The following is a 56,697-nucleotide window of genomic DNA, read 5'->3' as shown; positions in this document are numbered from 1 at the left end:
CGGCCGCGTACCGGCACAGCGCGCGCGAGTCGGCGTGCGGGCGGGGCTCGCTCTCGCCCTCGCCGACGACCTGGACGCAGTTGTGGTTGAGGGTGCCGCCGCCGGGCGCCCGCTGCACCCACAGCTCCCGCGCGCCGGTCGCCTTCTTCACCAGTTGCTCGACACGGGCGAGTTCGGCGGGTTCGAGGCCGGGCATCGCGCGCAGTCCGGGCCAGGTCTCGGAGGTGTACGGGTAACCCTCGGCCCACTCGTCCTTGGCCAGACACCGTGTCCGCACCGCGTCGGGGTCGGGCAGGGCGTCGTCGATGACCCAGTAGTCGCGTCCCCGGGTCGGCTTGCGGTAGGGCAGCACGGGGAGGGCCGCCGGGCGCCCGGCGGGTGGCTGTGGGGGCATGGGGCGAATCTAGGGGCGGGTTCCTTCCCGCTTCTCCCGGCGCACGGTCAACATCTGTCGAGGAGGGTCAACGTTTGACCAATCCCGGTCGAACGGAAATCGTTACCCCGACCATCGAGACGAACGGCGCCCGCATCCGTACTGCTGTGCGTCCCAACCGCCTGTCGGCGGAACCACGACCGGGCAGGAGGCACGGTGCGCATTTCGCGGAACGCGACGGGAACCATCTTCGTGGGCGGTGCGATGACGCTGACACTCGCGGCGCTCGCCTATCCCAGCATGCTCGGCCTGAACACCGTCACCGCGTCGCAGACACGGATCGTCGCCAACACGCAGTGGGGCCCGCTCACCGAGCAGGACCGCGACTTCGTGGTCCGGGTGCGCGCGGCCGGCCTGTGGGAGTACCCGCTCGGGCAGATCGGGCTCCAGAAGGGCACCACGGCGGGCGTCAAGGAGGCCAGCAAGCACCTGATCGACGGGCACGCCGCGCTCGACGCCTCCTGCCGCAAGATCGCGCCCATGCTGAACATCACGCTGCCCAACGTGGCGAGCCCCCAGCAGGAGGGCTTCGTGACCCAGTTGAAGGGCGAGAGCGGCAAGCAGTTCGACACCGACTTCGCCAACATCCTGCGGATGACGCACGGTTCGATCTTCAACACCATCGCGAAGATCCGGTCCACCACCAAGAACTCGCTGGTGCGGGCGCTGGCCAACCAGGCCAACGACACGGTGCTCGACCACATCACGGTGATGGAGAAGACGGGTCTGGTCGACTTCGACTCGACCATCTTCCAGCAGACCACCCCGCCCAAGCTGCCCACGGACGACCTGACGCCGCCCGCGCCGCCGCCGGGCCAGCCGGAGGTGGTCCTGACGCCGCCGCCGAACCCCACCTCCTCCACGCTGAACGTCGACGGCATCAACGGTCCCAACGACACCCGCAAGGACGGCACTTCGGGCATCCCCGGCGCGACGCCGGCGCCCTCGCCCACGCCCACGGTCGGTTAGGACGCCTCCTAGGCGATCCATACGGTCGTGTCCGGCGGAAGGATGCCGGGCACGGCCAACGGCCCGCTCGCGAGCAGGGGTTCGCCGGGCGGCAGCGGTACGGGCGCGCCGCCCAGGTTCGTCAGACAGCGCCAGCCCGGGGTGCGCCTGAACTCCAGCACGTCTGGGGGACTTTCAGGCGCCCAGATCAGTTCCTCGCCCTCCAGCAGCTTCCGGCGCAGCCTCAGTGCGGCGCGGTACAGCTCCAGGGTCGAGCCCTCGGCACCGGTCTGCGCCTCGACGGCGTACGCCGCGAAGGACGGGGGCTGCGGGAGCCAGCCCGCGCCGGGTCCGAAGCCGTACGAGGGTCCGGTCGTCGTCCAGGGCAATGGCACCCGGCAGCCGTCACGGCCCTTGCGGGTGTGGCCCGACTGCTGCCACACCGGGTCCTGGAGCACCTCGGCGGGCAGGTCGGCGACCTCCGGCAGGCCCAGCTCCTCGCCCTGGTAGAGGTACGCCGAGCCGGGCAGCGCCAGCATCAGCAGGGTCGCGGCGCGGGCCCGGCGCAGGGCCGGACCGGGGTCGAGCGGGGGCTCGGTGCCGCCGGAGAGCAGCCAGGCGTCGAGGTCGGTGCCCGGCGGGAGCGACAGGCGCGAGGCGTGGCGGACCACGTCGTGGTTGGAGAGCACCCAGGTGGCCGAGGCGCCCGCCGAACGGGCGGTGGCGAGCGAGCGGGTGATGACCGCACGCAGTTCCTCCGCGTCCCAACCGGTCTCCAGATACTCGAAGTCGAACGCCTGGCCCAGCTCGTCCGGGCGGGCGTACAGCGCGCGGCGCTCGTCCGGCACCCAGGCTTCCGCGACGGCGGTGCGGGGCGGGTCGTAGGAGTCGAGGAGGCGCCGCCAGTCGCGGTAGATCGCGTGCACCTCGTCGCGGTCCCAGTAGGGGTGGGAGCCGGGCTCGACCAGGGGCAGGGAGTCCTCGCCGGTGGCACCGACGCCGCCCACGTCGCGCAGCGGCTCGGAGAGGTCCTTGGCCAGGCCGTGGGCCACGTCGACGCGGAAGCCGTCCACCCCCCGGTCGGACCAGAAACGCAGCGTGGCGAGGAGGTCCTCGCGCACCTCGTCGTGGCGCCAGTCGAGGTCGGGCTGTTCGCGGGCGAAGAGGTGCAGATACCACTCGCCGTCCGGCACCCGCTCCCACGCGCTGCCGCCGAAGACCGACTGCCATTCGGTGGGCGGGAGTTCACCGCGCGCGCCCCGGCCGGGACGGAAGACGTACCGCGCGCGGGCCGGGGAGCCGGGGCCCGCCGCCAGCGCCTCCTGGAACCAGGGGTGCCGGTGGGAGGTGTGGTTGGGGACGATGTCGACGATCACCTTGAGGCCGAGCCGGTGGGCTTCCGCCACCAGGGCGTCGAAGTCGTCCAGGGTGCCCAGGCGCGGGTCGACGTCCCGGTGGTCGGCGATGTCGTAGCCGCCGTCGGCGAGTTCGGAGGGGTAGAACGGGCTGAGCCACACCGCGTCCACGCCGAGCGCGGCCAGATGGTCCAGATGGCCGGTGACGCCCGCGAGGTCACCGAGCCCGTCGCCGTCGGCGTCCGCGAAGCTGCGGGGGTAGACCTGGTGGATGACGGCCTGGCGCCACCAGTCGGGGTTCCGGGAGGAGAGGTCGGCGGACGGCTGTGCCATGCGGGCTCCGTTCGGGCGGGGGCCGGGGTCCGGCGGGTCGGGCGGGTGCCGGGGGTCCGTGGGTGAGGCGGGTGCCGGGGGTCCGACAGGAATCTGTCCACATCGCCCCGAAACGGAAACCGGGCGGGACCGGAAACCCGAACACCCGGGGCGCTAGCGCAGGTTGACAGCTTTCGCAAGGACGATCACCATGTCTCCACACTGTGGCGCACGGGACCGACGAGTCCGTGGAGGCCGCGGTTCTCTCCTGTGATCCCTCCGCGCCCCGCGCGTGCTCTCCCCGAACCGATGGGATGTCCATGTCCATAGCCCGACGTGTCACCGCGCGCCGCCTGCTGGGGACGGGCGCCGCGTCGCTCGCCCTGTGCGCCGCCTCCGTAGCCGCCGCCTCCGGGGCGTGGGCCCACGGCGCGCCCGGCGGCGACGGCTGGAAGTCCGGCGGCCACCTGACCCCGGGCACCGGCGCCGGTACCGAGACCGGCACCGACGCGTGCGAGTTCTCGCTGGACGGCACCCGCTTCTTCGCCTCCGTCAAGGTGGACGACCAGAACCTGAAGCCCACCGAGGACGGCAAGGTCCACATCACGGTCCGCGCCGCCGGCGACGCCGCGAGCTGCACCGCCTCGCTCGCCTCCTACCTCGCCCACGGCGCCACCTGGGCCACCTCCGGGCAGCAGGCGCTGGTCGGCTTCGACACCGTGAACGTCAGGCAGGGCGAGACCGACACGCTCGACATCGCGGTGCCGGACGCGGGCTGCTTCGCGCAGGTCGACCTGTACCGGGGCGCGGTCAGGTTCGACGGCGACCTCGACGCGAACGACGGCCTGGTCCACGGCGACCTGCCCAAGGGCCCGGACCACGCCGTCATCAAGGACAAGCTGATCGCGGCCTGGAACGGCGGCACCAAGGAGTGCTCGATCGAGGCGCAGCCGACCCCGACGACGCCCGCCGCCACCGCCTCCCCGTCGGCCACCGCCCCGGAGTCGGGCTCGGGCTCGGCCTCCGAGTCGGCCTCGGCGTCCGCCTCCGAGTCGGCCTCGCCGAGCACCAAGGCGGACTCCGGTTCCTCCCCGTCGCCCTCGGCGAGCGTCGAGGACACCGCCGCGGCCGCCTCCCCGTCCGCCGACGGCGGCTCCGGCGACCTCGCCGAGACCGGTGGCGGCAGCGGCTCCGGGCTGATCGCGGGTGCCGCGGCGGCCCTGGTCGCGGCGGGCGCCGCGGCCGTGGTCGTCTCCCGCCGCAAGCGCGCGGCGCGGCACTGACCTCACGGGGCGCCCCAACGCCCCCAGCGTGAGGCGAGCGCGCCGGACGCCCACCCGGACGACGGGGTCAGGGCCGACGACCGGGCCCGGCGCGCCCCGCCTCCACCCCCGCCCCCGGCGGCCCCACGGCTGCCGGGGGCGCGGTCGTGGGCCGCGCGGGAGCGGGACGCCCCCGGCCACGCACCGCGCGCCCGAGCCCCACGGACACCGGTCCGAGTCCCCCGCCACGCCGCCACCGGCCCGACGCCCCACGGCCACCCCGCCACCGGCCACCGGCAGGACAGCCGCACCCGTCCCGCCACCGACCCGACGCCCCACGACCGCTCCACCACCGGCCCGCCGACCACACCCGCCCCGCCATCGGCCGAACCGGCTACCCCCGCTCCACCGTCGACAGGTACAACTCCACGTACCGCTTCACATCCACGTCCAACCCCACGTCCACCAGGGCCCGTTCCCGCTCCCCGTCGTGCAGTTCCGACTCCCCGGGGCGGCCGCGCAGGTCGACGACCGTCTGGCCGCGCGCCGGGCCCGGGGCGAGGGCGATCTCGACCGGGACGTGGCGGGTGGTGAGTCCCTCCGGGTCGGCCACCGCGCAGACGGCGCCCGCGTCGCCGAGGCCGCCCGCCGCCGCGTCCTGGGGTGCGGTGCCCCGGGCCGGGGGGCGGTGGGCGAGGAGGTCACCGGCGAGCCGGGTGCCCGGTTCGGCGCTCGCGCGCAGCCTGCGCACGTCCGCACCGGGCACGACGACCCGGGTGAACACGTCGAGACCGTACATCGTGATCGGCACCCCGGCGGTGAGCAGCACGGCCGCCGCCTCCGGGTCGTGCCAGACGTTGAACTCGGCGACCGCCGTGGCGTTTCCGGGGCCGACCGCGCCGCCCATGAACACGATCCGCTCGATGTTCCGGGTCACCTCGGGGTGGGTGCGCAGCAGCAGGGCGATGTTGGTCAGGGGCGCGGTCGGGATGAGGGTCACCGGGCGCGGGGAGGCGAGGATCTCGCGGCGCAGCAGGGTGACGGCGTCCATGGGGACGGGGGCGCGGGCCGGGGCGGGCAGGCCGAGGTCGCCCATGCCGTCGGTGCCGTGCCAGTGCGCGACCCGGGCGGGCTCGAGGAGCGGGCGTTCGGCGCCGCGCGCGACGGGGACGTCGGCCGCGCCGGCCCGCTCCAGCACGGTCAGCGTGTTGCGGACCACGCGGTCCACGCCGGTGTTCCCGGCCACGCAGGTCACCGCCCGCAGGTCGAGCCCGGGGTGCCGGACGGCGAACAGCAGCGCCAGCGCGTCGTCCACGCCGGTGTCGCAGTCGATGATCACGGGAACGGCGGGCCGCTCGGCCACGTCGGGCTCCTCTCGGTCGCGGACACCGAACCTACCCGCGTCGCCGGAGCGGCGCCCGGCACTCACCCGGACGGACCGGAGCGCTGGTGGGAGGGGGCGCGGGGTGATGCCGTGAGGGGAAACAGCCCTTCCGGTACGAGCAGGAGGCACCCCGATGACCGCACGCGCCCGTGGCGCCCTGCCGATACGGACCGGCGCCATACCCGTGCGCGGCGCCCTCCTCGCCTCCTGCGCCCTCACCCTCGCTCTCGGCGGCTGCGCCACTCTCGGCCTCGAACATCCCCCGACCGCCCGTCAGCCGCTGCCGACGATCGAGAAGCCGCCCCCTTCCTCCAAGGCCGCCCCCGGCACCGACAAGGCGCTGCTCACCGACGCGCAGGCACAGAACGCGCTCCTCACCGAGACCGACCTCGGCGCCCCCTGGACCGCCACGCACGGCGCCGCCACCTGGCGCGACGGCATGTTGAAGGCCACCACCGACGCGGGCCAGTGCCAGCCGCTGCTCGACGCCCTCTACGCCGACACGCTGCTGCGCGCCCCCGCCCGCGTCGCCGTCGGCCTGGACGACCCCGACAGCGGCGCGCAGCTGCGCTACCAGATCGCCGCCCGCCGTCCCGCCGACGTGGACGCCGCGCTGACCTGGCTCGGCACGATGCCCGCCGACTGCGCCCGCTTCACCGCCAAGACGCAGACGGGGCTGATCGAGGACGTGCGGGTGAACTCCGCCTCTGTCCCCGAGGTCGGGGACAAGCGCCAGGGTCTGCGCGTCACCGTCGCCACCACGACCGACGACGACCAGGACGTGCTGCTCACCCTGGACGTCGCCGCCGTCCGCGTCGGCCAGGACGCCTTCGCGCTGACCAACGGCGGCCTGGGCGACGTGCCGAACGACGCGACGCAGGCCGCCGTCCAGATCGGCGCCCTGCGCCTGGCGGACGTGCGCAGGCAGGGGCGCGTCCAGGTCTGAGCGCGCTCAGATCCGGCCGGGTCCGAGCGTGGTGCTTCCCGGCGCGGTGCGGTGACCGAGCCCGGTGCGGTAGGCGTCCAGCGCCGCCTCCGTACGGCCGCTCCGGCGCAGCAGGTCGCCGAGCAGCCGGCACAGATCGGCCAGGTCTCCCGCTGCCCCGGCCCGCTCCAGGAGGCTGAGCGCGCGGACGTAGTGCTCCTCGGCCGCCTCGGTGTCGTGGGCGTCCTCCGCGATGATGCCGAGCAGCCGGTGGGCCGCGGCCGCGTGGACCGCGCCGCGCTCGGAGGAGAAGTCCCCGAGCACCCCGGCCAGCAGCTCGGCGGCGTCACCCGAACTGCCGCGCCGGTGCAGCACGTCGGCCAGCTCGACGGCGACCTGGCTGCGGTAGAGGGCGGCGCGGGTCTCGCCGAGCATGAGCAGCGCCTGCCGCAACTCGTCCTCGGCGCCTGCCAGTTGCCCTGCCTGGGCGCGGACGTAGCCGCGCATCCAGTGGCAGTGCGCCAGTTCGGTGCGCAGCCCGAGCCGGTCGTACAGCTCGGCGGCCGTCGCGAGCGAGGCGTCCGCCTCGGCGTGCCGCCCCTGGGCGAGCAGCGTACGGGCGACCGAGCGGTGGGTGCGGGCGAGCAGCGCGGGGTCGGTCACCCGCGGCGCGAGGGCGAGCGCGGACTCGGCGGCGCGGGCGGCGCGGTGGTGGGCGCCCATGTCCATGTACGGCCCGATGGCGGCGGCGTGCAGCAGCACCAGGGCGTCGGGGTCCTGGGGCACGGCACGGGCGAGTTCGTCGAGGCCCGTCTCCAGCAGGTGCACGGCGTACCTGAGTTCACCGGAGAGGTAGTGGGCGACGGCGCGACCGCGCAGGACCGGGGCGCGGAGCGGGGCGGGCGCGTCCGCGAGCAGGTCCGCGGCGCGCTGGAAGTGGTCGAGGGCGTCGGTCAGTTCACCGGTCTCCAGGGCGCTCTCCCCGAGGCCGAGCAGCGCCGCGGCGCGCTCCGGCGCGAAGCCGCCCTCCCCGTGCCCCTCGGCCTCCGCGAGCAGGGCGGCGAAGCGGGCTCCGGCCTCCTCGGCGGCGCCGTCGTCCAGGGTGCGGCGGGCCTCCGCCAGGCGTCGCCCCAGCCCGTCCGCGACGGCGGCCGGATCCTTCCGCTCGCGCATCGGGCGTCCTCCCCAACTCCCTTGGGCCCCCTTGTCGTTGGGAGCGCGCAGCCCTAGGTTAATCGGCGGCTCACGTGTATCCGACTCGTCACCCGCCGTAGCGAGGTCACCGTGCCCGGACGTACATCGGCCGCCCCTGGACGCACCGGCGCGCACCCTCGCCCCCGGCTGCGCCGGACCGCGGACGACCCTTCCCTCACCCGGGGTGTCGTGGCGGCCGTGGTGGCGGTCGCGGCGCTGGTCGTGGCGGCGAACGCGGGTCCCGCGCCCGCCCCCGACTCCCCCTCCGCGCCGGCGGTCCGCTCCGCTCAGCGGTGACCCAACGCCCGTACGGGCAAGCCGTATTCAAGCGCCGACAGGGGAACTCCGAGTAAAACTGTGGCCAAGGCCAACCACGCCTTTCCCAACAAACAGGCCCAATACACCGGTTGTACGGGAGTGGAATATCTCACCGGCGACGGTTGACACCGAACCGCGCGGCTAGGGTGAGCGCTCCCGGACCGGTGCGGCCCAGGGCCTGTCCCGCAATGCGCGTCGTCGCCCGAAGGGCGTGCGGCGGACGGCAATTGCCGGACAGCCCTGATGCCCACCGCTTGACCGGCGATGGGCGATTCTTTCGGTGGCCCCGGGGTCCGGGCCAGGGGTGGGAGGTCACGGGATGGCGGCGAACAGCCTGCGCGCGGACGAGTTTCCGGCAGGACCCGCGGACCGGTCGAGCGACGAGGGCAAGGGTGCCGCCCGGCCCCGGCGCGGACGCCGCATACTCAAGTGGTCCGCGGCCACCCTCGCGCTGCTGGTCATAGGCACCGCGGGCGCGGGCTACGTCTACTACGAGCACCTCAACGGCAACATCAGGAAGGCCCGGCTCGACCTCGGCGACTCCCCCGTGCCGGCGGCCACCCCGAACGCCCAGGGCCAGACCCCGCTGAACATCCTGCTGATCGGCTCCGACAGCCGGAACACCGCCAAGGACCTCAAGCTCGGCGGCTCCAAGGGCGACGTGGGCCGCCCGCCGCTCGCGGACGTGCAGATGCTGCTGCACCTGTCGGCCGACCGCAGCAACATGTCGGTCGTCAGCCTGCCCCGCGACACCATGATCCCGATCCCCAAGTGCACGGACGCCGACACCAAGAAGGTGTACCCGGCGCTCTCCCTGTCCATGGCGAACGAGTCGCTCGGCCGGGGCGGCCCCGGCTGCACCGTCGCCACCTGGCAGCAGCTCACCGGGGTGCACATCGACCACTTCATGATGGTCGACTTCTCCGGCGTGGTCGCCATGGCGGACGCGATCGGCGGCGTCCCGGTCTGCGTCAAGGAGAACGTCTGGTCGCACACCTCCTCCGGGCACGGCTCGGGCCTGAAGCTGGAGAAGGGCACCCACCCGGTCAAGGGCAAGCAGGCCCTGCAGTGGCTGCGCACCCGCTACGGCTTCGAGGACGGCACCGACATCGGGCGCACCCACGCCCAGCACATGTACATGAACTCGATGGTCCGCCAGCTCCGCGCCAACGCCCGGCTCGGCAACCCCGGCGAGATGCGCGAGCTCGCGGAGGCCGCGACCGACGCGCTCACCGTGGACGACGGGCTCGGCACGGTAAAGAAGCTCTACGACCTGTCGATGGAGCTCCAGAAGGTGCCCACCAAGGGCATCACCATGACCACCCTGCCGACCGTGCAGTGGGCCCAGGACCACAACCGGCTCGTACCCGCACCGAACGACGCCGAACAGCTCATCTCCATGGTCCGCGACGACGACTCGCTGACCTCCCTCGCGGGCACGAAGCCCAAGCCCGACCCCACGTCCACCGACCCGGCCGCGCCGCCCGCCGACATCGCCGTACGGGTCCGCAACGGCACCGGCACCGCCATGGAGGCCCCCGCTCCCCAGCGCGCCTCGGCCATCGCCCAGGTGCTCCAGGCCAAGGGGTTCACCAGCGCCTCGACCGACACCACCCCCGCCGCCGAGCCCGACACCGAGGTGCTCTACCCCGGGCCCGACCAGGAGGGCGACGCCCAGGCGGTGGCCGACGCCCTGCACATCCCGCTGAAGCGGGCCCGTCGGTCGGACGAGGTCCAGGGCGTGACGCTCGTCGTCGGCGAGGACTGGCGCACCGGGGACGTCTTCCCGAAGACCAAGCCGAAGAAGGTCCCGGAGACCGCGGCCGTGCTGAACGGCGAGAAGGCCGACGCCTGCATGGACGTCCAGCCGGGCTTCACCTGGTGACGTCGGCCTGACGTCCCGTCAGCCGCTGGAGCTGCCGCTGCACATGGTCCAGGGCGCCGTCCCTGCGGCCCGGCACCCGGAGCCTCAAGCCGGCCAGAGCGGGTCCCAGTTCACGTGCCCGGGCCGGGTCCTCGATCCGGCCCCACTGGTGGTGGGCGCGGTCGACGGCCGCCTCGACCGCGGGCGCGTCCGGCGCCTGCCCGGCCGCGAGCCGCACCCCGGCCACGTCCAGCCAGGCGCGGCAACTGCGCGCCGGGTCGCCCGCGAACATCGCGAGGTCGGCCCGTACCTCCGCCCAGTGCAGCGCGTCCTCGGAGGCCGGCCCGCGCGCGTGGGCCGCCGCCTGCTGATGGCGGGCGGCCAGCGCGTCCGCCTCCGCGTGCCGGCCCGACCGTACGGCCGCGGTCAGCTCGGCGTGCGGGTCGCCCGCCGGGCGCGGCGGCGCGGTGAGCACCAGGTTCGTGGGCAACTCGTCCGCGATCCGGTCCAGGGCCGCCCGGTGCAGCTCCGGGAGCGGCGGCCGGTGCCCGCTGCGCAGCAGGGTGGCGACGGCCTTCATGTACGTCGGCTGCGCGATCCCGCGCCGGGCGGCCGACGGCGCGATCCGGCCGTACACCTCGCTGCCGCGGCCGGAGTCCAGCGGGTGCGCGAGCAGATGGGTCCAGGTCTCGGCGTCCGCGTGCAGATCCGCGACGAGCGTGGTGGCCCCGGCCGGGCGCAGCCGCAGTTCCTCCCTGATCCAGTGCCAGGGCAGCGCGGTGTAGCGCACGGTGGCCGCCGTGGTGCGGGCCAGGGCGAGATGGGGCAGGTGCTGGCGGCGGTCGAGGTGCAACTGCCCGGTGACGTACACCGTCAGCGGTCCGGGCGCGGCCGCGGCGGCGCGCAGCCTGGTCAGCACGGCCTGGGGGTCCAGCGGATCGGCCAGTTCGACCACGTTCGCGGTCTCGGTGCCGGACAGCACCGCCGGTGCGACGGCGGCCAGTATCGGCAGCACCCCTGCCGCGTCCACCTGCCGTCCCCTCCCCAGCGGCGCGGCCGCCAGCAACAGCACGGTTCCGGGCATCGCGCCTCCCCTGTTCGCCCTGACTCCAGCGAGCACCGTAACCGGTGGGACGGCCGGGGCACGCCGGGGACGGGGAAGGTACCCCCTGGAGAGGCGGGGCGAGCGGCGGGACTTCGCCTAGTCCGACGTGTCGGGCATCCGCCGTACCGCGAACACCGTGGTGTCGTCGGCCAGCCGTCCCCGGGTGTGCCGCAGCACCCCGTCCCGCACGGTCCGCACCAGCCGTCTCGGCGCCGCCCGCCCCGGATCCCGGGCGAGGGCCCGGTCCAGCTCGCGTACGAGGGTGTAGAACTCGCCGCGCCGGTCGCGGGCCTCGGTGACGCCGTCGGTGACGACGAGAAGGGTCTCGTCGGGGTGGAGTTCGGGGGCGAGGGCTTCCGCCGGGACCTGTGCGGGGAGGTCGGCCGAGGGGAGGTCCGCCGCGCCGCCGGCCAGGCCCTCCGTCAGATGGCCGAAGCCGATCGGGAGGCGTTCGGTGCCGGGAAGGGGGCGTACGCCGCGCGGGCCGACGGCGAGGGGTGCCTCGTGGCCGAAGTTGATGATCTCGACGGTGTCGCCCTCGCGCTGCGGGAAGCTCAGCAGGACGGCGGTGGCGAACCGCTCGCCGTCGTAGCGGCCGAGCGCGGCGGTGTGGCCGCGGTGGCGGTACATGCGGGTCTCCAGCCGGTCCGCGACGGTCGCGAGGTCGGGCTCGTGGTACGCCGCCTCGCGGAACGTGCCGAGCAGCGCCGCCGCCGTCTCCACCGCGCCGAGCCCCTTGCCCTGCACGTCACCGACGAGGACCCGGGTGCCGTGCGGGCCCGGCTGGATGTCGTAGAAGTCGCCGCCCACCCGCGCGTCGGTGTCGGCGGCGAGGTACACCCCCGCGTGCTCCAGGCCGGCCCACCCCGGCGGCAGCGGCCGCAGCACCGTTCGGCGCGTCGTCTCCGCGATGTCCCTCATGTGCCCCTCGCGCCGCTCCCGGCCGGCCCGCGCCTCCGCGGCGATCACGGCCAGCGCGCCGCCGAGCGCGACCAGCACGAAGTCGGCGTTCCCGGCCCGGTACTGGTTCGGGTACACCGTGTCCACGGCGACGTACGTGACCAGCGACAGCAGGGCGAACACGACGGTCGTCCCCACCCCGCACAACGCGGCCGCGATGCTCGGCACCAGGACGATCCAGGAGACGATCCGGAACTGCTCACTGGTGAGGAGATCGACCGCCGCGATGCCCATGAGCAGCAGCAACGGCACCAGCCACGCCACGTCGCAGTCGCCGACACGGAACCACTCCCGCTGCCGCTTCCGGCGGTCGATCCGCTCCACGAGGCCCTCTCCGTCACGAACCCGTCCGCGACAGGGCGGCCGGACCCTCCGTGGCTTCAGCGAAACACGCAGGCACGCCCCGCGCATCCGGGCCACGGGACGGACCGGCGCCCGCCGAGTTGCCGCGCCGCCGCCCCCGGTGTGATCTGGAGTGTGGGGCGACATCAGACGACGTCACGCGATGTCCCGCGCGATGTCAGGCGAGAGGAGCGCTCTCATGGCTCACGCGGCACCCGCACCCGGCGCGCGGACCGGCGGCGCCCGTACCTCCGGCGCGGACGAGGGAGACCGGCTCCGCACCGGTCCGACGCCCGACGTGTTCGACGCCCGCGCCCACCGGATGCTCAGGATCGTCGTACCGGTGCTGCTGGCACTGATCTACGGCTACTGGGCGGCCGCCAACCGGCGTTCCGGCGGCCCCGTCACCGGCTGGAACCTGCTCTTCGGGTTCCTCACCGCGCTCGTCTTCGCGGTGGTGCTCATCGCGCTGCTCACCCTGGCGCCCCGGCTGCCCCGCGAACTGCACGCCGCCGCCTGGACGGTGTTCGTCGGCTGCTCGTTCGGCTTCCTCTACAGCCAGACCGGCGCCTCGATCTACCGCTCGGTGGGCAACTCGATCGCGATCGGGGTGGTGACGTTCATCGTGTTCTTCTACCGCTTCTACACCCGCGAGGACGCCACCGGACACCGCGTCCACTGACCCCGCGCCGACCCCGTGGACCCCGGCCCGCCCGGCCGGGGTCCACGCGTCGCGCGCCCACCCGTCCGGCGCAACCCTCCGCCGGGGAACCCATCCGGATTCCCCCGTACGCCCGCCCCCGCTCGCGCGCCGCCCCCGGCACCCCTTGCCTGGAAGGGTGTCCCCTCGTTTCCGGAGCGTCGTGTCGGCCGCGCTGATCGCGCTGGCCTGTCTCCTCGTGCCGTTCGGCGCCTCGGCGGCCTGGGCGGCGTACACGCTCACCGACACGGGCCGCTACGTCACCACCATGGCCCCGCTCGCCGCCGACCCGGACGTACGGGAGGCCATCGCCCGGGCGGTGGGGGACGGCATCCTGCGCGAGGCGGACCAGCGCATGGACATGACCCCGGTACGCGCCTCGGTACGGCCCTTCGTGCGCGACGCGGTCCGCTCCTTCACCCACACCCGCGCCTTCCGGCTGGCCTGGGACACCGGCAACCGGATCACCCACGACGCGGTGCTGCGCGCCCTGCGCGACGAGGACCCGACCGCCGGGGCCCCCGGCGCCGCCGTCACCGTCGACCTCGCCCCCGTCACCGCCCGGGTCAAGCAGCAGCTCACCCAGGACCACGTCCCGCTCGCCGCCCGCATCCCGGTCCAGCACACCGTCGTACCGGTGCTCCCGGCGGGTGACCTGACCCGGTTCCGCAAGGGGTACCACATGCTGGAAGTCGCCGGTTTCTGGCTGCCGGTGGCGGCCGTCGTGTTCGCCTCCGCCGGGATCGCGCTGGCCGTCCACCGCCGCCGCGCCATCGTCGCGACCTCGCTCGGCACGGCCCTCGGCGGCGCCATCCTCGCCCTCGCCCTCACCGTCGGCCGCGCCCTCACCCTGGCCGACCTCCCGCCCGACGTCCCCCACCCGGTCGCCGCCGCCGTCTACGACACCCTCACCGCCACCCTGCGCACGGTCTCCTGGCTCCTGCTCACCCTCGGTGTGACGGTGGCCCTGACGACCTGGTTGACCCGGCGCCGGGCGCGGCCGGAGGAGCCACGGAAGCCGGAGGCGAGAGGACGCAAAGACCGGGACAGACGCCCCGACTCCGTGCAGGAGGACGGGCGGGCACAGGTCTGAGCGCCGAGCGCTGTCAGTGACCGGCTCTACCGTGCGCCCCATGAGGCACTGGATAAACGGCCCCCTCGGCTGGATACACGGCCGCCCGCCCGGCGACGAGGAGACCAACGTCGTCTTCTTCCGCGGCACCACCCTGGACGCGCTCACCCGCGGCCTGCTCGCCCAGCACCGGCGCCCCCGGGCGTACGCCAAGGGCGACGACTGGGGTGTCCTGATGCACGACATGCTCGCCTGGGACTGCGCGGACTCCGGCGACTACGGCGACGCCGACTACGCCGCCCTGTGCCCGTCCGGCGCCGAACTGGCGGTCTTCGTCACCGAACCCTGCGCCGCCAAGGCCCACGGCCCCTCCTTCGCGTACTACCGCGACGGCCGCCCGCACACCGCCTTCAGCTTCGAGTCCCCCACCGACGGAGTCGGCCCCGCCCCGGACCACTTCCTGCCCGCCCTCACGGAGGCGGACGGGAACGGCGGCGACCGCGAGGAACGCCTGGTGGAGGCGATCACCCGCTTTCTCGGCCTGCCCGAGCTGGAACTCCCCTAACGGCCGCGCCGGGCCCCTCCGCCGCGATCCGCGCCAACACCCCCAGTGCCCGCACCAGCTCCCCCTCCGACACCGAGCCGAGGCCGAGGCGTACCGCGTCCGGGGTGTGCGAGGGCGCCGCGGCGAAGGCCGTGCCCGGCGTGATCGCGATGCCCCGGGCGCGGGCCGCCGCCGTGAAGGTGTCCGCGCGCCAGGGGGCGGGGAGGGGCCACCAGGTGAAGCAGGAGGCCGGCGCGGAGACGAGCGGGACGCCGGACAGAGCCTCGGCGGTGAGCAGTTGGCGGTGCCGGGCGTCCGTCCGCTTGGCCGCCGTCAGCCGGTCCACCGTCCCGTCGGTGATCCACCGCACCGCCGCCTCCAGGGCGAGTGAACCCGCGCTCCAGCCGCCGGACCGCACCGCCCGCGCCACCTCGCCGGCCCGCGCGGGCGGTACGGCGGCGAAACCGACCGTGAGGCCGGGGGCGATCCGCTTGGACAGGCTGTCGACGAGGTGGCCGAGTCCGGGGAGGAGGGACGTGAACGGCGGCTCGTCGCCCTCGTGGAGGAAGGACCACACCCGGTCCTCCACCACCGGTATCGCCAAGTCGGTGATCACCTCGGCCAGTTCGGCTCGTCGCCCCGCGTCCAGCGTCCGCGAGGTCGGATTGTGCAGCGTCGGCTGGAGGTAGAGCGCCGCCAGGGGAGCCGAACGGTGGGCGGCCGCGAGGGATGCGGGGAGGGGGCCGCGTTCGTCCGTGGCGAGCGGTACGAGCGTGCCGCCCAGTCGGGCCGCCACCTCTCTCACCGGCGGATACGTCAGCGGTTCGACGCCGATCCGGTCGCCGGGGCGGACCAGGGAGGCGAGGGTGGCGGCGATGGCCTGGCGGGCGTTTCCGGTGAAGACGATGCCGTCGGGGTCGAGGCCGGGGGCGGGGGAGCCCAGCAGTGCGGCGAACGCGTCCCGCGCCGCTTCCGTTCCGGCCGCAGGGGCGGGCAGACGCAGCACCTCGGAGAGGGCGTCGGGGCGCAGCAGTTCGGTGAGGACGGGGGACAGCAGCTCCGACTGGCCGTCCGCACACGGGTAGTTCAGCTCCAGGTTCACCGTCGCGGGACCGCAGGACGCCTCCGTCAGCGCACGCCCGGGCTGGCCGTCCGGCGCCGTGGCGCGCACGAAGGTGCCCCGGCCGACCTCGCCCACGACCAGCCCCCGGCGGGCGAGTTCGCCGTAGACCCGCTCGGCGGTGGACGCGGCGATGCCGTGACGACGGGCGAACGCCCTTTGCGGAGGCAGACGCTGACCGGTCCGCAGGCGTCCCCGTGCGATGTCGGCGGCGATCCGGTCGGCGATGCGGTGGTAGTCGTCCACAACTCCCCCTGTTCAGCGTGACGTTCACATTGCACCGAGGGCAAAGATTTCATTGCACCGAGTCGGCGGCGACTCCTAGGGTCGATTCCATGCCGCCCTTCCTCGCATACGACGACAAAGGCCCCGAGAACGGTCGCCTCCCGCTCGTCCTCGTCCACGGCCACCCCTTCGACCGCACGATGTGGGCCCCGCAGTTCGCGGAGTTCTCCGCCGGGCGCCGGGTGATCGTCCCCGATCTGCGCGGGTACGGCGCCTCCCCGGTGACCCCCGGCACGGTCACGCTCTCCCGGCACGCGCGCGACATCGAGAGCCTGCTCGACCACCTCGGCGCGAGCGTCTTCGTGCTCGCCGGACTCTCCATGGGCGGCCAGATCGCCATGGAGTGCGCGGGGCGGTTCGGCGCCCGCGTCCGGGGGCTCGTCCTCGCGGACACCTTCCCCGAGCCCGAGACCCCCGAGGGCGTACGGGCCCGGCACGCCATGGCCGGCCGGCTGCTCGCGGAGGGCATGTCCGGGTACGCCGACGAGGTGCTGGAGCGGATGGTCGCGCCGTACGCCGAGCCCGGGGTCAAGGCGCACGTGCACCGGATGATGACCGGCACGGACCCCGAGGGCGCCGCCGCCTCCCTGCGCGGTCGCGCGGCCCGCCCCGACTACCGGCCGCTGCTCGCCCGGCTCACCACGCCCGCCCTGGTGGTGACCGGCGCAGACGACACGTACACCCCGGTCGCGGACGCGGAGGCCATGCACGCGGCGCTCACGGAATCCCGCCTGCACGTAGTCCCCGGCGCGGCCCATCTGCCGAACCTGGAGCGCCCCGAGGAGTTCAACCGGGTGCTGGGGGCGTTCCTGGAAGAGGTGGACGGGGTGACCGCCGAGGCGCGGTGAGCGGCGCACGGGGGGCTCATCGGGCGAAGCGACCATAATGGGCGCATGTCCCGAGAGTTCCCGATCGGCCTCACCCCTCCCGACTGGCTGGTACGGAACCTCCGCGCGCAACCCGCGCCGGTCAACTGGGCCGCCGTCGCCCGGGCCTCCGTCGCGCTGGCGCTGCCGCTGGCGATCGGGTTCGCGGTGGGGCAGCCCGCGTACGGCGCGCTCGCCTCCATGGGCGCGCTCAACGGCGTCATCGGCGACACCGCCGACGCCTACCGGATGCGGGTCATCACCATCGCCGTGCCCCAGCTCACCGGCGCGGTCGGCGTCATCCTCGGCACGCTCGTCTTCGGACAGGGCTGGGCGGCGGTCGGCGTGGTCACCGCCGTCGCGCTGGTCTCCGGGATGATCTCGACCATCGGCACGGTGGCCTCCGTGTCCGGACTGCTGCTCCTGCTCAACTGCGTCGTCGGCGCCGGTCTGCCACTGCCCCGCCCCTGGTGGCTCGCGCCGCTGCTGATGACCGGCGGCGGACTGCTGGTCCTGGCACTCGCCCTGCTCGCCTGGCCGCTGCGTGCCGGGGTGCCCGAACGCGGCTCCGTCGCCCTCGGCTACCGCAAGGTCGCCGACCTCCTGGCCGCCTGCGGCGGACCCCCGGAGCAGTACGTCGTCGCCCGCTTCGACGTCACCCGCGCGCTGAACCAGGCGTACGACGTCCTCCTCGGCCACCGCGCCCTGCACCACGCGCGCAGCCCGGAACTCACCCGGCTGCTCGCCCAGTTGAACGCGATCACGCCGGTCGTCGAGGCGGCGCCCGCCGTCGACCTCACCGGCAAACCGCTGCCGCCGGAGTTCCCCGACACGGTACGGCGCCTGGCCGACGACGTGGCGGCGGGCCACACCGGCCGGCTGAACCTGCCCGAGCTGCCCCCGCCGACCACGGCTTCCGCCCGCGCCCTCGACCACGCGCTGCGGCACACCGCCGAGGTGGTCGCGGCGCCGGACGTGGACCCGCTCGGCGCGGACGACCACTCCGTACCCCTGCGCTCGCGCGGCGCACGGGCCGCGCGCAACGTCCTGCAGTCCGCCAACTCCTGGCGCTACGGCCTGCGTCTGGCCCTGTGCATCGGCATCGCGCAGGCGCTGGTCTCCCTCGTCCCCGTACCGCGCTCGTACTGGGTCGCCCTGACCATCACCTTCGTCCTCAAGCCCGACTTCGGGTCGGTCTTCTCCCGCGCGCTGCTGCGGGCGCTGGGCACGGTGGTGGGCCTGGTCATCGCGGCGGCGATCCTGGCCGAAGTGCCGCTCGGCTGGTGGGACGTGCCGGTGATGATGGTGCTGGGCCCGCTGGTCCCGGCCCTCACCCCGCGCGGCTACGGCTACCAGACCGCCGCGATCACCCCGGTGATCCTGCTCCTCTCCGACATCCTCAACCACCAGGGCGTCGACCTGCTCCTGCCCCGGCTCCTCGACTCCCTGATGGGCTGCGGGATCGCGCTCGTCGTCGGGTATCTGCTGTGGCCGGAGAGCTGGCACAGCCGGGTGGGCGACCGGTTGGCGGACGCGGTGGCCGACACGGCGGCCTACGTCGAGGCGGCGTTCGGCCCGGGCACGGCGCCCGCCGCCCGCACCCGGATGCGGCGCCGGCTGTACCGCGATCTGTCCACCATCCGGACGGAGTTCCAGCGCGCCCTCACCGAACCGCCCCCCACCGGACGCCGTGCGGCCGCCTGGTGGCCGCTGGTGGTGGCGGTGGAACGCATCGTCGACGCGACGACCGGAGCCCGGGTCCGCGTCCTCCACGGCGCTCCTCCGCCCTCCCCCGTGGAGGTCCAGCACGTCGCCCGCCAACTCCGTGAACTGGCCGAATCCGTACGGCGGACCGACACCCTCACGGCAGTGCGCACCGACCTCACCGGACCCTCCGAGAGCGTCCTCGAGCCCCTGCGCCAAGAGGTCGCCGCCGCCCGCGCGATCGCGACACCCCACTGACGACACCCCGGGTGCGGCCGGAACCCGTGCCTCAGGGCCGCTAACCTTACGTGTCCGTCCTGGCCAGCGATCGGCATCAACTCACGCGAAGGGTTGCGCACATGGGCATTCTCACTCTCCTGAGGAACGCGTTCGGCCGCCGCAAAGAGCGTCCCACCGAACCAGAGAATGCCCCCACCGTCCCGGAACCCCGCGAACACGAACTGGTTTCCGCGGCGTTCGACGACGTGACGGTCCCGCGCCAGCAGGCATCGGAGCCGGCCGGGGCGGAGGCCCGGGGGGCGGCTGCGTCGGGCGAGTCGACGATTGCGGCGGAGCCGGAGCCGGAGCAGGCCACGGCCGCAGAGGCGACGGTCACGGCGGAGCCGAACGAGGCTGCCGCCGCGGAGACGGCTGTTGCAGCCGAGCCGGAGAAGACCGAGGCGGCCGAGGCAGAGGTTGCGACCGAGTCGCACGAAGCCGAGGCAGCGGACACGGCGGTTACGGCGGAGAAGGCTGCGGAGCCGGTCGAATCGCCGGTCACGGCGGCGCCGGACGAGGCCGAGACCGCTGAGGCGGCGGTTACGGCGGACCACGGTCAGCCCGAGGTCACCGAGGCGTCGTTGGCCGCGGTGGAGTCGAACGAGGCCGAGGTCACGGAGGCTGCGGCGGCGGAGCGCGCGCCCGAGGTCGCCGGGCAGCGTGCCGAGACCGAGGCGGCGGCGCCGGCCGAGTCCCGCGAGACCGAGGACGCAGAGGCCACGGTCACGGCCGAGGAGAGCGAGCAGCGGGCCGAGACCGAGGCGCCGGAGCCCCAGGCCGAGGCAGCCCCGGCCGAGCCGATTGAGCCCGAGGTGCCCGAGCAGCGGGCGGAGCCGGAGACCACCGAGGTCGCTGAGCCGCAGGCGGAGGCCGAGGCGACGGCACCGGAGACCCCCGAGGCCACGGCACAGGTCCCCGCGCAGCGCACGGAGATCGAGGCGAGCGAACTCGACATCACGGTGGTGTCCGAGACGCCGGCCGCGGAGGCACAGCCGGAGAACGAGCCGGCGGCCGAAGCGACGCCGACCGCTCCCACGGCGCCGGTGACGCCGTCGGCGGAAGCCACCCCGGCCCCCGAGCCGGAGACCGACGCTCAGCCCGAGCCGGCCCAGGACGCGCGGCCGGAGGCCGCCCCGGAGGCCCAGCCCGAGCCCGCCGAAGAGCCGCACCCCACGCCGGCCGAAGCCACGACGGCACCCGAAGCCATCACCGAGCCCGAGGCCACCCCGGACCCGGCGGCCGCCGACGGCGAGACCGCCCCGCAGGGGCCACCCGCACCCGACGACGAAGGCCGCACGGACGGCGCGGGTGGGCACCGGACCCCCGCCGAAGGCGAAGCCGAGGCGGACCAGCCCCAGCCGGCCCCCGCCGACGGCACCCCCGCCGCCACCGCCCTCGCGAAAGCCGGCCTCGCCGGCACCCCCGCACAGACGTACCTCGTCCTGGACCGCTCCGCGAGCATGCGCCCGTACTACAAGGACGGCTCAGCCCAGGCCCTGGCCGACCAGACCCTCGCCCTCGCGACGGAGCTGGACGAGACCGACCCCACCCTCCACGTCGTCTTCTTCTCCACGGAAGTGGACGGCACCACGGACCTCACCCCCGACACCACGCAGACCGTCGACGAGGTGCACGCCGCCCTCGGCCGCATGGGCCGTACCAGCTACCACGCCGCCGTGGAAGCCGTACTCGCCCATTACGACAAGCACCACACCCCCGCCGACAAGGCCCTCGTGATCTTCCAGACGGACGGTGCCCCGGACGCGAAGACCCCCGCCACCCAGGCCCTGACGAACGCCGCGAAGACGCACCCCAACGTCTTCTTCTCCTTCGTCGCCTTCGGTGAGCACGACAACAAGGCCTTCGACTACCTCCGCAAGCTGAAGACCCCGAACACGTCCTTCTTCCACGCGGGCCCCACCCCTCGCGAGCTGACGGACACCGAGCTGTACGAGGGCGTCCTGGCAGGCTGGCGCCCGTAAGGGACCCCGCAGCCCCCGGAAGCGCCGTGTGCCGCCCGCGTCCACCCCGTAAAACGGGAGGCGGGCGGCATACACACGTCGGCTACGATTTCAAGGTTCGTACCCGTAGCGACCTGGGAGCAGCCCCCGATGGCTCGACACCTCATCACCAGCGCCCTTCCGTACATCAACGGGATCAAGCACCTGGGCAACATGGTGGGGTCCATGCTCCCGGCGGACGTGTACTCCCGGTACCTCCGCCAGCGCGGCCACGACGTCCTGTACATCTGCGCGACCGACGAGCACGGCACCCCCGCCGAGCTGGCCGCCAAGGAGCGGGGCCTCGCGGTGGACGAGTTCTGCGCGCAGGCGCACGACGCGCAGAAGGCGGTCTACGACGGCTTCGCCCTCGCCTTCGACTACTTCGGCCGCAGCTCCTCCGCCGAGAACCGCGACATCACCCAGCACTTCGCCCGGAAGCTGAACGAGAACGGCTTCATCGAGGAGCGGGCGATCCGCCAGGTCTACTCGCCGGCCGACGGCCGCTTCCTGCCGGACCGCTACGTGGAGGGCACCTGCCCGCACTGCGGCTACGACAAGGCCCGCGGCGACCAGTGCGAGAACTGCACCCGCGTGCTGGACCCGACCGACCTGATCAATCCGCGTTCCGCGATCTCCGGCTCCACGGACCTGGAGGTCCGCGAGACCAAGCACCTCTTCCTGCTGCAGTCCAAGCTCCAGCACGAGGTCGAGGAGTGGGTGGCCCGGCACGAGCAGGACTGGCCGCAGCTCGCCTCCTCCATCGCCCGCAAGTGGCTGACCGAGGGCCTGCACGACCGCGCGATCACCCGTGACCTGGACTGGGGCGTGCCGGTCCCGGCGGACACCTGGCCGGAGCTGGCCGCCGAGGGCAAGGTCTTCTACGTCTGGTTCGACGCCCCGATCGAGTACATCGGCGCGACGAAGGAGTGGGCGGACCAGGACCCCGAGAACCGCGACTGGAAGTCCTGGTGGTACGAGGCGGACGACACCGTCCGCTACACGCAGTTCATGGCGAAGGACAACGTCCCGTTCCACACGGTGATGTTCCCGGCGACCGAGCTGGGCGTGCGCGAGCCGTGGAAGAAGGTCGACTACGTCAAGGCGTTCAACTGGCTGACGTACTACGGCGGCAAGTTCTCCACCTCGCAGAAGCGGGGCGTCTTCACCGACCAGGCGCTGGACATCCTGCCCGCCGACTACTGGCGCTACTTCCTGATCGCCAACGCCCCCGAGTCGGACGACTCGTCCTTCACCTGGGAGCACTTCACCGCGACGGTCAACAAGGACCTGGCGGACACGCTGGGCAACTTCGTCAACCGCGTCCTGTCCTTCTCCAAGAAGCGCTTCGGCGACGAGGTCCCGGCGGGCGGCGAGCCCGGCGAGGCGGAGGCGCGCCTGGGCGAGGAGATCGCCGGGCTGCTCGCGGAGTACGAGACCCAGATGGAGGCGCTCCAGTTCCGCAAGGCGGCCTCCGCCCTGCGCGCCCTGTGGTCGGCCGGAAACTCCTACCTGGAGGAGAAGGCCCCCTGGCTGGAGATCAAGACCGACAAGGACGGCGCGGCCCTCACCCTGCGCACCGCGATGAACCTGATCCACCTCTACTCGGTGGTCTCCGAACCCTTCATCCCGGCGTCCTCGGCGGCGATGCGCGCGGCCTTCTCCCTCCCGGACGACACCGCCACCTGGGTCACCCAGGAAGAGGCCAAGTCCCTCACCGCCGTCCCCGCCGGCACCCCCTTCACCGTCCCCCCGGTCCTGTTCGCCAAGCTGACGGACGAGGACCTGGAGACGTACAAGGAGCGCTTCGGCGGCACGGAAGGCTGACACCCCTCCCACGGCGCCGGCCCCTCGGGGTCGGCGCCGTCGCATGTCCCGACGCCTGCGTGAACGTTCCCGAGATCCCCGCGCCCGTCTTCGAGGCGCTGGCATCCCCTTTCCCGAGAAGGCGGCCACGCCGCTTCGTACATCGGTCAGTTCTTGGACAGCGCCCTCGGGACGACTCCCGCGGGCGGCAAGTGGAGCAACACCATGTCGTTCGTCAGCTACTTTCCCGGCCGAGGCACTCTGCTGGAGCCTACGTTCAACGAAGGGGAGGCGATGGGAGAGGCGAAGGGCGTGCTGCGGGTGCTGGAAGTGCGCGGCGTCCCGGTCCCGGACGATGTCCGCGAGCAGATCACCGCCTGCACCGACCTGGCCCGCGTGAGCGAATGGCTCGACCGTGCCGGGACCGTCGAACGGGCCGAGGATCTCCTCACCGACACCCCGGAGGCACCGGAGTCGGTCTGACCGGGGTCGGTTCTGGCAGAGTACGGGTGCCGTGAGCATCATCGAGACCCACGAGCGCCTCTTGGCCGACGTCGTCAGTGCGGGGAGCCCGTACGGGCTGGTGCTGGCCGGAGGGTATGCGCTGGAGGCGCACGGGGTGGTGGGCCGGAGGCACGGGAACCTCGACTTCGCCACCGAGAGCGGCGAGACGATGGAGGGGGTTGTCCGCGGGCTCGCGGCCGCGCTCGAGGCTCGGGGGCGGGGGGTGCGGGCCGGGGCCGTAGGGGTGCTCACCGGTCAGCTCGTCGTCGGTGATCCGCGGAGCGGGGAGGACGTCGACCTCGCGCTGCACAAGGAAGCCTTCTGGCAGCCGCCCGAGCTGACCCCCTACGGACCCGCCCTCTCGCTCGCGGACGCCGTGGGTACGAAGATCCGCGCGCTGTACGACCGGGGAGCCGCCGTGGACCTGATCGACGCCCGCGCCGCCGCCGGGCACTACTCGCTGCCCGAACTGGAGGAACTGGGCCGCAGGCACGCCCACGACGCCTTCGACCTCCCCACCCTCCAGTCCCGCCTCACCGGCACCGACTTCTACTCCGACTTCGAGTTCCTCCGTTACGGCCTCCCCCGTGAAGAGGTCGGCCCCCTGCGCACCTGGGCCCAGCACTGGTCCGACGACATCGCGGAACGGCTGCTGGAGGACGGCGCCTCTCCGGACGAGGGCGAGGACGAGGACGAGGAATAGAAACGGCCCGGCTCCCCTGAGGGACCGGGCCGTCTCACACGCACCGCCTGCTACTTCGGCTGCGGCTTCCTGATCTCCAGGTGCAGCTCGCGCAGCCGGGACTCGTCCAGCTCGGTCGGCGCGCCCATCATGAGGTCCTGGGCGTTGCCGTTGAGCGGGAAGGCGATCGTCTCGCGGATGTTGGGCTCGTCCGCGAGGAGCATGACGATGCGGTCGACGCCGGGGGCGATGCCGCCGTGCGGCGGGGCGCCGAAGCGGAACGCGCGGAGCATACCGGCGAACTTGTCCTCGACCGTGTCACGGTCGTAGCCCGCGATCTCGAAGGCCTTGAGCATGATCTCGGGCTCGTGGTTCCGGATCGCGCCGGAGGACAGCTCGACGCCGTTGCAGACGATGTCGTACTGCCAGCCCAGGATGTCCAGCGGGTCCTGGGTCTCCAGGGCCTCCAGGCCACCCTGCGGCATCGAGAACGGGTTGTGGGAGAAGTCGAGCTTCCCCGTCTCCTCGTCCCGCTCGTACATCGGGAAGTCGACGATCCAGCAGAAGCGGAAGACGCCGTCCTCGAACTGGCCCGCGCGCTTGGCCGCCTCGACGCGCACCGCGCCCATGATCTTGGAGACCTCGTCGAACTCGCCCGCGCCGAAGAACACCGCGTGGCCGGGGGCCAGCGACAGACGCTTGGTCAGCTCGGCGACGTTCTCCTCGGTGAGGAACTTGGCGATCGGGCCGGTGAGCGAACCGTCCTCGCCGACGCGGACCCAGGCCAGGCCCTGCGCGCCCTGCGAGACGGCGAACTCGCCGAGACCGTCGAAGAACTTGCGGCTCTGGCCCGCGACGTCCGGCACCGCGAGGGCGCGCACGTGCTTGCCCGCGAACGCCTTGAACGCCGACCCCTCGAAGACGTCGGTGATGTCGACGAGCTCCAGCTTGGCGCGCAGGTCCGGCTTGTCGGAGCCGTACTTGAGCATCGCCTCGCGGAACGGGATGCGCGGGAACGGCGAGGTGACGTGACGGCCGCCCCCGAACTCCTCGAACAGCTCGGTCATGAGCTTCTCGATCGGCTGGAAGACGTCCTCCTGCTCGACGAAGCTCATCTCGACGTCGAGCTGGTAGAACTCGCCCGGCGAACGGTCGGCGCGGGCGTCCTCGTCGCGGAAGCAGGGCGCGATCTGGAAGTACCGGTCGAAGCCGGAGATCATCAGGAGCTGCTTGAACTGCTGCGGCGCCTGCGGCAGGGCGTAGAAGCGGCCCGCGTGGACGCGCGAGGGCACGACGTAGTCGCGGGCGCCCTCGGGGGAGGTGGCGGAGAGGATCGGCGTCGCCATCTCGTTGAAGCCCATCGCGGACATCTTCTGGCGCATGGCGGAGATGACCGCCGTGCGCAGCATGATGTTGCGGTGCATCCGCTCACGGCGCAGGTCCAGGAAGCGGTACTCCAGGCGCCGCTCCTCGTTCACGCCGTCCTCGGCGTTGATCGTGAAGGGCAGCTGGGCCGCGGCGCCGAGCAGCTCGACCTCCGTGACCTCGACCTCGATCTCGCCGGTGGGCAGATCGGGGTTCACGTTCTCGGTTCCACGTGAAACAACGCGGCCGTCGACGCGGACCGTGGACTCCTTGGAGAGCTTGTCCAGGGCCTCGTAGGCGGGGGTGCCGGGGCGGGCGACCAGCTGCGTGATGCCGTAGTGGTCACGCAGATCGATGAAGAGGATGCCGCCCAGGTCGCGACGATTGTGCAGCCAGCCACTCAGCCGGACGTCGGTGCCGACGTCAGAGGCGCGGAGCTGGCCGCAGGTGTGGGACCTGTACCGATGCATCGTCGTTCATCGTCCTTTGCGCTTCGGGTCTGCCGGGGTTGCTCTCCCCGGCGAGAACGGGCACGGGGCCCGGACCCATCAAGGGTACCGGGCACCCCAAGATCGGCTCCCCACCATTACCGTCCGCCGATCCTCGGTGGCAGTTCCGGGTCACCTCTTCTTAAAGTGGGGCAATGCGCACAGGCGAGTCACTTCCGTCCACCGGGAACATCCTCGCCGCCCTCGCGACGGGGCTGTGGCACTGGGACACGGCGACGGCACTGGTCACCGTGGACGCGGAGGCGGCGCGGCTGCTCGGGCTCCCCGCACGGCCCACCACCCTCACCGAGGACGAGACCCGCGCCCGGCTGCACCCCGCCGACTGGAACGAGATCATCGGGGTGGTGCCGCTCGCGGTGGCCGAGGGCACCCTGGCCGAGGTGCGCATCCGGATCATCGACGAGCGGGGGAACGTGCTGCGCACGGTGCGCAGCCGCTCCAAGCCGTCGTACGACCGCGAACGGCGCGCGTACGAACTGATCGGCACCCTTCAGGAGGTGACCGAGCCCGCGCCGGGCACGTCGTCGGCGCGCAGCGCGGTCACCGGGGACTGGCGGCGCTCGCGTGAGGCGTTCCTGCTGGACGCGGGCCGGGCGCTGGCGGAGGCGCGCTCCACGGAGGAGGTGCTGCGGGTCGCGGCCGGGCTGTCGATGCCGGGGTTCTCGCCGGACGGCCTCGCGGTGTTCGGGGTGCAGGGCGAGCGACTGACGATCATCGGCCACCACGGCTACATACCCGGCGACGACGGCCCCTTCGCCCATATGCCGCTGAGCACCGACTATCCGGCCGCCGAGGTCGTGCGCACCGGCCGCGCCGTCTATCTCTCCTCGCCCGGCGACTACCGCGACCGCTATCCGGCCACCTGGCCGCTGGCCGCGCAGTTCGGGCGCCGCTCGTGGGCGTTCCTGCCGCTGACGGCGGGCGGACACACGATGGGCGCCTGGATGGCGGCGTTCAGCTATCCGGTGGCGTTCACCCCGGACGAGCGGGCCGTACTGACCACGGTGGCCCGGATGCTCGCACAGGCGCTGTCGCGGGCGAGCGCCGCCGAGACCCAGCGGGAGCTGACCGAGGGACTCCAGCGCTCCATGCTGCCCTCGCTGATCGCCGGGATACCCGGCATGAACGTGGCCGCCCGCTACATACCGACCGGCGGCGGCCTCCAGGTCGGCGGCGACTGGTACGACATGATCCCGCTGCCCGGCGGGGCCACCGGGCTCGGCACCGACGGCGAGAGGTTCGCGCTGGTCATCGGGGATGTGCAGGGGCACGACGTACGGGCGGCGGGGCTGATGGGCCAGTTGCGCATCGCCCTGCGTGCCTATGCCGCCGAGGGACACCGGCCGGACGCGGTGCTCTCCCGGGCCTCCCGCTTCCTGCACGGCATCACGCACGACGACGACCTGGCCCATCTGCGCTTCGCGACCTGCCTCTACGCGGAGGCCGACGCGGCGACGGGCCGGCTGGAGGTCGCCCGGGCCGGGCATCCCGACCCGGTGATCCGGATGGCGGACGGCACGGTGATGACGCGGCCGACGGCGGGCGGGCCGCCGCTGGGCGTCGACCCGGACGCCGACTATCCGACGACGGCGTTCGTCCTTGAGCCGGGCGAGACGATGATGCTGTGCACCGACGGGCTGATCGAGACCGGCGGCCACGACATGGAGAGCGGCTGGCGGCGCGTGCGCGCGATCCTGGAGGAGCACGCCGTTCCGGACGACGACCGTGAGCACGGTCTGGAGGAGCTGGCGGACGCGCTGGTGCAGGGCGTGCACGGGCCCTCCTCCCACCACACCACCGGTCCGCTGACCGACCGGCGCGAGGACGACATCGCGGTCCTGCTGCTGTACCGGGGCGGCGAGCACGAGCGGGAGGAGGCGGCCGTCGCGCGCGCCCGGGTGCGCAGCACCCTGCTCTCGGTCGCGCAGGACGAGCCCGAGCGGATCGCGGAGGCCCGGCAGTATCTGCGCGAGCTGCTGCACGACTGGGCCTCCCCGGACCAGGTGGACTCGGCGGTGCTGCTGGTCTCCGAGCTGTGCACCAACGTGCTCGTGCACACCGACGCGGACGCGCTGCTGCTCGCCGAGATCTTCGGACGGAGCGGGGCGCGCCGGCTGCGGGTGCAGGTCACCGACACCGGCGACGACCTGCCGCACAAGCGGCGCCCGGGTGAGCTGGCCTCCTCGGGGCGCGGCCTGGTGCTGATGGAGCTGCTGGCCGACGCGTGGGGGGTGGAGCCCCAGGGGAAGGGCAAGAGCATCTGGTTCGAGCTGTACGAGAGGGACGGGGAGGGCGGGGACGGCGGGGCGGGCGGCGACGAGGTGGCCGCGGACTGGGGCCTGTCGGACCAGCTCCAGCCGTCGGACCCGCTCTAGTCGGACCCGGTCGGGGAGGGGTCGCCGTACCGCGTCCGCAGCTCGCCCACGACTCCGAAGAACGCCGCCGTGAGCGGCACCGCCAGCAACATGCCGAGGATGCCGGCGACCGAGGCCCCTGCGGTGATCGTCAGCATCACCACGGCGGGGTGCATCTGGACGGTACGGCTCTGGATGGCGGGCTGGAGCACGTGCCCTTCCAGGACCTGTACGGCGAGGACGACCCCGAGCGCCCACAGGGCGATGACGAAGCCGCGGTCCGCGAGCGCGACCAGGACGGAGACCGCGCCGGAGAGGAAGGCGCCGAGGTAGGGGATGTAGGCGCTGACGAAGACGAGCGCGCCCAGTCCGACCGCGCCGGGGACGCGCAGGATCAGCAGGCCGATGGTGATGCAGACGGCGTCGATGAGCGCGATGAGCGTCGTGCCGCGCATGAACCCCTCGACCGCCTCGAAGGCCCGGCGGGCCATGGCCTCCAGCAAGTCGGCGGTGTCACCGGGGGCGAGGGTGCGCAGGGCCTTGAGGGCGCGGTGGGAGTCGCGCAGGAAGAAGAAGACGAGGAGCAGGGCGAGGACGGCGATGGCGATGGTCTCGCCGACGATGCTGACGCCGCTGATGACGTTGGAGACCGCCGTGCCGCCGAACTTCTCCAGCAGTTTGCGGGAGTTGGCGGCAAGGTCGTCCAGTCCCGTTCCGGTGGCTCCGAAGTGCCGGGCGACCGCGTTGGCGGCGTCCCTGAGCGAGGCGATGATCTGGTCGCCGGTGTCCACGAGGGCGGCGACGACGATGTAGACGGCACCGCCGACCACGGCGACGACTGCCACGCAGGTCAGGGCGGCGGCGAGGCTGGCGTTCAGCTTGGCCCGGACCATCCAGCGGTACAGGGGTCCGAGGAGGGCGGTGCCGAGGAGCGCGAGCAGGACGGGTACGACCGCTGTGCGCAGCTCGCCGCAGAGGCGAATGCCCACCCAGCCGACCCCGGCGACGAGGAGCAGCACGACGCACCAGGCCGCGAAGCGGCGGACGGGGTCGGGCAGCAGCGGCACCTGTTCAGCGGATCATGAGCTGGGCTCGGCTGTCCTGCTGCGGCGGGCCGGGTGGGTGAGGCGCCGTCCCGCCACGCACCGCCCCAGGGGCTCCCGCCCCTGGACGCCGGCTGTGCCCGCCCAGCACGCGACTCGGTGGGTCGAGGAACGGCGGACGAAGACGTCCGAACACGCCGCTGCCCGGCAGACGCCGTTGTCTGCCGGGCGGCGGGGTTCACGAGGGGGCGGCGGGTCAGGCCTCCGGGCCCGCCTCCGTCATGCCGTGGACCGCGGGGACCGTGCCGAGGCGGCCCTTCTGGAAGTCCTCGAACGCCTGCATGAGCTGTTCCTTGGTGTTCATGACGAACGGGCCGTAGTGGGCCATGGGCTCGCGGATGGGCTGTCCGCCGAGGAGGACGACCTCGAGGTCGGGGGTGTGGGCGTCCTGCTTCTCGTCGGCGCGGACCGTCAGCGAGGAGCCGGTGCCGAAGACGGCGGTCTGGCCGGTGTGGACCGGGCGCCGCTCGGTGCCGACCGCACCGCGTCCGGCGAGGACGTACGCCAGGCCGTTGAAGTCCTCACGCCAGGGCAGGGTGATCTCGGCGCCCGGCGCCAGGGTCGCGTGGACCATGGTGATCGGGGTGTGCGTGATGCCGGGACCCTCGTGGCCGTCCAGCTCACCGGCGATGACGCGCAGCAGCGCGCCGCCGTCCGGGGAGGTGAGGAGCTGCACGCTGCCCGCGCGGATGTCCTGGTAGCGCGGGGCCATCATCTTGTCCTTGGCCGGGAGGTTCACCCAGAGCTGGAGCCCGTGGAAGAGACCGCCCGAGACGACGAGCTGCTCCGGCGGAGCCTCGATGTGCAGCAGACCGGAGCCCGCCGTCATCCACTGGGTGTCGCCGTTGGTGATGGTGCCGCCACCGCCGTTGGAGTCCTGGTGGTCGAAGATGCCGTCGATGATGTAGGTCACGGTCTCGAAGCCGCGGTGGGGGTGCCAGGGGGTGCCCTTGGGCTCGCCCGGCGCGTACTCCACCTCACCCATCTGGTCCATCATGATGAACGGGTCGAGGTGGCGGTAGTTGATGCCGGCGAACGCCCGGCGCACCGGGAATCCCTCGCCTTCGAAACCGCTCGGAGCGGTCGTGACGGCCAGCACCGGACGCGGCACGGCGTCGGCGGGAGCGGTCACACGGGGCAGCGTCAACGGGTTCTCGACGGTCACTGCGGGCATGGTCGGTACCTCCTTGTGGGACCACTTTAGTTGAGCGTTGAACTTTCTGCCACCCACAACAGAGCGGGCCCGGAGGAAATTCCCTCCGGGCCCGCCACGGGACGACTCACTCGTCAGCCGCCGTACATGCGGCGCATCGCGAACTCGACCATCTGCTCGACGGCCTTCGCGTCGAACACCATCCGGTGCTCGCCCTCCATGTCGACCACGAAGCCGTAGCCGGTCGGAAGGAGGTCGATCACCTCGGCGCCGGTGATCACGAAGTACTTGGACTCCTTGCCCGCGTACCGCCGCAACTCCTTGAGCGAGGTGAACATCGGGATCACCGGCTGCTGGGTGTTGTGCAGGGCGAGGAAGCCCGGGGTGTCGCCGCGCGGGCAGTACACCTTGGACGTGGCGAACACCTGCTGGAAGTCCTCGGCGGACATCGAGCCCGTGGTGAACGCGCGCACCGCGTCCGCGAGGGAGGGCGGGGACGGCTCGGGGTAGAGCGGCGGCTGCTGGCCGTATCCGCCGACACCGCCGGGCATCTGCTGCTGCGGTGGGACGTACTGCTGCTGAGCGCCCACGTTCTGGTCGTAGCCGTACATGCGCGCCACCCTACCGAGCCACCCCGCCCGCGTGGCCTACGGAGCCTGAACCTCACGCGTCAGACGGGAAGTCCAGGGACACCAGCAGCCCCTCGGCAGGAAGGCGCCGCCCGCCTCGTCGAGGACCGCGAGGCCGCCGAACCTGGTCAGAAGTCGTCGCAGTGTGCCTCCGCGCACGGAGTGGAGAGAGGTCGTCACGGAACGAATCCGTGAGATCACTCGGAGAGCTCGTTCCGGAGGCGCGGATTCACCCGGCCGGGCGGGCGCACGGTGAGGCACGGCGGCGAGCACGGAGGGGGGCGGCGGGGTTGCTTCTTATTACCGACGGGTAGCATCATCGGAGCTACTAGTTGGTACGTGAACCAGATGCGAGGAGTCAGTGCCTCGCCGAGACCTGACGGAGTCACCATGGGGCACTACAAGTCCAATCTCCGCGACATCGAGTTCAACCTCTTCGAAGTCCTCGGCCGCGACAAGCTGTACGGCACCGGCCCGTTCGAGGAGATGGACACCGACACCGCCAAGTCCGTCCTGGCGGAGCTGACCCGGCTCTCGGAGAACGAGCTGGCGGAGTCGTTCGCGGACGCCGACCGCAACCCCCCGGTCTTCGACCCCGAGACGAACACCGCGCCGGTCCCCGAGACGTTCAAGAAGAGCTACAAGGCCTTCATGGACTCCGAGTACTGGCGGCTCGGCCTGCCCGAGGAGATCGGCGGCACCAACACCCCGCCGTCCCTGATCTGGGCGTACGCGGAGCTGGTGCTCGGCGCCAACCCGGCCATCTGGATGTACTCCTCCGGCCCGGCGTTCGCGCGCATCCTCTTCGAGGAGGGCACCGAGGAGCAGAAGCAGTGGGCGAAGATCGCGGTCGAGAAGACCTGGGGCTCCACCATGGTCCTGACCGAGCCGGACGCCGGTTCGGACGTGGGCGCCGGGCGCACCAAGGCCGTGCGGCAGGAGGACGGCTCCTGGCACATCGAGGGCGTGAAGCGCTTCATCACCTCCGGTGAGCACGACATGGAGGAGAACATCCTCCACTACGTCCTCGCCCGTCCCGAGGGTGCCGGTCCCGGAACCAAGGGCCTGTCCCTCTTCCTCGTCCCGAAGTTCCTCTTCGACGGCGAGTCCGGCGAGCTGGGCGAGCGCAACGGCGTCTACGCGACCAACGTCGAGCACAAGATGGGCCTCAAGGCGTCCAACACCTGCGAGATGACCTTCGGCGACCGTCACCCCGCCAAGGGCTGGCTGATCGGCGACAAGCACGACGGCATCCGCCAGATGTTCCGCATCATCGAGTTCGCCCGCATGATGGTCGGCACGAAGGCGATCTCCACGCTGTCGACGGGCTACCTCAACGCGCTGGAGTACGCCAAGGAGCGCGTCCAGGGTCCCGACCTGGCGAACTTCATGGACAAGACCGCGCCCAAGGTCACCATCACGCACCACCCCGACGTGCGCCGCTCGCTGATCACGCAGAAGGCGTACGCGGAGGGTATGCGCGCCCTCGTCCTCCACACCGCCTCGGTCCAGGACGCGATCGCGGTCAAGGAGGCGGCCGGCGAGGACGCCTCCACCGAGCACGCGCTGAACGACCTGCTCCTGCCGATCGTCAAGGGCTACGGCTCCGAGAAGGGCTACGAGCAGCTCGCGCAGTCGCTCCAGACCTTCGGCGGCTCCGGGTTCCTCCAGGAGTACCCGATCGAGCAGTACATCCGCGACGCCAAGATCGACACTCTCTACGAGGGCACCACCGCGATCCAGGGCCAGGACTTCTTCTTCCGGAAGATCGTCCGCAACCAGGGCGCCGCGCTGAACTCCCTCGCCGAGGACATCAAGAAGTTCCTGGCGCTCGGCACCGGCGGCGAGGAGCTGGCGGGCGCCCGCGAGCACCTGGCCAAGGCGGCCGTGGAGCTGGAGGCCATCGTCGGTCTGATGCTGACCGACCTCGCGGCCACCGAGCAGGACGTCAAGAACATCTACAAGGTGGGCCTCAACACCACCCGCCTGCTGATGGCCTCCGGCGACGTGATCGTCGGCTACCTGCTGCTGCGCGGTGCGGCCGTCGCCGCCGAGAAGCTGCAGACCGCGTCCGCCAAGGACAAGGCGTTCTACACCGGCAAGATCGCGGCGGCGAAGTTCTTCGCGGCCAACGTCCTGCCCGGCGTGACCCTGGCGCGCAAGGTCGCGGGCACCGTCGACCTGGACCTGATGGAACTGGACGAGGCGGCCTTCTAAGCTCTCGCACTCCGGCTCTTCCCCAACTGCCGCGGGCCCGCTCCCCTCTTGCCGGGAGCGGGCCCGCGCACGTCGTTAAGGTAAACGCCATGAGCGCACCGTCCCGCTTCGACCGCGGCCACACCGACGACCTGATGAGCTTCCTCGCGGCGAGTCCCACGCCGTACCACGCGGTGGCGAACGCCGCCGCGCGGCTGGAGAAGGCGGGCTTCCGCCAGGTCGCCGAGACCGACGCCTGGGACACCCCGGCCGGCACCGGCACCGGCGGCCGGTACGTGCTGCGCGGCGGCGCGATCATCGCCTGGTACGTCCCCGAGGGCGCCGAGCCGCACACCCCGTTCCGGATCGTCGGGGCGCACACCGACTCCCCGAGCCTCAGGATCAAGCCGCAGCCGGACAGCGGCGCGCACGGCTTCCGGCAGGTCGCGGTGGAGATCTACGGCGGCCCGCTGATGAACTCCTGGCTCGACCGCGACCTGGGCCTCGCCGGGCGCCTCAGCCTGCGCGACGGCAGCACGGCTCTGGTGAACGTGGACCGGGCGCTGCTGCGTGTGCCGCAGCTCGCCATCCACCTGGACCGCACGGTGAGCACCGACGGTCTCAAGCTCGACAAGCAGCGCCACCTCCAGCCCGTGTGGGGCCTCGGGGACGACGTGCGCGAGGGAGATCTGATCGCCTTCCTGGAGGACGAGGCCGGTCTCGAACGCGGCTCGGTCACCGGCTGGGACCTGATGGCGTACCCCGTCGAGCCGCCCGCCTACCTCGGCCGGGACCGCGAGCTGGTCGCGGGCCCCCGCATGGACAACCTGCTCTCCGTGCACGCCGGTACGGCCGCCCTGATCGCCGCCGCGACCTCCGGCGACGCGCTCCCGCACATCCCCGTGCTCGCCGCCTTCGACCACGAGGAGACCGGCTCGCAGTCCGACACCGGCGCCGACGGCCCGCTCCTCGGCACCGTCCTGGAGCGTTCCGTGCTCGCCCGGGGCGGCACCTTCGAGGACCGCGCCCGCGCCTTCGCCGGAACCGTCTGTCTCTCCTCCGACACCGGCCACGCCGTGCACCCCAACTACGCGGAGCGGCACGACCCGACGCACCACCCGCGCCTGAACGGCGGCCCGATCCTCAAGGTGAACGTCAACAACCGCTACGCCACGGACGGTTCAGGACGCGCGCTGTTCGCCGCCGCGTGCGAGCGGGCCGGAGTGCCGTACCAGACCTTCGTCTCGCACAACTCGATGCCCTGCGGCACCACCATCGGACCGATCACCGCGGCACGGCACGGCATCACCACGGTCGACATCGGCGTGGCGATCTTGTCCATGCACAGCGTGCGCGAACTGTGCGGCGCCGACGACCCGTTCCTCCTCGCGAACGCCCTCGCGGCCTTCCTGGAGGGCTAGTCGGCGTGATGCCGGGTACCCGAGCGGGACCGGAGATTCCGGAACCGTGAAGGGGAGGCGAGTCCGCATGGGCCTCGGAGGCTGCATCATCCTGATTGCCGTGGGTGCGATCCTCACGTTCGCCACCGACTGGCACATGAACGGGGTCAACCTCGACCTGGTCGGTGTCATCTTCATGGCCACCGGCCTGATCGGCCTGGCCACGTTCAGCGGGATCGCGCGCCGCCGGCGCGTGGTGGTGCCCCCGACGACCCCGGTCGTCGAGGAGGAACCGCACCACCACCACGCGCACCGCGACGGATACAACGACGGCTACGGCGTCTGAGCGGCCGGGAGCCGATAAGTCCCGGCCGCGCGAGTCCTAGCGCTCGTCCATACCGGCCAGCACCAACGGCAGCCGGTCCGCGCCCGCTTCGGTGAGGCGGACCGGCACGCCCCAGTCCTGCTGGTGGACATGGCAGGCCGGGTACTCGTTGGCCGGGTCGTCGTCGCAGGACGCCGCCATCGCCGAGACGTGCAGCACGCCCTCGGTGACGGCCGGGTTCAGCTCCAGCTCGCGGCTCAGGTCCGTGTCCGCGCCCTCGCCCTTGAGCAGCAGCTCGGGCGGGGTGGAGGAGACCAGGAGCCGGGTCGAGGGGCCGTAGCGCAGGTCGAGCTTCTGGCCCGCCGGGGCCTGGAAGATCACGTCCAGGAGCAGCCGTCCCGGGGCCACCTCGGTCGCGGCGCGCTGGGTGCGGTGGGCGACCGCCTCCACCCGGACCGCCTCCTCGGGCAGCCGCAGCCGGGTCAGCCGGTGCCGCGCCGACTCCACGACCACGATGTCCTCGCCCACCAGCACGGCGTCGCTCGGCTCGCGCAGATCGGTCGCGAGCGTGGTGACCTCGCCGGTCGCGGGGTCGAAGCGGCGCAGGGCGTGGTTGTAGGTGTCCGCGACGGCGACCGAGCCGTCCGGCAGCGCGGTGACGCCCAACGGGTGCTGGAAAAGCGCCTGTTCGGCGGCGCCGTCGCGGTGTCCGAAGTCGAAGAGGCCGGTGCCGACCGCCGTGTGCACATGACCGTCCAGGTCCACCCAGCGCAGCGCGGAGGTCTCGGAGTCCGCGAGCCAGAGGCGGTCCTCGGTCGCGGCGAGACCGGAGGGCTGCGCGAACCACGCCTCGGTGCCGGGACCGTCGACCAGACCCTCGTTGGTGGTTCCGGCCGCGACCTCGACGGTGCCCGCCCGCGGGTCGTACGTCCACAGCTGGTGGACGCCCGCCATCGCGATCCACACCTTGCCGCCGAAGACGGCCACGTCCCACGGGGAGGACAGCGCGGTCTCCCGGGCCGGGCCCGAGGTCGGGTTGCCCTGCATCCACTGCTTGCCGGTGCCCGCCAGGGTGGTGACCTCGCCGGTCGCGAGGTCGAGGCGGCGCAGGGCGTGGTTGACGGTGTCGGCGACGACCACGGTGCCGTCGTCGAGGAGCGCGAGGCCCTGCGGCTCGTTGAAGGACGCCTGTGCGGCGCCGCCGTCCGCCAGGCCCCGGTCGCCGGAGCCGATGCGGCGCACGACGCTCTCGCCGTCCGCCTCCAGCTCGACCAGCTGGTGCCGGGTGGTGTCGCTGACCAGGAAGTTCCCGGAGGGCAGCAGCAGCGCCTTGCCGGGGAAGCGGAGCACGGTCGGCTCGGGCTCGGGCGCCACGTAGGGGCCGTCGCCGCGGCGCAGGGTGCCCTTGGCCTCGTGCTCGGCCTCCAGCTCCTCGACCAGCTTCTCGATCGCGTGCGCGTGCCCCTCACCGGCGTGCTGCGCGACGACGTACCCCTCGGGGTCGATCACCACGAGCGTCGGCCAGGCGCGGACCGCGTACTGCTTCCAGGTGGCCAGCTCCGGGTCGTCCAGCACCGGGTGCTCCACGCCGTACCGCTCGACCGCGTCCACCACGGCCTGGTGCTCGGCCTCGTGCACGAACTTCGGCGAGTGCACGCCGATGATCACCACGGTGTCCCGGTGCCGCTCCTCCAGCTCGCGCAGCTCGTCCAGGACGTGCAGGCAGTTGATGCAGCAGAAGGTCCAGAAGTCCAGGACGACGATGCGTCCACGCAGGTCGGCGAGGGTGTACTGCTGGTCGCCCGTGTTCAGCCAGCCACCCTTGCCGATCAGCTCGGGGGCGCGGACACGGGTACGACGGGGTGCGGAGTCGGTCATGTGTCAAGGGTGCCACTCCCGTGCGAACACCCCGTAACCGCCGTACGACGTCACACCCGGCACGCGCCCGGTCACCGGCGGGCGGGCCCGGGCGGGCGCCCGGTCACCAGCGGGCGAGCAGGGTCTCCTCGCCGTCCCGGTAGCGGTACATCCAGGTGCTCCCGGGCGCGACCGTCCCGCTGAGATAGCCGACGACCGGCTCCCGCTGCACGGCGCTGTCCAGGTCCCCGAGCAGCCGCAGGGCCTCGGCGACGGGGAAGAAGGCTGCCCGCTCGATGTCGCTGTCCTCCGGCGCGACCTCCCCCTCCCACCGGTCGACCTCGAAGGCGATCGCCAGCGCGGAGGGGTGGCTCTCGGAGTCGATGTGCAGGAGGAACGCGGTGCGCACCGGGTCGCCCACCAGGAGCCCGGTCTCCTCGCGCAGCTCGCGCCGGAGCGCCTCGTGCATCAGCTCGCCGTCCTCGACCCCGCCGCCGGGCAGCGACCAGAGCGGCTCGCCGTGGGCGCCGAGGGCCTCCCGGACGAGCAGGACCTCCTCGCCCCGGCGGACGATGCCGATGACGAGCTGCACCCGGGGCACCGGAGCCTTCGACTTCGCTGTCATACAGCCGACCGTACGGGACCGGGTCAGTCGAGCGCGTGGCCCGTCGTCGCGTCCACGTGGTCCGGGATCTCCTCGTGCCGGTCGCCCACGCTGAGCGTGCCGGTGGGTTCAAGGAGCAGGATCTCGGTGGGGACGGGAGCGTACGGCTTGTGCTCGGTGCCGCGCGGGACGGTGAAGACGGATCCCCTGGGCAGTTTCACGGTGCGCTCGCCCGCCGGCTCGCGCAGGGAGATGTGCAGCTCGCCGGAGAGCACGAGGAAGAACTCGTCGGTGTCGTCGTGCGCGTGCCAGAGGTGTTCACCCTCGACCTTGGCGACCCGGACGTCGTAGTCGTTGACCGACGTGACGATGCGCGGGCTCCACTGGTCGGAGAAGGAGGCGAGGACCGTCTCCAGGGACTGGGGTTCGCTGGTTGCCATGGCTCCATGCTGCGGGTGCGCGCCGGGGTCGCACGAGTGCTAGGAATCGCACATGGCGCAAGAATCCTCTCAGCCTGCGGAGCGGGTGCGCCCGCACCGGGTCGCCGTGATCGTGGACGAGGGCACCAACCCCTTCGAGGTGGGCGTCGCCACCGAGCTGTTCGGGCTGCCCCGCCCCGAGCTGGGGCTGCCTGGACCGCTGTACGAGGTCACGCTGTGCACGCCCGCTCCCGAGGTGCGGATGAACCACGGCTTCTTCACCCTGGCCGGGGTGCCGGGCCTGGAGGCGGTGGCGGAGGCGGACACCCTGATCGTGCCGGGCCGCCCGGACAACGTGGTCCCGCGGCGCCCCGCGGTCCTGGACGCCATCCGCGACGCGCACGCGCGCGGCACCCGCCTCGTCAGCTTCTGCACCGGCGCCTTCGCGCTGGCGGAGGCGGGCCTCCTCGACGGCCGCCGGGCGTCCACCCACTGGCGCTGGGTGGACGCCTTCCGGGAGCTGCACCCGAAGGTCCTGCTGGAACCGGACGTGCTCTACGTGGACGACGGCGACGTGCTCACCGCGTCGGGCAGCGCCGCCGCGCTCGACCTCGGCCTGCACATCTGGCGCCTCGACCACGGCGCGGAACTGGCCAACGCCGTCTCCCGCCGTCTGGTCTTCGCCGCCCACCGCGACGGCGGGCAACGGCAGTTCGTGGAGCGCCCGGTGCCCGAGATCCCCGACGGCTCGCTCGGCCCGCTGCTGGCGTGGGCGCAGGAACGGCTCGGTGAGCCCCTGACGGTGGCGGACCTGGCCGCCCGCGCGGCGCTCTCCCCGGCCACCCTGCACCGCCGCTTCCGCAGCCGGCTCGGGACGACCCCGCTGGCCTGGCTCACCGGCGAGCGGGTGGCGCTGGCCTGCCGGCTGATCGAACGGGGCGAGCTGCGCCTGGACGTGGTGGCGGCGCGCAGCGGGCTCGGTACGGCGGCCACTCTGCGGGCCCGGCTGCGCCGGGAGACGGGGCTGAGCCCCTCGGAGTACCGCAGGCGCTTCGGTCCGCCGGGCGGGCGGTGAGGAAGGGTCCCCACCGGGGAACCGTTCCGTCATGAGATTCCTCGTACGCGACCGCATCTTCGGCATCGGTGACGACTACTGGATCGAGGACGACCAGGGCCGCAAGGTCTACCTCGTCGACGGCAAGGCCCTCCGGCTGCGCGACACCTTCGAGCTGAAGGACGCCGAGGGCCGGGTGCTGATCGACATCCACAAGAAGATGTTCGCCCTGCGCGACACGATGGTCATCGAACGGGACGGCGAGGGCCTGGCCACCGTCAAGCGCAAGCACCTCTCCCTGCTGCGCAACCACTACCGCGTCCGCCTGGCCGACGGCACCGAACTCGACGTCAGCGGCAAGATCCTCGACCGCGAGTTCGCGATCGAGTACGACGGTGAACTCCTCGCCGTGATCTCCCGCCGTCTGCTGACGGTGCGGGAGACCTACGGCGTGGACGTCGTACGGGACGACGCGGATCCGGCGCTGCTGATCGCGGTGGCGGTGTGTGTGATCCACCTGGCGGAGAAGGAGCGGGAGGAAGGCTAGGGCCTGTCTGACAAGCCCTGGCGGGGGTTCTCGCCGGGGCCGTACGGGGGCTCCAGGCCGAGCACCCGGTCCTTGAGGGCGGGGAACTGCTCGCGGGTCTCGGCGACCTTCGCGGGGTCGAACTCGACCGTCAGGACCTCCTCGTCCGGGCCCGCCTCGGCCAGCACCTCGCCCCAGGGATCCACCACGACCGAGTGACCCGCCTGCGGAACTCCGGCATGCGTCCCGGCCGTTCCACAGGCGAGCACGAACGCCTGGTTCTCGACCGCCCGCGCCCGGGCCAGCAGCGTCCAGTGCGCGCGCCGCCGTTCGGGCCAGCCTGCCGGGAGGACCAGGGTCTCGGCACCGGCGGCGGTCAGGGAGCGGAAGAGTTCGGGAAAGCGGAGGTCGTAGCAGGTGCCCAGGCCGAGGGTGGTCTCCGGCAACCGGACGGTGACCAGCTCGCTGCCCGCGCCCATCAGCACGGCCTCGCCCCGGTCGAAGCCGAAGCGGTGGATCTTGCGGTAGGCGGCCGCGAGGTCGCCGGAGGGGGAGAAGACGAGCGAGGTGTTGTAGAGCGGGCCCTCAGGGTCGCGCTCTGGGATCGACCCGGCATGCAGCCACACGCCCGCGTCCGCGGCGGCCTTGGCCATCGCCTCGTAGGTGGGACCCTCCAGCGGCTCGGCCTCGGAGCCGAAGTCCTCGTAGGCGAAGGCGCCGGTGGTCCACAGTTCGGGCAGGACCACGAGGTCGGCACCGGCCTGCTCGCGCACCAGTGCGACCGCGCGTTGTCGCCGGTCAGCGACCGATTCACGCTCGTCCACGGCGATCTGGATCAGCGAGGCGCGCACACTACCACCGTCCTGGCATTCGAGTCGTTCCCACGGGCCTACGATCGTCACACGAAAGCACTGCCGGGGGGTATCGGAGCAGCGTAACTTGGGGGTCTCCCCCGCTCGTGCGAAGCCGCGGGCACGGGGAGTTTCCAGACCGCCGAGTGCAGCCGCCGCCCGCTGGCAAAGCCGTTCGATTCTGCCCGTGTACCGACCGCCGAGGGGTTCCCGTTCCGTGAGTCTGCATCCCACCCTCCAGCCCTACGCCGATGCCTGGACCCACTCCGTCGACGCGATATCCGAGCTGGTCAACCCACTGGTCGAGGGGGAGTGGAACCGGCGTACGCCATGCCCCGGCTGGTCGGTGCGGGACGTGGTCTCGCACGTCATCGGCCTGGACTGCGAGATGCTCGGCGACCCCCGGCCCATCCACGCGCTGCCCCGCGACCTCTTCCACGTCACCAACGAGCACCAGCGGTACATGGAGATGCAGGTCGACGTGCGCCGCCATCACACGGCGCCGGAGATGACGTCCGAGCTGGAGTACACGATCATCCGGCGCAACCGTCAGCTCCGCAACGAGTCCCGCGAGCCGGGCACGCTGGTGCGCGGTCCGTTCGGCAAGGAGATCACCCTCGAAGAGGCCATGCGGCGGCGGGCGTTCGACGTCTGGGTCCACGAGCAGGACCTCCGCACCGCCCTCGGGCGCCCCGGCAACCTCGACTCCCCGGGCGCCCACGTCACCCGCGACCTGCTCCTCCTCGCACTCCCCAAGGTCGTCGCCAAGCACGCGGAGGCGCCCCGCAGTTCGGCCATCGTCTTCGACGTCCACGGCCCGCTGGAATTCCTCCGCACCATCCGCGTGGACATCCAGGGCCGGGGCACCCTCGAAACCTCCCCCGCCCTCGGCCCCGCCGCCTCCTTCGCCCTGGACTGGGAGACGTACTTCAAGCTCGCCTGCGGCCGCGTGACCCCGGAGTCGGTGGCGGACCGGCTGAAGACGGAGGGCGACCCGGAACTGGTGTCGGCGATCCTGCGGAACTTCTCCGTGACGCCGTAGCCTCGGCCTCCGGCGGTTCGGCGGAGGCGGGTGGGGTGGGCCGGGGCTCGGTGGGGCGGCTGCCGGGGCAATTCGCGTGCCTCCTCACCTCCCGCCCCGTTAGCGTGCCGCGCATGGCGACCGACGCGACGCACGGCACAGCGCAGGGCATCCCGGCCGACGCGGTGGAAGGTCCGCCGTCACCGCATCACCGGCTCACCTTCCACGGGCCCCTCTCCGAGCCCCGCGCCGACGCGCTGGTACGGCGGCTCGCCGCGACCCGCCCCCGCACCGTGCTCGACATCGGCTGTGGCTGGGGGGAGTTGCTGCTCCGGGTCCTGGCGGCCGTACCCGGGGCGCGGGGTACGGGGATCGACCTGGACGAGGCGGACCTGACGCGAGGGCGCCGCGAGGCCGAAGCACGGGGGCTCGCCGCGCGGGTGGACTTCCTGGCCGAGTCCGCCACCGGCACCCGCCGCGGGCCCGCCGACCTGGTGCTGTGCGTGGGCTCCAGCCAGGCGCTGAGTACGGCCGGGTCCCCCACCGCCGAGGCACTCCGCGAGCTACGGCGCCTCGTGGCGGACGGCGGTCGTGTCCTGCTCGGCGAGGGCTTCTGGGAACGGCCGCCCACCGACACCGAGCTGGCCGGCATGTGGCCCGGCGCCTCGTCCGACGACCACCACGGCCTCCCCGCCCTCCTCGATCTCGCCGTGACAGCGGGCTTCCGCCCCGAGTGGACGGAGACGGCGACCCTCGCGGAATGGGAGGCGTTCGAATCGGCGTACCAGGCGGACCAGGAGGTCTGGCTCGCGACGCACCCCGACCGTCCGGAGGCGGGTTCCGTCCGCGAACGGCTGGACCGGCATCGGGGGCAGTGGATGAGCTATCGGGGGGTGCTGGGGCTGGCGTACCTGACGCTCGTGCCGGTGGCCGGGGGCACCGGGCGGGGCTGACGCGGGGGATGCCGGGGCCGGCGGGAGATGCCTGGGGCGGCGGGCGCCGCGTGCAGGGCCGCGCCCGCTCGGGTCGCCCGGCACCCGCCCCTGCCGCGCCACCCGTACCGGCGTCGTCCGTTGGTGATCACACCGCCCGTACGGGAAGCCGCGTCACCCGACCTGAGGTCTCTCACGCCGCAGGCACATGCACCGTCTCCACCCGGCTCGCCACCAGCCGCTCACGCTCACGCCGGGCCGCGCGCCCGCGCAGGCGGAGGATCTGGACGATGCCCACCGCCTGGAGGACGAAGACCGCGGAGAAGGCGATCGCGTAGTCGTCGCCGGTGGCGTCGAGGAGGACGCCGATGGCGAAGAGGGTGGTCATGGAGGCGATGAAGCCGCCCATGTTGGTGATGCCGGAAGCGGTGCCCTGCCGCTCGGGCGGGTTGGCGGGGCGGGCGAAGTCGAAGCCGAGCATCGAGGCGGGGCCGCACGCGCCGAGGACGACGCAGAGGACGAGGAGCAGCGCCATGGGGGCGCGGTCGCCGGGCCAGGCGAGGGTGAGCGCCCAGAGCAGGGCGGTCGCGGCGACCGTACCGAGGGCGAGCGGCAGCCGGGCCGTGTGGTGCCGCGCGACGATCTGGCCGTAGACGAGTCCGACGACCATGTTGGACAGGACGACCAGGGTGAGGAGTTCACCCGCCACGGCGCGGCTGAGCCCCTGCGCCTCGACCAGGAACGGCAGGCCCCACAGCAGCAGGAACACCATCGCCGGGAACTGGGTCGTGAAGTGCACCCACATGCCGAGCCGGGTGCCCGGCTCCCGCCAGGACTCGGCGATCTGACGGCGGACGTAGGCGGCGCCCCGGTGCGAGGACGGCTCGGGCTCGTGCCCCTCGGGGTGGTCCTTGAGGAACAGCAGCGTCAGGACCAGCACGACCACACCCGCGAGCGCGCTGCCCGCGAACGCCGGGGTCCAGCCGAGCCCGTGCAGCAGCCGGGCGAGGACGAGGGTGGAGACGAGGTTGCCCGCCATGCCGGCCAGCGCCGCGAGCTGCGCGATCATCGGGCCGCGCCGCGCCGGGAACCACCGCGTGCCGAGCCGCAGCACGCTGATGAAGGTCATCGCGTCGCCGCAGCCGAGCAGGGCGCGGGAGGCGAGCGCGGTGCCGTAGGAGGGGGAGAAGGCGAAGCCGAGCTGACCCGCGGTGAAGAGGACGGCGCCGATGCACAGCACCTTCTTGGTACCGAGCCGGTCGACCAGGAGGCCGACGGGTATCTGCATCCCCGCGTACACCAGCAGCTGCAGGATCGAGAACGTCGACAGCTCGGAGGCGCCGACGTGGAAACGGTCGGCCGCGTCCAGTCCCGCGACACCGAGCGAGGTACGGAAGATGACGGCCACGAAGTAGACCGCCACGCCTATGCACCACACGGCGACCGCGCGCCCGCCGCCCGGCGGATCACCCGGCAGGACACGGCTCCCCGCGTCGGCTCGCGTGCTCATCGCACCTCCCCGCGCGCCAGGTGGGAGAACCACCCCACGTGCCGGTGCACGATCCCGACCGCCGCCTCCGCGTCGCCGGAGCGCAGCGCGTCCAGGATCTCCGCGTGCTCGGTGAGCGTCTTGGCGATGCGGTCCGGGTGGGAGTACATGACGGCGACGCCCATCCTCAACTGCCGGTCGCGCAACTGGTCGTAGAGGCGGGAGAGGATCTCGTTCCCCCCACTGCGCACGATCTCGGCGTGGAAGCGGCGGTCGGTGACGGCGGCCGCGGCGAAGTCACCGGCGGCGGCCTGCTCCCGCTGCCGCTCCAGCAGCTCGGTCAGCCGCTCCAGCAGACCGGGCGGGGCGGGTACGGCCTTGCGGGCGGCGTGCTCCTCGACGAGCAGCCGGGTCTCCACCACGTCCGCGATCTCCTGCGCGGAGACGGGCAGGACCAGGGCGCCCTTCTTCGGGTACAGCCGCAGCAGCCCCTCCGCCTCCAGGCGCAGCAGTGCCTCGCGGACGGGGGTGCGCGAGACACCCACCGCCTCGGCCAGCTCACCCTCGGTGAGGAGGGTGCCGCCCTCGTAGCTGCGATCGAGGACGCCTTGCTTGACGTGGGCGTATACACGTTCGGCGGCGGGTGGCTGCCGGGTGGCCGTTTGCATGTCCACAGGATAGATACAACAGGCGGACAGCGGGGAGGGCCGTCCACCATGCGGACCGGATCGCGGTGCCCGGAAAAGTCGGCGGAAAAATCTCTCCGTGTCGCGCAACCATCCACACCCCACGGGTGTCACACACGTGCGGCCCCACTTTCATGCCACCTCAACCAGGCCGCTTTTTATAGGGCATTCAAGACAATCGAGGTATTCCGCTTTGATTACCGGCATCAAGGGCTCCCGCCTCCGCAAGGCCGCCGCCGTCGCCGTGACGTCCGGCGCCCTGCTCACCACCGGTGCCCTCACCGCTGCCCCCGCGCAGGCCGTCACCAAGCCCTCGATCGTGGCCAAGGGCGGCTTCGTGATGAACAACGCGACGGGTACGTCGCTGTTCACCAAGGCCGCGGACACCCGCCGTTCCACCGGCTCCACCACCAAGATCATGACCGCGAAGGTCGTGCTGGCGCAGCCGAACCTCAACCTGGACACCAAGGTCACGATCCCGAAGGGCGCCAGCGACTACATCGTCGCCAACAACGCGTCCTCGGCCGGTCTGATCGTCGGCGACAAGGTCACCGTCCGTCAGCTCCTCTACGGGCTGATGCTGCCGTCCGGCTGCGACGCGGCCTACGTCCTCGCGGACAAGTTCGGCTCGGGCAGCACCCACACCGCCCGCGTGAACTCCTTCCTCGGCAAGATGAACGCCGCCGCGAAGAGCCTGAAGCTGACGAACACGCACTTCGACTCGTTCGACGGCATCGGCAAGGGTTCCAACTACTCGACGCCGCGCGACCTGACGAAGATCGCCAGCAGCGCGATGAAGAACTCCACGTTCCGCTCGATCGTCAAAACCAAGTCGTACACGGCCAAGACGACCACCAAGAGCGGCAGCACGCGCACGATGAAGGCGTGGACCAACACCAACACGCTGCTCAGCAACTACAGCGGCACCATCGGTGTGAAGACCGGCTCGGGCCCCGAGGCCAAGTACTGCCTGGTCTTCGCCGCCACCCGCAACGGCAAGACGGTCATCGGCACGGTGCTCGCCTCCACGTCCGTCGCCCAGCGCGAGACGGACGCCAAGAAGCTCCTGAACTACGGCTTCGCCAAGTAACGCCACCCGCAGACCGGGGGGAGGGGCCCGCCGCAGCCGAGTCGGCAGCGGCGGGCCCCCTGGCATTTGCGAATTCCTCCCTCACCTGTGCCAGCGCGCTCGCCCGCCCGCCACGCCACCACCGCCACCGTCCTGGCCGACAGGCGTGAGCGGCTGTCCGTGACGGAAGACGTCTGGACCGTGGCGGTCGTCATCGCCCCGGTCCTCGTCGAGAAGGGGGAACTCCGTGAGCCCCTCGAATCCAGCGCTGCCCGCACCGGGTTGACGGTCCGTCGGGTCAACGAATGTCTGCGCCTGCTCCGCAAACACGCCTGTAGTCGCGCTCGTGGAGGGGCGGAGAACGGGGCGCCGGTTTATGTACTCAGTCAGAGCTGAGTGGTGCCGAGAAAATGCCGAGACAGTGACCGGAGGTCACTGTCTCGGCATTTCCGCAGGCCAAAGGGCGCACTATGCCCAGGTCATCAACCGCTTCGGCTGTTCCAGGATCGCCGCCACGTCCGCCAGGAACCTGGAGCCCAGTTCGCCGTCGACCAGGCGGTGGTCGAAGGAGAGCGCGAGCGTGGTGACCTGACGGGGCTTGATCTTGCCCTTGTGGACCCAGGGCTGGAGCTTGATCGCGCCGACCGCGAGGATCGCGGACTCGCCCGGATTGAGAATGGGCGTACCGGTGTCGACGCCGAAGACGCCGACGTTGGTGATGGTGATGGTGCCGCCCTGCATGGCCGCCGGGGAGGTCTTGCCCTCGCGGGCCGTCGTCACCAGGTCGCCCAGCGCCTCGGAGAGCTGCGGAAGCGTCTTGGTGTGGGCGTCCTTGATGTTCGGCACGATCAGACCGCGCGGAGTGGCCGCGGCGATACCCAGGTTGACGTAGTGCTTGAGCACGATCTCCTGGGCGGCCTCGTCCCAGGACGCGTTGATGTCCGGGTTGCGGCGGATCGCCACCAGGATCGCCTTGGCGATCAGCAGCAGCGGGTTGACCCGCAGCCCCGCGAACTCCTTGTCCTGCTTGAGCTCCTCGACCAGCTTCATCGTCCGCGTCACGTCCACCGTCACGAACTCCGTGACGTGCGGCGCCGTGAACGCCGAGCCGACCATCGCCTGCGCGGTCGCCTTGCGGACCCCCTTGACCGGGACACGGGTCTCGCGGGCGGTGTCGTACGTGGCTACGGGCGTCGCGGGCGCGGCGGGAGCCGCGGGCGCCTCGGTCACCGGCTCCGCCGGGGCCACCGCAGCGTGCACGTCCTCGCGGGTGATGATCCCGTCCGGGCCGGAGGGCGTCACGGTGGCGAGGTCGACGCCCAGGTCCTTGGCCAGCTTGCGCACCGGCGGCTTGGCCAGCGGGCGCTCCTTCACGGGGGCGGGCGCGGACGGCGCCGCACCGTGGCCGTTCAGCTCGGACTGCACCGCCTGCGCGGCCGCCGACACCGTCACCTCGGGGCCCTTGCGCGGGCGCCGCTTGGTGGAGGACGCCGCCACGCCGTACCCGACGAGGACCGGCTGACGCTTCTGCGGCTCGGCCTCCTCGGCGGCAGCGGGAGCGGCCACCACCTCGGGCTCCACCACCGCGGGCGCCTCACCGCCCGACACGTCCACCGCGATGATCGACGTGCCCACGTCCACCGTCGTCCCCTCGGGGAAGCGCAGCTCGCGCACCACCCCGTCGTAGGGGATGGGGAGCTCGACGGCCGCCTTGGCGGTCTCGACCTCGCACACCACCTGGCCGTCGGTGACCTTGTCGCCCACCTGCACGTACCACTTGAGGATCTCGGCCTCGGTGAGCCCCTCGCCCACGTCCGGCATCTTGAACTCGCGCACGGAAGCTTCCGTCATCGTCGTCACGAAAACCTTCCTCAGTACGCCAGGGCGCGGTCGACGGCGTCGAGCACCCGGTCCAGGCTCGGCAGGTACTCCTCCTCCAGGCGGGCCGGCGGGTACGGGGCGTGGTAGCCGCCGACCCGGAGCACCGGGGCCTCCAGGTGGTAGAAGCAGCGCTCGGTGATGCGCGCGGCGATCTCCGCGCCGGAGCCGAAGAACACCGGCGCCTCGTGGACGACCACCAGGCGGCGGGTCTTCTCCACCGAGGTCTGGATCGCGTCGAAGTCCATCGGGGAGACCGAGCGCAGGTCCAGGACCTCCAGGGACTTGCCCTCCTCGGCGGCGGCGTCGGCCACCTCCTGGCAGAGCTTGACCATGGGGCCGTAGGCGGCCAGCGTCAGGTCGGTGCCCTCGCGGACCACGCGGGCCTTGTGCAGCGGGGCGGGGATCGCCTCGACGTCGACCTCGCCCTTGTCCCAGTAACGCCGCTTGGGCTCGAAGTAGATCACCGGGTCGTCGCTCTGGATGGCCTGCTGCATCATCCAGTAGGCGTCCGAGGCGTTGGACGGGCTGACGATCTTCAGGCCGGACACGTGCGCGAACAGCGCCTCGGGGGACTCCGAGTGGTGCTCGACCGCGCCGATGCCGCCGCCGTAGGGAATGCGCACGACGACGGGCATCTTGACCTTGCCCAGCGAGCGCGCGTGCATCTTGGCGAGCTGGGTGACGATCTGGTCGTACGCCGGAAAGACGAAGCCGTCGAACTGGATCTCCACCACCGGGCGGTAGCCGCGCAGGGCCAGGCCGATCGCGGTGCCGACGATGCCGGACTCGGCCAGCGGGGTGTCGATGACCCGGCTCTCGCCGAAGTCCTTCTGGAGACCGTCGGTCACCCGGAACACGCCGCCGAGCTTGCCGACGTCCTCGCCCATCACCAGGACCTTGGGGTCCGTGTCCAGGGCGCGCCGCAGCGACTCGTTGATCGCCTTGGCCAGAGCCATCTTCTCGGCCATGTCAGTTGCCCCCTTCCACGTCCGCGAACGACGCCTGGTAGGCGGCGAACTGGGCGCGCTCCTCGTCGACGAGCGCGTGCCCGTCCGCGTACACGTTCTCGAAAATGGCGAACCGGTCCGGGTCGGGCATGGCGCGGACCGCTTCGCGCACTCGTTTGCCCAACGCCTCGGACTCGGCCTCCAGTTCCGCGAAGAATCCCTCGTCCGTGTGGTTTCCGGCCTCCAGGAACCGGCGCAGCCGCAGGATCGGGTCCTTCGCCTCCCACGCCTGGCGCTCCTCGTCGCCCCGGTAGCGGGTGGGGTCGTCGGAGGTGGTGTGGGCACCCATCCGGTAGGTGAACGCCTCGACCAGGGTCGGACCCTCGCCGTCGCGGGCACGCTCCAGCGCCCAGCGGGTCACGGCGAGACAGGCCAGCACGTCGTTGCCGTCGACGCGGATGCCGGGGAAGCCGTAGCCCTGCGCGCGCTGGTAGAGCGGGACGCGGGTCTGCTTCTCGGTGGGCTCGGAGATCGCCCACTGGTTGTTCTGGCAGAAGAACACGACGGGGGCGTTGTAGACCGCGGAGAAGGTGAAGGACTCCGCCACGTCACCCTGGCTGGAGGCACCGTCGCCGAAGTAGGCGATGACGGCCGAGTCCGCGCCGTCCTTGGCCACACCCATCGCGTAGCCGGTGGCGTGCAGCGTCTGCGAGCCGATGACGATCGTGTACAGGTGGAAGTTGTTGCCGTTGGGGTCCCAGCCGCCGTTGTTCACCCCGCGGAACATGCCGAGCAGGTTGGTCGGGTCGACCCCGCGGCACCAGGCGACGCCGTGCTCGCGGTAGGTCGGGAAGACGTAGTCGTCCTCGCGGGTGGCACGGCCCGAGCCGATCTGGGCGGCCTCCTGGCCGAGCAGCGAGGCCCACAGGCCCAGCTCGCCCTGGCGCTGCAGGGCGGTGGCCTCGGCGTCGAAGCGGCGGGTGAGCACCATGTCGCGGTAGAGACCGCGCAGCTCCTCGGGGGTGATGCCGTCGACGTACGCGTCGAACTCGGCGTTCGCCACGCGCTCGCCCTCGGGCGTCAGCAACTGCACCAGCTCGGGCTCGGTGCTCTGGCGCGCGGCGGTGCGGGTGGTGCGCCTGGTGCCGGTGGTGCCGGTGCTGCCGCCGGTCTTCCCGGTCTTGCCTGCGGCGCCGCGTCGCGGCTTGCGCGCGGCACTGCTGTCCACGGTCACGTGTGCTCCTCCGTCGTTCCGGCTCCCGGGGTTGCCGGTGAGCCTGAGGTCCCCCTTGCTCGGTCGGAGCCGGGGGAGCGGCCACCTGTTCACGACCACCGGGCACGGGGTGGGTGCCACTCGGCCGGGAACAGGCGTGACAGGTGCCCCGGCGAGCGCCCTGCGACATTTACGTTACCCAGTGCTCCACATTTCTGTGAAACCCCACCTGACCTGCGATTTTGCTTGGATTTCCAAGTAAATCGACAAAGTCCGGAAGTTCCCTGGTCACAGCCTTGCAGGAGGCCGGAGCAACGGCACGTTATCCCGCTCACCCAGGTCACGGGAAGACTCCGCGCACGAGTGCGCACGGGCGTGGCGCGGAGTTCGGTGCCCGGTTCGACACCTGTTCGGCGCCCGGTTCCGCGCCGTCTCGGCGACTCCTTTTCCGGAATTCCCCGGACGCCTTCGGAAAACCGCCCCGGAGTTCACGGCGGTACATCGTGTGACCGAATGCGACCGGCGGCGACTGCCTGTGACAAGGCCCAGCTCACGGCCGCTTTTCGTGCCCTAGCATCTGCCGCGTGCAGCGCCTTTGTGTACCACCCCTCGTGCCCCACGCGCCCCCTCTTGGCGCCTTGTTACGTCTCTACGGAGCCGGTACGCCCCTCGCCTGCGAACCAGTCGACCAGGGGCTGCTCAACCGGGGATACCGGGTGCGCACCACCCGGGGGCACTACTTCCTCAAGCACCACTTCGATCCGGACACCGCCGACCCCGCCGCCATCGAGCGCCGGCATCGCGCCACCGGACGCCTGGCCGCGGTCGGCGTGCCGGTCGCCCAGCCGCTGACCCACCGCGAGGGCCGTACGGTCGCGGTGATCGGCGGGCACGCCTACGCGCTGCACCCCTGGATCGACGGCGGCCACCGGCACGGCGGCCAGCTCACCCGCGCCCAGAGCGCGCGCCTGGGCGCACTCCTCGGCGCCGTGCACGCCTGTCTGGAGCGCGTGATGCCGCCCAAGGGGCGCACCCGCCCGGCGACGAGCCCGCACCCGGTGGAGAGCGCCGACCCGGCCGACACCTACGCGCTCATCGACGACCTGCTCGGCCGCGTCAGCCGCCACCGGCCCGCCGACACCTTCGACGAACTGGCCCGCCGACGCCTGCTGGAACGCCGTGACCTGCTGGAACAACACGCGGGACGGCGTCCGCCGCGCGGCGGACCGGTGGGCTGGGTGCACGGCGACTTCCACCCGTTCAACCTGCTCTACGTCGACGACGCCCCGGCCGCCATCGTCGACTGGGACCGGCTCGGCGTGCAGCCGCGCGCGGAGGAGGCGGTCCGCGCCGCCGCGATCTTCTTTCTTCGTCCCGGCGGCACACTGGATTTGCCGAAGGTCAGGGCATACGCCCGCACGTACCGGCGCGCGGCCCGCGCCACGCCCTCGGAGCTGGCGGCGGCCGTGCACCGGGTGTGGTGGGAGCGCCTGAACGACTTCTGGATGCTGCGCTGGCACTACGAGCGCGACGACACCCGCGCCGACTGCCAGTTCCCGGCCGCCTCGGCCCTCGTGGTGTGGTGGACCCGCGAGTACGAGGCGGTCTGCGACGCCTTCACGAGCTGAGACGCCGTCACGGGCGGCCCGTCCTTCCCGGGCCCTGCGGGGCGTCCCTCACGAGCCGGGGTCCGGCTCCGGCGACCCGGGCCCCGTCACGGTGACGTCGTGGGGCCCAGGGTCGGCGGGCTTCAAGTTCCGTCGCCGCCCGCGCTGCCCTCGGTCGTGGCGCCCTGGTCGGCGGTGCCGGTCGTGGTGCCCGTGTTCGTGCCGCCGGTGTTCGTGGTGCCGGTGCTGGTGCCGCCGGTGTTCGTGGCGCCTGTGCTGGTGCCGCCGGTGTTCGACGTGCCCTGGCTCGCGCCGCCGTTGCCGGTGGTCGTGCCCTCGTCGTTCCCGCCGCTCGAACCCTGGTCCGAGCCGCCGTCGGTGGTGTCGGAGGGATCGTCCGTCGGACCCGAGGTGGTGGGTGCGGTCTGGGTCTTCGACGGCGTCCGGTAGCCGCCGCTGTAACCGCCCGAGCCGCCGCCCTGCGTGCCCGTGTTCTGGTCGGGTGCGTCGGTGGTGCCGTCGTCGGGGGTCTCGCTGGACTTGTCGTCCTTGTGGTGGGTCTTGGAGTGGCTCGGCGACGGCTTGTTCGTCGGGGTGTCGTGGCCGCCCGACTTGTTGAGCGCGAGCGCGACACCGGCCACCACCGCGACCACCGCGAGCGCGGCGAGCAGCCACAGCTTGCCCCGGCCACTGCCATGGTTGCCGTGGCCCTCGAAGCCGCCGTCGTCGCCGCGGCCGTAGCCGCCGGGCAGGATCGGCTGCGGGATCTGCGTGGTGCCGCCGCCGTACCCGCCGGACTGGGGCATCACGGTGGTGCCCGCGAAGCCGCCGGGCGGGGTGTGCCGGGCCTCGGGCGCGTCCACCGGCCCGGTGTTCCAGGTGCCGGTGTGGCTGCCCTGGTCGTACAGCATCTGCAGGCCGTACTGGATCAGACCGCGCATCTCCTCGGCCGTCTGGAACCGGTCGTCCGGCTCCTTGGCGAGGGAGCGCATGACCAGGCCGTCCAGCTCCGGCGGGGCGCCGTCGGCGACCTGGGAGGGCGGCACCGGCATGTCCTGCACGTGCTGGTAGACCACCGAGAGCGGGGTCTCACCGGTGAACGGGGGCCTGAGCGCGAGGAGTTCGTAGAGCAGGCAGCCGGTCGCGTACAGGTCGGAGCGGTGGTCGACGGCCTTGCCGAGCGCCTGCTCCGGGGAGAGGTACTGGGGGGTGCCCATGACCATGCCGGTCTGGGTCATCGTGGACTGCGCGCCGTGCAGGGCGCGGGCGATGCCGAAGTCCATCACCTTGACCGCGCCGTTGTCGGTGATGATGACGTTGGCCGGCTTGATGTCACGGTGCACGATGCCGTGCTGGTGGGAGTAGGCGAGCGCGTCGAGCACGCCGGAGACGATGATCAGGGCCTGCTCGGGGCCCGGCGCCTCGGCGTCGATCAGCAGATCGCGGATGGTGCGGCCCTCGACCAGCTCCATCACGATGTACGGCACGGCCTGGCCGTTGACCTCGTCCTCGCCGGAGTCGTACACGGCGACGATCGAGTGGTGGTTGAGCCCGGCGACCGACTGGGCCTCGCGCGTGAAGCGCGCCTTGGACACCGGGTCCTCGGCGAGGTCGGCACGGAGCAGCTTGACCGCGACGGTACGGCCGAGACGGATGTCCTCGGCGGCGAACACCTCGGCCATGCCACCGCGGCCGAGCCGGTGCGTCAGCCGGTAACGGCCGTCGCCGACGAGGCCGCCGTTGCCCCACGCCTCCGGCGCGTCCGCCATGCCGCCCGCGGCCACCTCGGGGTCGTCGGACGGGCCTTGGGCGCCGTGCGTCTGTGCCATCGGTCCTCGCCGTCGTTTCTGCCCGCATTTCGCGCGGTGTTGTTACGGTCTCCGTCGGCCACGCTACAGCCTTCGCGGTTGCCGTCGGTCCCGATCCGGGACCGGGGCCGACCCGAGACGGACCGGCCATGAAACCGGTACCCCGCGCCCTCGTGCAAATTCCGTGCGGCCTCCGTACACCTGCTGTAACGCTTCCGCGACGCTTCCTTCGCGTACGGTCACGGAACGGGCACCGCGCTTGACGTGTCACTGCCCTGGGGCAGACTTGGCCGGGAATGACACATTCGATCAAGCCAGGCCCGTACACGGCGCGTTCGCTCTGCGGCGGCCCGCGCAGGCCAGTGGGGGACACGGAGAGATGAGCCAGGACGGCGCACAGGGCCGGTACTCGGGGCGGGCGCTCGCCGGTGGCCGCTACCAGTTGCGCGACCTGCTCGGCGAGGGCGGCATGGCCTCCGTGCACCTGGCCTACGACGCGGTGCTCGACCGCCAGGTCGCGGTCAAGACCCTGCACACCGAACTCGGCCGCGAGCAGGCCTTCCGGGAGCGGTTCCGCCGCGAGGCCCAGGCCGTGGCCAAGCTCACGCACACCAATATCGTCTCCGTCTTCGACACCGGCGAGGACGAAGCCGACGGTATGCCGTACATCGTCATGGAATACGTCGAGGGCCGCCCCCTCGGCTCCGTCCTGGCCGATGACGTACGGCAGTTGGGCGCGATGCCCGCGGACAAGGCCCTGAAGATCACCGCCGATGTGCTCGCGGCGCTGGAGATCAGTCACGAGAAGGGCCTGGTCCACCGCGACATCAAGCCCGGCAACGTGATGGTGACCAGCCGCGGCGTGGTCAAGGTGATGGACTTCGGCATCGCGCGGGCGATGCAGTCCGGGGTCACCTCGATGACCCAGACCGGCATGGTCGTCGGCACCCCCCAGTACCTCTCCCCCGAGCAGGCCCTCGGCCGGGGCGTGGATGCCCGCTCCGACCTCTACTCGGTCGGCATCATGCTGTTCCAGCTCGTCACCGGGCGCCTGCCGTTCGACGCGGACTCGCCGCTGGCCATCGCGTACGCGCACGTACAGGAGGAGCCGGTCGCGCCCTCCTCCGTCAACCGCGCGCTGCCCCCGGCGGTGGACGCGCTGGTCGCCCGCGCGCTGAAGAAGAACCCCAACGAGCGCTTCCCCACCGCCGAGGCGATGCGCGAGGAGTGCCTGCGCGTGGCGGCCTCCCTCCAGCCGGCGGCGCCGAGCATCGTGCCGGGCTCCGGTCCCGTGCAGAGCGGCGCGGGCGTCGGCTCGACCGTGTTCCCGCCGGTGGACCAGACGAGCCCGGCCCCGCCCCCCGGCCCGGTCCAGCAGCCGTACCAGCCGGCCGCGCCGGTCGCCCCGCAGACGCCTTACACCAGTCCGGCCTACGGGTATCCGCAGCAGGGCGGCTACCCGACCACGCCGGTGGGGTACGGACAGTCCGGGTACGGCACCGGCCCCTCGGCTCCTCCGGCCGCCGGCAAGGGCAACCGGACCGTGGTGATCGCCTCGGTCGCCGTGGCCCTCGTCGCGGTCGCCGGGCTGCTCGTCGCGCTGACGCTGCGGGGCGACGACGACAAGGAGGGCGGAAAGGGCGGGAGCACCGCGTCCGCCTCCGCCACCACCGGGCACGCGGCGGGCTACCGGGGCCCCGACACCAGCAAGACGATCGACAAGACCGAGTGCACCGAGCCCAACGAGTCGTACAACGACCCGGACAAGGTGCGGCTCCCGGACTTCCGCTACAAGTACGTGAAGTCCGTCAAGGAGTGCGCGCGGGCGGCGGGCTGGCGGGTGAAGGAGGTCCACGTCGACGAGAACACCTACGGCGAGGGGGCCGTCACCGACCAGTTCCCCAAGCCCGACACCGACGTCGACCCCAAGGACGTGGAGATCCAGCTCAACGTGTCCACGGGCAACCCCTGACCGAGCGGTGAGAAGGGCCCGGCGGATGTCCACCGGGCCCTTCTCCGCGTCAGGGGTCGTTACGGGGTTCCGCTCACGGGCCTACAGGTACGGACCGCCCGAGCGGCCGCCCGGGTGCTCGTCGTCGCCCTCGGGGGCCATGCCCGGCGGCAGCGCGCGGCGCATCTGCTCCAGCTGGGCCCGCGCGGCCATCTGCTGGGCGAACAGCGTGGTCTGGATGCCGTGGAAGAGACCCTCCAGCCAGCCCACGAGCTGGGCCTGGGCGATCCGCAGCTCCGCGTCGCTCGGCGTGACCTCGTCCGTGAAGGGCAGCGAGAGCCGCTCCAGCTCCTCGACCAGCTCCGGGGCGAGGCCGTCCTCCAGCTCCTTGACCGAGCTGGCGTGGATCTCCTTGAGCCGCACCCGGCTGGCCTCGTCGAGGGGAGCCGCGCGCACCTCCTCCAGGAGCTGCTTGATCATGCTGCCGATCCGCATGACCTTCGCGGGCTGCTCGACCTGCTCCGTCACCGGAATCTCGCGGGAGCCCTCGTCCCCGCCGCCTCCGAGCGCGGTGCCGTCCTGGCCCACGACGAGGATCTGGGGATTCTCCGGCGACCGTTCGTTCCTCGGCATCTCCATGCCGTCATTGTCTCGCACGGCTCCACCCCATCACCGCCACGCCCCCTCCCGCTGCCGATCTCCCGATCAGAGCCCCCCTACGAGACCGTGGCGGAACGGCTGTAGACCCGACGGCCCATTCCGAAATGCCCCCGAGAGCGCCGGATGTGAGGGTGGATTCCGTCGGTTTTCCGCCGGTCACGGCATCGGGCACGCCGCCGGACACGGCAACTGGTTCCGGGAGGTCACCGACGTGACTCCAAGGCTGCGACTTCTGCTCCGCCTGGTGCGGCTGCTGCTCGTCCTCACGGCGGCGGCCGCGCCCGCAGGCGGTACCGCGACGGCGTACGGCGCCGAATCCGCACCGCCGGGCTCCCCCGCACACGCCGCGCCGCCCGGCGCCTCCGCGTCGCCGTCCGCCCCGGGTGCCGTCACCGTGTCGCCCGCCGCGCGGACCCGCGCGTCCGCCTCCGCCTCGCCCACCGCCAGCCGCCCGGGTCCGTCGCGGGCCGGGAGCCTGGCCGGTGAGGGGCGGCTGCGGCCCGGACGGCCCGACGGACCGGCGGCCGAGCAGGAGGGCACCGACCCGTCGGGCTCCTCGGCGGCCGCCACGACCCGGGTCGCCTATCCGGAGGAACCGGAGACCGCCGACATCCCCGCCGGCACCCCGGCCGCCTCCGCCCCGGCGAGCGCCCCCGCCTCCGGGCCCGCCGCCGTGAACCAGGGTCAGGCCCCGGCCGAACCGGCGGCGGACATCCTGCCCCTCGGCAGCGGCCTGATGCTGGTCGGCCTGGGCCTGGCGCTGGCGTTCATGGGGCTGCGGGTACGCCGGGACTGACCGGGGTTCTACCGCGCGACCAGCAGCACCTTGCCGATGTGGCCGCTGTCCTCCACCACCCGGTGCGCCTCGGCCGCGTCCGCCATGGGCAGCTCGCGGTCCACGACCGGGCGTACGACACCCGAGGCCAGCAGCGGCCACACGTGCTCGCGTACGGCGGCCACGATGGCGGCCTTCTCGCTCAGCGGCCGGGCGCGCAGCGAGGTCGCGCTGATCGCGCCGCGCTTCATGAGCAGGGCGCCGATGTTCAGCTCGGCCTTGACGCCACCCTGCATGCCGATGATGACGAGGCGTCCGTTGACGGCCAGCGCCTGGACGTTGCGGTCCA

General features: G+C 72.4%; 50 protein-coding genes and 1 pseudogene (2 of these 51 running past the window's edge). 27 read left to right on the top strand and 24 right to left on the bottom strand.

The features are described 5' to 3' along the window. A protein-coding gene (locus ACWEEU_RS03085; RefSeq protein WP_385745793.1) for a DUF6445 family protein crosses the window boundary here: on the bottom strand, positions 1-394 show its 5' portion. It extends 293 nt beyond the left edge of the window; 394 of the gene's 687 nt are visible here — the first part of the coding sequence; the start codon lies at positions 392-394; the stop codon falls past the left edge of the window. A 243-nt stretch (positions 395-637) separates the two neighbouring features. Between ACWEEU_RS03085 and ACWEEU_RS03080 the strand changes: the two genes are divergently transcribed. Further along, positions 638-1,402, top strand: a complete 765-nt coding sequence (locus ACWEEU_RS03080) for a DUF4142 domain-containing protein (RefSeq protein WP_451728318.1) — start codon at positions 638-640, stop codon at positions 1,400-1,402. Between the two features lie 8 nt (positions 1,403-1,410). Here the strand turns inward: ACWEEU_RS03080 and ACWEEU_RS03075 are convergent, their stop codons facing one another. Further along, positions 1,411-3,069, bottom strand: coding sequence for a glycoside hydrolase family 13 protein (locus tag ACWEEU_RS03075; RefSeq protein WP_451727853.1), 1,659 nt, complete (start codon positions 3,067-3,069; stop codon positions 1,411-1,413). Between the two features lie 299 nt (positions 3,070-3,368). Here ACWEEU_RS03075 and ACWEEU_RS03070 point away from each other — a divergent pair, with 299 nt between their 5' ends. Further along, complete coding sequence (locus ACWEEU_RS03070; RefSeq protein ID WP_451727850.1) at positions 3,369-4,331, top strand: LAETG motif-containing sortase-dependent surface protein; 963 nt, start codon at positions 3,369-3,371, stop codon at positions 4,329-4,331. 373 nt (positions 4,332-4,704) lie between these two features. Here the strand turns inward: ACWEEU_RS03070 and ACWEEU_RS03065 are convergent, their stop codons facing one another. Continuing rightward, on the bottom strand, positions 4,705-5,673 hold the full coding sequence (locus tag ACWEEU_RS03065) for a nucleoside hydrolase (RefSeq protein WP_451727847.1): 969 nt from the start codon (positions 5,671-5,673) through the stop codon (positions 4,705-4,707). A gap of 154 nt (positions 5,674-5,827) precedes the next feature. On the opposite strand from ACWEEU_RS03065, the gene ACWEEU_RS03060 reads away from it, so the two are divergent. Beyond that, positions 5,828-6,640, top strand: a complete 813-nt coding sequence (locus tag ACWEEU_RS03060) for a hypothetical protein (protein WP_385744961.1) — start codon at positions 5,828-5,830, stop codon at positions 6,638-6,640. Between the two features lie 6 nt (positions 6,641-6,646). Here the strand turns inward: ACWEEU_RS03060 and ACWEEU_RS03055 are convergent, their stop codons facing one another. Further along, positions 6,647-7,792 (bottom strand): tetratricopeptide repeat protein, encoded by a 1,146-nt coding sequence (locus ACWEEU_RS03055; protein ID WP_385744963.1) that lies wholly within the window; start codon positions 7,790-7,792, stop codon positions 6,647-6,649. A 111-nt stretch (positions 7,793-7,903) separates the two neighbouring features. Here ACWEEU_RS03055 and ACWEEU_RS03050 point away from each other — a divergent pair, with 111 nt between their 5' ends. Together ACWEEU_RS03050 and ACWEEU_RS03045 are read left to right on the top strand one after the other, a co-directional pair. Continuing rightward, positions 7,904-8,110: a hypothetical protein gene (locus ACWEEU_RS03050; protein WP_451727842.1), complete on the top strand. Its 207-nt coding sequence runs from the start codon at positions 7,904-7,906 to the stop codon at positions 8,108-8,110. Between the two features lie 340 nt (positions 8,111-8,450). Continuing rightward, the gene (locus ACWEEU_RS03045) at positions 8,451-10,016 is read left to right on the top strand and encodes an LCP family protein (RefSeq protein ID WP_385744966.1); all 1,566 of its coding nucleotides are present in this window, start codon (positions 8,451-8,453) and stop codon (positions 10,014-10,016) included. On the opposite strand, the gene ACWEEU_RS03040 is transcribed toward ACWEEU_RS03045, so the two are convergent. Further along, positions 10,006-11,079, bottom strand: coding sequence for a hypothetical protein (locus ACWEEU_RS03040; RefSeq protein ID WP_385744968.1), 1,074 nt, complete (start codon positions 11,077-11,079; stop codon positions 10,006-10,008). The genes ACWEEU_RS03045 and ACWEEU_RS03040 overlap by 11 nt on opposite strands. Positions 11,080-11,196: 117 nt before the next feature. Then, the gene (locus tag ACWEEU_RS03035) at positions 11,197-12,384 is read right to left on the bottom strand and encodes a PP2C family protein-serine/threonine phosphatase (RefSeq protein ID WP_451727838.1); all 1,188 of its coding nucleotides are present in this window, start codon (positions 12,382-12,384) and stop codon (positions 11,197-11,199) included. A 217-nt stretch (positions 12,385-12,601) separates the two neighbouring features. On the opposite strand from ACWEEU_RS03035, the gene ACWEEU_RS03030 reads away from it, so the two are divergent. From ACWEEU_RS03030 to ACWEEU_RS03020, 3 genes are all read left to right on the top strand, one after another. Further along, the gene (locus ACWEEU_RS03030; protein WP_451727835.1) at positions 12,602-13,084 is read left to right on the top strand and encodes a hypothetical protein; all 483 of its coding nucleotides are present in this window, start codon (positions 12,602-12,604) and stop codon (positions 13,082-13,084) included. A 157-nt stretch (positions 13,085-13,241) separates the two neighbouring features. Next, positions 13,242-14,195, top strand: a complete 954-nt coding sequence (locus ACWEEU_RS03025; protein WP_451727833.1) for a hypothetical protein — start codon at positions 13,242-13,244, stop codon at positions 14,193-14,195. Between the two features lie 40 nt (positions 14,196-14,235). Further along, entirely contained in the window at positions 14,236-14,739 is a 504-nt protein-coding gene (locus tag ACWEEU_RS03020) for a hypothetical protein (protein WP_385744977.1), read from the top strand. On the opposite strand, the gene ACWEEU_RS03015 is transcribed toward ACWEEU_RS03020, so the two are convergent. Next, on the bottom strand, positions 14,699-16,084 hold the full coding sequence (locus tag ACWEEU_RS03015; protein WP_451727830.1) for an aminotransferase-like domain-containing protein: 1,386 nt from the start codon (positions 16,082-16,084) through the stop codon (positions 14,699-14,701). The genes ACWEEU_RS03020 and ACWEEU_RS03015 overlap by 41 nt on opposite strands. 89 nt (positions 16,085-16,173) lie before the next feature. Here ACWEEU_RS03015 and ACWEEU_RS03010 point away from each other — a divergent pair, with 89 nt between their 5' ends. From ACWEEU_RS03010 to ACWEEU_RS02985, 6 genes are all read left to right on the top strand, one after another. Then, positions 16,174-16,971, top strand: a complete 798-nt coding sequence (locus ACWEEU_RS03010) for an alpha/beta fold hydrolase (RefSeq protein ID WP_385744981.1) — start codon at positions 16,174-16,176, stop codon at positions 16,969-16,971. Between the two features lie 45 nt (positions 16,972-17,016). Then, positions 17,017-18,951, top strand: coding sequence for an FUSC family protein (locus ACWEEU_RS03005; RefSeq protein WP_385744983.1), 1,935 nt, complete (start codon positions 17,017-17,019; stop codon positions 18,949-18,951). 101 nt (positions 18,952-19,052) lie between these two features. Further along, complete coding sequence (locus ACWEEU_RS03000) at positions 19,053-20,954, top strand: VWA domain-containing protein (RefSeq protein ID WP_451727827.1); 1,902 nt, start codon at positions 19,053-19,055, stop codon at positions 20,952-20,954. Between the two features lie 129 nt (positions 20,955-21,083). Next, positions 21,084-22,799, top strand: a complete 1,716-nt coding sequence (gene metG / locus ACWEEU_RS02995; protein WP_451727824.1) for a methionine--tRNA ligase — start codon at positions 21,084-21,086, stop codon at positions 22,797-22,799. Between the two features lie 273 nt (positions 22,800-23,072). Beyond that, positions 23,073-23,261 (top strand): hypothetical protein, encoded by a 189-nt coding sequence (locus ACWEEU_RS02990; RefSeq protein WP_451727821.1) that lies wholly within the window; start codon positions 23,073-23,075, stop codon positions 23,259-23,261. 31 nt (positions 23,262-23,292) lie between these two features. Continuing rightward, on the top strand, positions 23,293-23,985 hold the full coding sequence (locus ACWEEU_RS02985; RefSeq protein WP_451727818.1) for a hypothetical protein: 693 nt from the start codon (positions 23,293-23,295) through the stop codon (positions 23,983-23,985). A 50-nt stretch (positions 23,986-24,035) separates the two neighbouring features. Here ACWEEU_RS02985 and aspS read toward each other — a convergent pair whose 3' ends face one another. Then, on the bottom strand, positions 24,036-25,799 hold the full coding sequence (gene aspS / locus ACWEEU_RS02980; RefSeq protein ID WP_385744993.1) for an aspartate--tRNA ligase: 1,764 nt from the start codon (positions 25,797-25,799) through the stop codon (positions 24,036-24,038). A gap of 173 nt (positions 25,800-25,972) precedes the next feature. Between aspS and ACWEEU_RS02975 the strand changes: the two genes are divergently transcribed. Next, positions 25,973-28,213, top strand: coding sequence for a SpoIIE family protein phosphatase (locus ACWEEU_RS02975; protein WP_451727815.1), 2,241 nt, complete (start codon positions 25,973-25,975; stop codon positions 28,211-28,213). Here ACWEEU_RS02975 and ACWEEU_RS02970 read toward each other — a convergent pair. From ACWEEU_RS02970 to ACWEEU_RS02955, 4 genes are all read right to left on the bottom strand, one after another. Then, positions 28,210-29,259, bottom strand: a complete 1,050-nt coding sequence (locus ACWEEU_RS02970) for an AI-2E family transporter (protein ID WP_451727812.1) — start codon at positions 29,257-29,259, stop codon at positions 28,210-28,212. The genes ACWEEU_RS02975 and ACWEEU_RS02970 overlap by 4 nt on opposite strands. 232 nt (positions 29,260-29,491) lie before the next feature. Next, complete coding sequence (locus ACWEEU_RS02965) at positions 29,492-30,469, bottom strand: pirin family protein (protein WP_385744999.1); 978 nt, start codon at positions 30,467-30,469, stop codon at positions 29,492-29,494. A gap of 113 nt (positions 30,470-30,582) precedes the next feature. Beyond that, the gene (locus ACWEEU_RS02960) at positions 30,583-31,059 is read right to left on the bottom strand and encodes an SseB family protein (RefSeq protein WP_018547734.1); all 477 of its coding nucleotides are present in this window, start codon (positions 31,057-31,059) and stop codon (positions 30,583-30,585) included. Positions 31,060-31,095: 36 nt separating this feature from the next. Further along, entirely contained in the window at positions 31,096-31,236 is a 141-nt protein-coding gene (locus ACWEEU_RS02955; protein ID WP_451728315.1) for a BP74-related protein, read from the bottom strand. Between the two features lie 231 nt (positions 31,237-31,467). Between ACWEEU_RS02955 and ACWEEU_RS02950 the strand changes: the two genes are divergently transcribed. The 3 genes from ACWEEU_RS02950 (at position 31,468) to ACWEEU_RS02940 (ending at position 35,019) form a co-directional block, all read left to right on the top strand. Continuing rightward, positions 31,468-33,294, top strand: a complete 1,827-nt coding sequence (locus ACWEEU_RS02950) for an acyl-CoA dehydrogenase (protein WP_385745003.1) — start codon at positions 31,468-31,470, stop codon at positions 33,292-33,294. Between the two features lie 89 nt (positions 33,295-33,383). Further along, a complete protein-coding gene (locus ACWEEU_RS02945; RefSeq protein ID WP_451727807.1) occupies positions 33,384-34,694 on the top strand; it encodes a M18 family aminopeptidase in 1,311 nt (436 codons plus the stop codon). A 67-nt stretch (positions 34,695-34,761) separates the two neighbouring features. Beyond that, positions 34,762-35,019: a hypothetical protein gene (locus ACWEEU_RS02940; RefSeq protein ID WP_385729051.1), complete on the top strand. Its 258-nt coding sequence runs from the start codon at positions 34,762-34,764 to the stop codon at positions 35,017-35,019. A gap of 36 nt (positions 35,020-35,055) precedes the next feature. On the opposite strand, the gene ACWEEU_RS02935 is transcribed toward ACWEEU_RS02940, so the two are convergent. From ACWEEU_RS02935 to ACWEEU_RS02925, 3 genes are all read right to left on the bottom strand, one after another. Next, positions 35,056-36,876 carry a thioredoxin-like domain-containing protein gene (locus ACWEEU_RS02935; protein WP_385745006.1) on the bottom strand — a complete coding sequence of 607 codons (1,821 nt, stop codon included), beginning with the start codon at positions 36,874-36,876 and terminating at the stop codon, positions 35,056-35,058. Between the two features lie 103 nt (positions 36,877-36,979). Then, positions 36,980-37,480 carry an NUDIX hydrolase gene (locus tag ACWEEU_RS02930; RefSeq protein WP_385745008.1) on the bottom strand — a complete coding sequence of 167 codons (501 nt, stop codon included), beginning with the start codon at positions 37,478-37,480 and terminating at the stop codon, positions 36,980-36,982. Positions 37,481-37,503: 23 nt separating this feature from the next. Further along, the gene (locus ACWEEU_RS02925) at positions 37,504-37,899 is read right to left on the bottom strand and encodes a cupin domain-containing protein (protein WP_451727802.1); all 396 of its coding nucleotides are present in this window, start codon (positions 37,897-37,899) and stop codon (positions 37,504-37,506) included. Between the two features lie 52 nt (positions 37,900-37,951). Here ACWEEU_RS02925 and ACWEEU_RS02920 point away from each other — a divergent pair, with 52 nt between their 5' ends. Continuing rightward, a complete protein-coding gene (locus ACWEEU_RS02920) occupies positions 37,952-38,953 on the top strand; it encodes a helix-turn-helix domain-containing protein (protein WP_385745012.1) in 1,002 nt (333 codons plus the stop codon). A 31-nt stretch (positions 38,954-38,984) separates the two neighbouring features. Continuing rightward, positions 38,985-39,479, top strand: a complete 495-nt coding sequence (locus tag ACWEEU_RS02915) for an LURP-one-related/scramblase family protein (RefSeq protein ID WP_385745014.1) — start codon at positions 38,985-38,987, stop codon at positions 39,477-39,479. Here the strand turns inward: ACWEEU_RS02915 and ACWEEU_RS02910 are convergent. Then, positions 39,476-40,309 carry a carbon-nitrogen family hydrolase gene (locus tag ACWEEU_RS02910; protein WP_451727797.1) on the bottom strand — a complete coding sequence of 278 codons (834 nt, stop codon included), beginning with the start codon at positions 40,307-40,309 and terminating at the stop codon, positions 39,476-39,478. The two genes, ACWEEU_RS02915 and ACWEEU_RS02910, sit on opposite strands and share 4 nt — an antisense overlap. 217 nt (positions 40,310-40,526) lie before the next feature. On the opposite strand from ACWEEU_RS02910, the gene ACWEEU_RS02905 reads away from it, so the two are divergent. Continuing rightward, a complete protein-coding gene (locus ACWEEU_RS02905) occupies positions 40,527-41,351 on the top strand; it encodes a maleylpyruvate isomerase family mycothiol-dependent enzyme (protein ID WP_385745015.1) in 825 nt (274 codons plus the stop codon). 113 nt (positions 41,352-41,464) lie between these two features. Beyond that, the gene (locus ACWEEU_RS02900; protein WP_385745018.1) at positions 41,465-42,283 is read left to right on the top strand and encodes an SAM-dependent methyltransferase; all 819 of its coding nucleotides are present in this window, start codon (positions 41,465-41,467) and stop codon (positions 42,281-42,283) included. A gap of 172 nt (positions 42,284-42,455) precedes the next feature. Here the strand turns inward: ACWEEU_RS02900 and ACWEEU_RS02895 are convergent, their stop codons facing one another. After that, positions 42,456-43,772: an MFS transporter gene (locus ACWEEU_RS02895; RefSeq protein ID WP_451727792.1), complete on the bottom strand. Its 1,317-nt coding sequence runs from the start codon at positions 43,770-43,772 to the stop codon at positions 42,456-42,458. Then, complete coding sequence (locus ACWEEU_RS02890) at positions 43,769-44,419, bottom strand: GntR family transcriptional regulator (protein WP_385745022.1); 651 nt, start codon at positions 44,417-44,419, stop codon at positions 43,769-43,771. Before ACWEEU_RS02890 ends, ACWEEU_RS02895 begins: the two co-directional genes overlap by 4 nt. Before the next feature lie 211 nt (positions 44,420-44,630). On the opposite strand from ACWEEU_RS02890, the gene ACWEEU_RS02885 reads away from it, so the two are divergent. Both ACWEEU_RS02885 and ACWEEU_RS02880 read left to right on the top strand, forming a co-directional pair. Next, the gene (locus ACWEEU_RS02885) at positions 44,631-45,527 is read left to right on the top strand and encodes a D-alanyl-D-alanine carboxypeptidase family protein (protein WP_451727788.1); all 897 of its coding nucleotides are present in this window, start codon (positions 44,631-44,633) and stop codon (positions 45,525-45,527) included. Between the two features lie 117 nt (positions 45,528-45,644). Then, positions 45,645-45,902 (top strand): annotated as a pseudogene (locus tag ACWEEU_RS02880) (DNA-binding protein); the annotation flags it as partial. Positions 45,903-45,974: 72 nt separating this feature from the next. Here the strand turns inward: ACWEEU_RS02880 and ACWEEU_RS02875 are convergent. The 3 genes from ACWEEU_RS02875 to pdhA are packed head-to-tail and all read right to left on the bottom strand — an operon-like array spanning position 45,975 to position 49,568. Further along, positions 45,975-47,366: a dihydrolipoamide acetyltransferase family protein gene (locus ACWEEU_RS02875; RefSeq protein WP_451727785.1), complete on the bottom strand. Its 1,392-nt coding sequence runs from the start codon at positions 47,364-47,366 to the stop codon at positions 45,975-45,977. 11 nt (positions 47,367-47,377) lie between these two features. Beyond that, entirely contained in the window at positions 47,378-48,355 is a 978-nt protein-coding gene (locus ACWEEU_RS02870) for an alpha-ketoacid dehydrogenase subunit beta (RefSeq protein WP_385745028.1), read from the bottom strand. A gap of 1 nt (position 48,356) precedes the next feature. Next, positions 48,357-49,568: a pyruvate dehydrogenase (acetyl-transferring) E1 component subunit alpha gene (gene pdhA, locus ACWEEU_RS02865; RefSeq protein ID WP_385745030.1), complete on the bottom strand. Its 1,212-nt coding sequence runs from the start codon at positions 49,566-49,568 to the stop codon at positions 48,357-48,359. A 590-nt stretch (positions 49,569-50,158) separates the two neighbouring features. Between pdhA and ACWEEU_RS02860 the strand changes: the two genes are divergently transcribed. Continuing rightward, on the top strand, positions 50,159-51,175 hold the full coding sequence (locus ACWEEU_RS02860) for a phosphotransferase (protein WP_385745038.1): 1,017 nt from the start codon (positions 50,159-50,161) through the stop codon (positions 51,173-51,175). A gap of 122 nt (positions 51,176-51,297) precedes the next feature. Here the strand turns inward: ACWEEU_RS02860 and ACWEEU_RS02855 are convergent, their stop codons facing one another. Continuing rightward, a complete protein-coding gene (locus tag ACWEEU_RS02855) occupies positions 51,298-52,983 on the bottom strand; it encodes a protein kinase domain-containing protein (RefSeq protein WP_385745032.1) in 1,686 nt (561 codons plus the stop codon). Positions 52,984-53,341: 358 nt separating this feature from the next. Here ACWEEU_RS02855 and ACWEEU_RS02850 point away from each other — a divergent pair, with 358 nt between their 5' ends. Next, positions 53,342-54,934: a protein kinase domain-containing protein gene (locus tag ACWEEU_RS02850; RefSeq protein WP_451727780.1), complete on the top strand. Its 1,593-nt coding sequence runs from the start codon at positions 53,342-53,344 to the stop codon at positions 54,932-54,934. An 81-nt stretch (positions 54,935-55,015) separates the two neighbouring features. On the opposite strand, the gene ACWEEU_RS02845 is transcribed toward ACWEEU_RS02850, so the two are convergent. Further along, a complete protein-coding gene (locus ACWEEU_RS02845) occupies positions 55,016-55,552 on the bottom strand; it encodes a bacterial proteasome activator family protein (RefSeq protein WP_385739018.1) in 537 nt (178 codons plus the stop codon). A 232-nt stretch (positions 55,553-55,784) separates the two neighbouring features. Between ACWEEU_RS02845 and ACWEEU_RS02840 the strand changes: the two genes are divergently transcribed. Further along, on the top strand, positions 55,785-56,369 hold the full coding sequence (locus ACWEEU_RS02840) for a hypothetical protein (RefSeq protein ID WP_451727776.1): 585 nt from the start codon (positions 55,785-55,787) through the stop codon (positions 56,367-56,369). 8 nt (positions 56,370-56,377) lie between these two features. Here the strand turns inward: ACWEEU_RS02840 and ACWEEU_RS02835 are convergent, their stop codons facing one another. Continuing rightward, positions 56,378-56,697: the 3' portion of an NAD(P)H-quinone oxidoreductase gene (locus tag ACWEEU_RS02835; RefSeq protein WP_385739024.1), read on the bottom strand. It continues 661 nt past the right edge of the window; 320 of the gene's 981 nt are visible here — the last part of the coding sequence; its start codon lies off the right edge, out of view — the gene reads right to left on this strand; it ends in the stop codon at positions 56,378-56,380.

The organism is Streptomyces sp. NPDC005004 (assembly GCF_053600675.1).
The sequence above is the reverse complement of the archived record's forward strand: the minus strand, read 5'-3'. Positions and strand labels throughout refer to the sequence as shown.

Coding starts and splice junctions, on each gene's coding strand:
- ACWEEU_RS02890 (WP_385745022.1), bottom strand. CDS start 44,419: ATGCAAACGGCCACCCGGCAGCCACCCGCCGCCGAACGTGTATACGCC.
- ACWEEU_RS03070 (WP_451727850.1), top strand. CDS start 3,369: ATGTCCATAGCCCGACGTGTCACCGCGCGCCGCCTGCTGGGGACGGGC.
- ACWEEU_RS03075 (WP_451727853.1), bottom strand. CDS start 3,069: ATGGCACAGCCGTCCGCCGACCTCTCCTCCCGGAACCCCGACTGGTGG.
- ACWEEU_RS03005 (WP_385744983.1), top strand. CDS start 17,017: ATGTCCCGAGAGTTCCCGATCGGCCTCACCCCTCCCGACTGGCTGGTA.
- ACWEEU_RS02920 (WP_385745012.1), top strand. CDS start 37,952: ATGGCGCAAGAATCCTCTCAGCCTGCGGAGCGGGTGCGCCCGCACCGG.
- ACWEEU_RS02945 (WP_451727807.1), top strand. CDS start 33,384: ATGAGCGCACCGTCCCGCTTCGACCGCGGCCACACCGACGACCTGATG.
- ACWEEU_RS03030 (WP_451727835.1), top strand. CDS start 12,602: ATGGCTCACGCGGCACCCGCACCCGGCGCGCGGACCGGCGGCGCCCGT.
- ACWEEU_RS02960 (WP_018547734.1), bottom strand. CDS start 31,059: ATGTACGGCTACGACCAGAACGTGGGCGCTCAGCAGCAGTACGTCCCA.
- ACWEEU_RS02855 (WP_385745032.1), bottom strand. CDS start 52,983: ATGGCACAGACGCACGGCGCCCAAGGCCCGTCCGACGACCCCGAGGTG.
- ACWEEU_RS02845 (WP_385739018.1), bottom strand. CDS start 55,552: ATGGAGATGCCGAGGAACGAACGGTCGCCGGAGAATCCCCAGATCCTC.
- metG (WP_451727824.1), top strand. CDS start 21,084: ATGGCTCGACACCTCATCACCAGCGCCCTTCCGTACATCAACGGGATC.
- ACWEEU_RS03020 (WP_385744977.1), top strand. CDS start 14,236: ATGAGGCACTGGATAAACGGCCCCCTCGGCTGGATACACGGCCGCCCG.
- ACWEEU_RS02895 (WP_451727792.1), bottom strand. CDS start 43,772: ATGAGCACGCGAGCCGACGCGGGGAGCCGTGTCCTGCCGGGTGATCCG.
- ACWEEU_RS02940 (WP_385729051.1), top strand. CDS start 34,762: ATGGGCCTCGGAGGCTGCATCATCCTGATTGCCGTGGGTGCGATCCTC.
- ACWEEU_RS02925 (WP_451727802.1), bottom strand. CDS start 37,899: ATGGCAACCAGCGAACCCCAGTCCCTGGAGACGGTCCTCGCCTCCTTC.
- ACWEEU_RS03080 (WP_451728318.1), top strand. CDS start 638: ATGACGCTGACACTCGCGGCGCTCGCCTATCCCAGCATGCTCGGCCTG.
- ACWEEU_RS02950 (WP_385745003.1), top strand. CDS start 31,468: ATGGGGCACTACAAGTCCAATCTCCGCGACATCGAGTTCAACCTCTTC.
- ACWEEU_RS03045 (WP_385744966.1), top strand. CDS start 8,451: ATGGCGGCGAACAGCCTGCGCGCGGACGAGTTTCCGGCAGGACCCGCG.
- ACWEEU_RS03040 (WP_385744968.1), bottom strand. CDS start 11,079: ATGCCCGGAACCGTGCTGTTGCTGGCGGCCGCGCCGCTGGGGAGGGGA.
- aspS (WP_385744993.1), bottom strand. CDS start 25,799: ATGCATCGGTACAGGTCCCACACCTGCGGCCAGCTCCGCGCCTCTGAC.
- ACWEEU_RS03055 (WP_385744963.1), bottom strand. CDS start 7,792: ATGCGCGAGCGGAAGGATCCGGCCGCCGTCGCGGACGGGCTGGGGCGA.
- ACWEEU_RS02850 (WP_451727780.1), top strand. CDS start 53,342: ATGAGCCAGGACGGCGCACAGGGCCGGTACTCGGGGCGGGCGCTCGCC.
- ACWEEU_RS02935 (WP_385745006.1), bottom strand. CDS start 36,876: ATGACCGACTCCGCACCCCGTCGTACCCGTGTCCGCGCCCCCGAGCTG.
- ACWEEU_RS02870 (WP_385745028.1), bottom strand. CDS start 48,355: ATGGCCGAGAAGATGGCTCTGGCCAAGGCGATCAACGAGTCGCTGCGG.
- ACWEEU_RS02990 (WP_451727821.1), top strand. CDS start 23,073: ATGGGAGAGGCGAAGGGCGTGCTGCGGGTGCTGGAAGTGCGCGGCGTC.
- ACWEEU_RS02900 (WP_385745018.1), top strand. CDS start 41,465: ATGGCGACCGACGCGACGCACGGCACAGCGCAGGGCATCCCGGCCGAC.
- ACWEEU_RS03000 (WP_451727827.1), top strand. CDS start 19,053: ATGGGCATTCTCACTCTCCTGAGGAACGCGTTCGGCCGCCGCAAAGAG.
- ACWEEU_RS02975 (WP_451727815.1), top strand. CDS start 25,973: ATGCGCACAGGCGAGTCACTTCCGTCCACCGGGAACATCCTCGCCGCC.
- ACWEEU_RS03010 (WP_385744981.1), top strand. CDS start 16,174: ATGCCGCCCTTCCTCGCATACGACGACAAAGGCCCCGAGAACGGTCGC.
- ACWEEU_RS02965 (WP_385744999.1), bottom strand. CDS start 30,469: ATGCCCGCAGTGACCGTCGAGAACCCGTTGACGCTGCCCCGTGTGACC.
- ACWEEU_RS03060 (WP_385744961.1), top strand. CDS start 5,828: ATGACCGCACGCGCCCGTGGCGCCCTGCCGATACGGACCGGCGCCATA.
- ACWEEU_RS02915 (WP_385745014.1), top strand. CDS start 38,985: ATGAGATTCCTCGTACGCGACCGCATCTTCGGCATCGGTGACGACTAC.
- ACWEEU_RS02930 (WP_385745008.1), bottom strand. CDS start 37,480: ATGACAGCGAAGTCGAAGGCTCCGGTGCCCCGGGTGCAGCTCGTCATC.